The following is a 57,671-nucleotide window of genomic DNA, read 5'->3' as shown; positions in this document are numbered from 1 at the left end:
AGAATGTCGCCATATCAGGTGTCGCGATCACTTCACCATAGCCTGTCGTTGAAATATGAGGAAAGGATGGAGAGTCTGCCAATGATGGAAAACTCACAGCACTCAACGCCGCAGTAAGAGTAAGAGACGTTGCTAACATCTTTGGTACAAGCTTCATTAGGTATGACCTATGCTAAACAAATGTACTTTCATCATAGAGCAATTTATCGTGTAGCCAATCCAGAGCACGCACTTCTAACAGAACTTTGACGCTGAAAAAATCAACAGCTTACTGAGGCAAGTGATTGTGAGCAAAACTTAATATCGCTTGGGATACCTCTTTTAACACCCCACTCTCGAGCTGCCAATGGTGCCAATAAATGCGATAAGACAGCAGAAAGCCAGGGGTAATGTCAATAAGATCACCAGACTCTAGCTCATCGATAATCTGCAATCGAGGAATCAAGCAATAGGCAACACCCGACAACGCTAAACGTACAAATGCTTCCGAGCTGCCGACTGTATGATTGATCACACTGTCTCTCGGGACGTTAAAATGATCATGCAAAAACTTCTTATGCAGATCATCGTATTGATCATAGGAAACCGCAGGTGCCTTGCTTAACGTGGCGTAGTTGACGCCATCAGAAAAGTAACGCTGATGAAAATCAGGGCTAGCCACGCAAACATAATCCATCCTACCGAGATAATCGGCACTGCAGCCTGGAATCGCTTGAGACTCCAAACTGATTGCACCGGCTACCTCGCCACTTTTTATCTTTTCAATGGTTCTCGACTCACCATGAATCGCGAGGTTCAACTCGACTTGGCGAGATTTCATCACATCCGACAAAGCCGGTAGCAGCCATGTCGCCAAACTATCAGCGTTGGTGGCTATGGATATCGATAGTGGCTGAGAGCCCTCTTCATTCATCAACTCAGGCACAAGCTCGTGCTCTAACAAACGAACACGGCGATATAAGCCCAGTAATTTTTTACCCGCAGGCGTTGGCCTAGGCGGGCTTTCTCTCACTAAGGCAGGCTGAGCCAACCACTTTTCCAACTGTTTGATGCGCTGAGATACCGCCGACTGGGAGATATATAACTGCTCAGCAGCCCTTTCAAAGCTACGTTGTTTCACCACAGCGTCCAGCGCTTCTATCCATTTATAATCCAATCCGCGCATCAATTTGCTTCCTTTTTAAGCTAACCCACCACTACATTAGCAACTCTAATAATGTATTAAAATCATTAATTATACTTATTTAAAGGGTCAGAGTATCTTCGCCATATAGCTCGTAAATATCGTTAAATAAGTGGAGGTTAAAATGAGTTTTTGGGTTTTATTACAAGGTTTTGGTCTAGGGGCAAGTATGATTATCCCTATTGGCGCTCAGAATGCGTACGTCCTAAATCAAGGGATAAAACGCAATCATCATTTAACGACAGCAACGATTTGTAGCCTGCTCGATACTCTGTTTATCTCATTAGGTATTTTTGGCGGCGGAGCGATCTTGTCGCAAAATGAGTTACTACTTACCTCCGTAACACTCGGTGGTATCGCTTTTCTGACTGTGTATGGTTTGCTCTCACTACGCAGTGCATTCAAAGTGCGCACCAGTGACGAATCGAAAGGTGAGATATTGGCGCGTGGCAAGCGCACCGTTATTTTGGGGGCATTGGCAGTAACAGTATTAAACCCACACCTCTATTTGGATACCGTGGTGATCCTTGGATCCATTGGTGGGCAATTTGAAGGCAACGACAGAATTGCGTTTGCTATGGGGACTATATTGGCTTCGTTCGTCTGGTTTTATTCTTTGTCATTAGGCGCTGCAAAACTAGGCCCGACGCTATCTAAACCTAAGGTTAAGAAAGGCATCGATATCGTGGTAGCAACCATGATGTTCGCCATAGCAGCTGTGCTTACCAATGGACTTATTGAACAATACTGGTAAATCTGTTTTTCTTAGAAAACCAACAAAAAAGGCGGATAACCTAAGTTATCCGCCTTTCCTTATAAAAGCTTATAGTTATAAAAACTAACTAGAAATTAAGCTTCTACTTTATTCATGTGTACATCCATTTGCGGGAATGGGATTTCGATACCTTCATTATCCAAGCCTTCTTTGATTGCTTGCATCAGGTCGAAGTAAACATTCCAGTACTCTGCAGTGCTAACCCATGGGCGAACAACAAAGTTTACTGAAGAGTCTGCTAGTGTGTGAACACCAACTTGAACACCTGGCTCTTTCAGTACACGCTCATCAGATTCACAAATCTTAGTCAGTAGCGCTTTTGTCTTTTGAAGATCAGCGTTGTAAGAAACCCCAATCATTAGATCAATACGACGCGTATCATGACGAGAGTAGTTAGTAATTGGGCTGCCAATAACGCTACCGTTAGGTACTACAACCATCTTGTTGTCTGGCGTTGTTAGAACTGTTTGGAAGATTTGAATTGAATCAACCGAACCTGCTACACCACCAATTTCCACGTAGTCACCAGACTTGAATGGACGGAATGCAACGATAAGTACACCAGCTGCAAAGTTAGATAGTGAGCCTTGTAACGCTAAGCCTACCGCTAAACCAGCCGCACCAATAACAGCAACCACAGATGCAGTTTGAACGCCTAGACGACCAAGTGCAGCAATTAAAACAATCACAAACAACAAGTAACGAACTAAACCATGGACGAACTCCACAACGGCTCGGTCCATTTTCTTCTTCTGAAGAACCTTAGACACGCTATTCGCTACTGCTTTAACAATAAGGTTACCAATAAATAGAATTATCAGTGCTGAAATGATATTTACGCCATATTGGATAAATAAATCTGAATTATTTGTTAACCACTGCTCTGCTTGAGACAAACCATCCACAAGTGGAGTCTCAATCGCTGTCGAACTATCAGCCATAATGTGCATCCTCTATATAATATGCTATGGGCTAAACTGCCTTAAGCCTCATTTACTCTGCAATATAATAAACAGTGTAATTACCGTTAAGTCATTGTGTTAAAAGTAAATTAAAGCCAAGTCCTTTTTATAAACTGAACCAAGTTCAGTTTTTCGGCACGATATCCTATCTTTGACAGATTGCAAAGTCATATTTATGTAAGCTTTTGAATTATTAAAACTTACCGATAAACACAAATACCGATAACTAAAAGACTACGAAATTTATTCACCGCACGCTAGGTTTTTCACATATTTAGTACAAGTTTTTATCAGATATAAAAAAACCCGCTCAATGAGCGGGTTTTTAAAACTTAAAGAGTACTTAATTCAAAGAATTATAGTACGTCTACAGCGTTAAGGTCAGCAAATGCTTTCTCTAGACGAGCAACCATTGAAGCTTGACCAGCACGTAGCCATACGCGTGGATCGTAGTACTTCTTGTTTGGAGCAGCTTCGCCAGTTGGGTTGCCGATTTGACCTTGTAGGAAATCGAAGTTGTCAGCAGAGTACTGACGGATACCGTCCCAAGTTGCCCACTGTGTATCAGTATCGATGTTCATTTTGATAACACCGTAGCCGATAGACTCTTGGATTTCTGCTTCAGAAGAACCAGAACCACCGTGGAATACGAAGTTTAGAGCGTTAGGTGCGATACCGAACTTCTCTGCACAGTATGCTTGAGAATCACGTAGGATAGTTGGAGTAAGTACAACGTTACCAGCTTGGTAAACACCGTGTACGTTACCGAAAGATGCAGCGATAGTGAAACGTGGGCTAACAGCCATTAGTTTCTCGTAAGCGTATGCTACGTCTTCTGGAGAAGTGTAAAGCTCAGATGCGTCCATATCAGAGTTATCAACGCCGTCTTCTTCACCACCAGTACAACCAAGTTCGATCTCGATTGTCATGTTCATTTTAGCCATGCGCTCTAGGTACTTAGCACATGTTTCGATGTTCTCTTCTAGAGACTCTTCAGAAAGGTCTAGCATGTGAGAAGAGAATAGAGGCTTACCAGTTTGTGCGAAGAACTCTTCACCAGCGTCTAGTAGACCGTCGATCCATGGAAGAAGTTTCTTAGCAGCGTGGTCAGTGTGCAGGATAACTGGAACACCGTAAGCTTCAGCTACAGCGTGTACGTATTTTGCACCAGCTACAGCGCCAAGAACTTGTGCGCCTTGACCTTCAAGTTTAACGCCTTTACCTGCGAAGAATGCAGCGCCGCCGTTAGAGAACTGAACAACTACTGGAGCTTTAACTTTAGCAGCTGCTTCTAGTACTGCGTTTACAGAGTCAGTACCAACAACGTTTACAGCAGGAAGAGCAAATTTGTTTTCTTTTGCTACTTCAAATACTTTCTGTACGTCATCGCCAGAAATCACACCAGGTTTTACAAAGTCGAAGATCTTAGACATGGAAATAGTCCTATTTATTCTATCGTTTTAAGATTAAAAAACTTAAGTTTAAAAACTTGCAATCATTTGCTCACAACTTATGCCATTCTAGCAAAAAAGTGTGATATGCAGCAAACGTTAAAAGGCGAGATTCACATCTCGCCTTTCTAAATCAATTATGCTTTAGCACGCTCTTCAAGCATTGCTACTGCAGGAAGTACTTTACCTTCAACGAATTCAAGGAAAGCGCCACCGCCAGTAGAGATGTAAGAAACGTCAGCTTTGATACCGAACTTGTCGATAGCTGCTAGCGTGTCACCACCACCTGCTACAGAGAAACCTGCAGACTCAGCGATTGCTTTAGAGATACCAGCTGTACCCGCTTCGAAGTTCTTGAATTCGAATACGCCTACAGGGCCGTTCCAAAGGATAGTTTTCGCGTTGCCGATGATTTCAGCTAGTGCCGCAGTTGAATCTGGACCAAGGTCGAAGATCATGTCGTCGTCTTGAACTTCAGAAACGTGCTTGATTTCAGCTTCTGCGTTTTCGTCGAATGCTTTAGCACACGCAACGTCAGTTGCTACTGGGATAGCACACTCTTTCATTAGCTTCTGAGCAGTTTCAACTAGGTCAGCTTCGTATAGAGACTTACCTACGTTGTGGCCTTCAGCAGCGATGAATGTGTTCGCGATACCACCACCAACAACAAGCTGGTCAGCAATTTTAGAAAGAGATTCTAGAACGGTTAGTTTAGTAGAAACTTTAGAACCACCAACGATAGCCACTAGTGGGCGAGCTGGGTTGTCCATTGCTTTACCAAGCGCTTCAAGCTCAGCAGCTAGAAGAGGGCCAGCACATGCTACAGGAGCGTAAGTACCAACACCGTGTGTAGAAGCTTGAGCACGGTGAGCTGTACCGAATGCATCCATTACGAAGATGTCACATAGTGCAGCATATTGCTTAGAAAGTGCTTCTTCGTTTTTCTTCTCGCCTTTGTTAAAGCGAACGTTTTCAAGAACAACAAGTTCACCAGCATTTAGCTCTAGGCCGTTTACGTAATCTTTAGCTAGTTTAACTTCGCAGTCTAGTGCGTCGTTTAGGTAGTTAACTACAGGAGCTAGAGAGAACTCTTCGTTGTATTCGCCTTCAGTAGGACGACCAAGGTGAGAAGTAACCATTACCTTTGCGCCAGCTTCTAGGCAAAGTTTGATAGTTGGTAGAGATGCAAGGATACGTGCATCTGAAGTTACTTTACCGTCTTTTACTGGTACGTTTAGGTCAGCACGGATAAATACGCGTTTACCTGCAAGTTCCAGGTCAGTCATCTTGATCACAGACATGATTTGTCCTCTCAAATTTAAATAAATATAAAGTTTTGGAAACTCAGCAACCCTGCTAAGCCTATAAATTATTCAACTGGTAATTCTTTCACTACCAATAATATGTGGACTCTTAGTATTTATTTCAAGCTAAAAAATAAATAATCCGCACATTTGCTTCTAGGTCTTACTTCTTGCCTTCAGAAGCTTGCATTGCAAGAACCGTATCTAGCATTCGGTTCGCAAAGCCCCATTCATTGTCACACCACACTAGCATTTTAACTAAGTGGCCGTTGCTCACTCGAGTTTGTGAACCATCAACGATTGCGCTATGGGGATCGTGATTAAAGTCGATGGAAACGAGCGGCGCTTCAGTATAGTCAACTATATTGTGTAATGTACACTGGGATGCATTAACAATGGTTTGATTTACGTCATTAACTTTCACATTTGCATTAATTGTGACACTTAAATCCATCGCTGTTACGTTTACCGTCGGCACACGCACAGATATAGCTTCAAATTTGTTGGAAAATTTCGGGAAGATTCTTTCAATACCTTTATGCAACTTGGTATCGACAGGAATGATCGATTGGCTTGCTGCTCGAGTACGACGCAAATCGCTGTGGTACGCGTCGATAACTTGTTGATCATTCATTGAAGAGTGAATAGTCGTAATCGTACCGGACTCAATGCCAAAGGCGTCATCAAGAACCTTAATGATAGGGACAATACAGTTGGTGGTGCACGAACCATTGGAAACGATTCGGTGGTCCGCTTCGATGGTATCGTGGTTCACACCATAGATAATGGTGTTGTCGAGGTCATTGGCTCCGGGGTGAGAAAACAGTACCTTTTTCGCCCCTGCAGCAATGTGCGCGAGGCCGTCATCTCGGCAACCATAAACACCGGTACAATCGAGAACGATATCCACCTCAAGGTCACGCCAAGGCAGCAGCTCAATATCAGCAAGATGTAAGATACGAATGGTATCAAACTCACCCTTGTCTTCAGCACCAATGCCATGATGGACATAAATGTGCTCTTGATCGTTAGAGATTTTCTTACCGAAGCGGCCGTGACTGGTGTCGTACTGCAATAGGTGAGCCATAGCGTCAGGCTGAGCAAGCTCATTGACAGCTACTACTTTGATTTGTTGGCTTTTGCCACTTTCATAGACAGCGCGTAATACATTACGCCCTATTCGTCCAAATCCATTTATCGCGACTTTTAGCATAGTTCCGTACATCTAACCAAAATTTCGTGCAACAGATGATAACTGAATCCTACCCAAAAGGCATTACTTGAATAACTCAGCTTGTTCATGACAGATTGATCTGTTGCTTATAGAGATGAGTCTAGGAGAAACAAATCCCAGAGACAAAAAACCGAGCTCGGCGCTCGGTTTTTTTATTCATTTCATTGTTAGCACTAAGCTAGCAATCAATGATTAAGCAAGAAGCTCTTTCGCGGTGTTTACTACGTTTTCAGTCGTAAAGCCGAACATCTTGAATAGTTCGCCTGCTGGTGCAGATTCGCCGAACGTTGTCATACCGATGATCTTGCCACCAAAACCAACGTACTTGTACCAGAAGTCAGCAATGCCAGCTTCTACTGCGATACGTGCAGTTACGTCAGATGGAAGTACAGACTCACGGTATTCAGCATCTTGCTTGTCGAACGCGTCAGTTGCAGGCATAGATACTACGCGTACTGCTTTACCTTCAGCGGTTAGTTGTGCAGCAGCTTCAACTGCAAGCTCAACTTCAGAACCAGTTGCAATGATGATTAGCTCTGGCTTACCAGCACAATCTTTCAGGATGTAACCACCCTTAGCGATGTTAGCTACTTGCTCAGCGTTACGATCTTGTTGTGCAAGGTTTTGACGAGAGAAAATTAAAGATGAAGGACCATCTTTACGCTCAATAGCCAGTTTCCAAGCAACTGCTGATTCAACTTGGTCACATGGGCGCCATGTGCTCATGTTTGGAGTTAAACGTAGAGAAGCGATCTGCTCAACCGGTTGGTGAGTAGGACCATCTTCGCCTAGGCCGATAGAGTCGTGCGTGTAAACTTGGATGTTCTGAACTTTCATTAGAGCAGCCATACGCATTGCGTTACGCGCGTATTCCATGAACATTAGGAACGTTGCGCCGTATGGTACGAAACCACCGTGCAGAGCGATACCGTTCATGATAGCCGTCATACCGAATTCACGTACACCGTAGTGGATGTAGTTACCAGTGAAGTCAGTTGCTTCAAGAGACTTAGAACCAGACCACATAGTTAGGTTAGAAGGCGCAAGGTCAGCAGAGCCGCCCATGAATTCTGGAAGCATTTGACCAAACGCTTCTAGTGCGTTTTGAGATGCTTTACGTGAAGCGATGTTTGCTGGGTTAGCTTGAAGATCAGCAATGATTGCGTTTGCTTTCTCTTCCCACTCAGCAGGAAGCTCGCCGTTAGTACGACGTTTGAATTCTGCTGCTAGCTCAGGGTAAGCCGCTGCGTATGCGTCAAATTTAGCATTCCACGCTGCTTCTTTCGCTGCGCCTGCTTCTTTTGCATTCCACTCAGCTGCGATATCCGCTGGGATTTCGAAAGGACCGTGTTCCCAACCCAGTGCAGCTTTAGTTGCTGTGATTTCATCAGCGCCTAGTGGAGCACCGTGACAGTCGTGCGTACCTGCTTTGTTTGGAGAACCAAAACCGATGATAGTTTTAGTACAGATAAGAGTTGGACGAGGGTCTGCTTTAGCCGCTTCAATCGCTGCATTGATAGCGTCAGAGTCGTGACCATCTACCGCTGGGATTACATGCCAGCCGTAAGCTTCAAAACGCTTAGGTGTATCGTCAGAGAACCAACCTTCCACTTCACCATCGATAGAGATACCGTTGTCATCCCAGAAAGCAACCAGCTTACCAAGACCAAGCGTACCTGCTAGAGAACATGCTTCGTGTGAGATACCTTCCATCAGACAGCCATCACCCATGAATGCATAAGTGTAGTGGTCTACGATGTCGTGGCCTTCTTTGTTGAATTGAGCAGCAAGCGCTTTCTCAGCCATTGCCATACCAACAGCGTTAGTGATGCCTTGACCTAGAGGACCAGTCGTTGTCTCGATACCAGGAGCGTAACCGTACTCTGGGTGACCTGGAGTCTTAGAGTGCAGTTGACGGAAGTTTTTCAGGTCTTCAATTGAAAGCTCGTAACCTGCAAGGTGAAGCAGAGAGTAAATCAACATTGAACCATGGCCGTTAGACAAGATAAAACGGTCACGGTCAGCCCACTCTGGGTTTGCAGGGTTGTGGTTCAAGTGGCCACGCCAAAGAACTTCAGCGATGTCAGCCATACCCATAGGTGCGCCTGGGTGGCCTGAATTTGCTTGTTGAACACCGTCCATGCTAAGTGCGCGGATTGCATTGGCTAGATCTTTACGAGAAGGCATGTCTGCTCCTGAGTACATAAGCGATTTAAAAAAGAGATAATTGCTAAAGTTTTCATTTTTATTAGCGCGGGTATTCTCTCAAACGACTATTGCGACTGCAAACGTTTTACTGGCATTTTAACGGTCATTTTTCGCAATTTTCGAACATTTACATCACTTGGCAGTGGCTTATCTCAATCCATACGCAAACGATTAGTTATGACATATCATAAAAAAGAGCTTGTAATTCGACCGCTGGAATTTAGAATAGCCGTCTAGATGTAGAAACACCTACAAAATATACTGTATTTAATGGCGGCGCTTCCTAGCTTGCGACGCCATAAACTATTTATACCAAAAACTAAAAGTGGAGCTCTCATGGCTAAGCACCTATTCACTTCTGAATCTGTTTCAGAAGGCCATCCAGATAAAATTGCAGACCAAATCTCTGATGCTGTTCTTGATGCCATCTTGGAACAAGATCCAAAAGCACGTGTTGCTTGTGAGACTTACGTTAAAACCGGCATGGTTATGGTTGGCGGTGAAGTAACAACGTCTGCATGGGTTGATATCGAAGAAATCACTCGTGAAACAGTACGTGAAATTGGTTACGTTCATTCTGATATGGGCTTTGACGCTGACTCTTGTGCTGTTCTAAACACAATTGGTAAGCAATCTCCAGACATCAACCAAGGTGTTGATAAAGAAGATCCTAAAGAGCAAGGCGCAGGCGACCAAGGTATCATGTTTGGTTACGCGACTAACGAAACACCAATCCTAATGCCGGCTCCAATTACTTACTCTCACCTTCTTGTTAAAAAGCAAGCTGAAGTACGTAAGAGCGGTAAACTTGACTTCCTTCGCCCAGATGCGAAATCTCAAGTTACGTTCCAATACGACCAAGGTAAGATCGTTGGTATCGACGCTGTTGTTCTTTCGACTCAACACTGCGACTCAGTAACAACACCTGACCTACGTGAAGCAGTAATGGAAGAGATCATCAAGCCAGTACTTCCTGCTGAGTGGATCAACAAAGACACTAACTTCTTCATCAACCCAACAGGCCGTTTCGTAATCGGCGGCCCAATGGGTGACTGTGGTCTAACAGGTCGTAAGATCATCGTTGATACCTACGGCGGCGCAGCTCGTCACGGCGGCGGTGCATTCTCTGGTAAAGATCCATCAAAAGTAGACCGTTCTGCAGCTTATGCGGCTCGTTACGTTGCGAAAAACATCGTTGCTGCTGGCATGGCTGACCGCTGTGAGATTCAACTGTCTTACGCTATCGGTGTTGCTGATCCAACATCTATCATGGTTGAAACGTTTGGTACTGAAAAAGTAGCTCACGAAATTATCATTGAAGCAGTTCGTCAAAACTTCGACCTACGTCCATACGGTCTTCAAGAGATGTTGAACCTTCTTCAGCCTATCTACAAGCAGACTGCTGCATACGGCCACTTCGGTCGTGAAGAGTTCCCTTGGGAAGCGACTGACAAAGCAGCAATCCTTGCGGACTTCGCTGGCCTAAAATAATTTAGCCACTGCGATTTGTTTCTTTAAAGCCCTTACTTCTTAGTAAGGGCTTTATTTTTATGTACTTACCTTACTTTCACTCGCCATTCTCTTATATAACGCCCTTCTTTACCGTTAACCACTTAGTATAAAAAGCCGCTGATAATTTGTGTTTTCTAACACTACTGACAATAGTTAAGGTAACTCCTAAGCGATCAAGCTCACATTTAACTTAAATTAATTCAGTCTGATAACGTTCGTTAAATGCACGCTAGAACAAAAACTGGGATGACAAAGAGCAATTTAGCTCAACCCCATAACTCTCACACAAGCCACATCGATGAGCCTTATGGAATTATAACTAGGACGTTATTTAACTAGGGGGATCTATGCCTCGTACCGCGCACCCATCCGAACTGAACGATAAAAAACACAAGGTCAGCGATAAGGATTACGCTCGCACCATTCCTTGTAACCAAATCAGTATTTCCGCACCCTTTCATTGGTTGTCGCTTGCTCTGCATGACTTGGTAAGAATGCCATTAATCAGCGCATTCTACGGTTTGTGCTTCATGGGAGCGGCAATTGCCATTGTTCAGCTTGTCCAATGGCAAGGAACACACTTGGTCGTGATGCCAAGCCTGATCGTGTACATGCTAATAGGGCCGTTTCTTGCCTTAGGCTTATATGACGCAGCTTGGGAAAGAGAAAAAGGCCACAACGCCAGTCTGCTGCATTCGATGAAAGCCATCACTCGTAACTCAACCCACCAATGGGCTTTTGCGATCGTATTGATGGTTGTGATGATATTCTGGATGCGTATCGCTGCGTTATTGCACGCGCTCTACCCTTCAGTGCAAGGCGCACCACTGGCTGAGTTCGCTCCCTTCTTAATTACGGGTTCTGTGATTGGTTTTGTTATCGCAAGCCTCATATTTAGCATCTCAGCATTTTCAATTCCGTTAATGATGGAGAGACGCGTCGATGTGATGAGTGCGATTTTCACTAGCTTTAATGCCGTGAAATCGAACATCCCTGCGATGGTGGTATGGGCGAGTATTATTTGTGCCGGTATTCTGGTGGGGTTTGCTACCTACGGCATAGGAATGATCGTCACCATGCCACTACTTGGCTATGGTACATGGCATGCTTATCACGAGATCATCAAGAAGAATCACCATCTATAAATAATCGCCATATTAACGAGCAATGTTATGATGAGGCCTTAGCTTAAACGCTGAGGCCTTTTATTTGGAGTTAACAACGTTTGTCTTACACCCCGCAACAACATCGAGCAAATAAGAAATTGGCCGAGTGCCTAGCTATCGCAAATCAACATTTCTCTCGTGAATTCCCTCACCCAATTATCACCTTCAAGTTAAGAGGCAAAGCGGCGGGAAAGGCCTACCTTCAGCTCAACGAAATTAAGCTCAATCACGTACTATTCGCTGAGAATGAAGACGCCTTCATCAACGAAGTTGTGCCGCATGAACTCGCACACCTGATCACGCATCAGGTTTTCGGACGTGTTAGACCTCACGGAAACGAGTGGAAATACGTGATGGAAAAAGTATTCAACGTGCCAGCCAGAACAACTCACAGCTTTGAAATCGCGTCAGTTCAAGGGAAAACCTTTGAATATCGATGTGAGTGCACCACTTACCCATTATCAATCAGACGACACAACAAAGTACTTCGGAATCAATCGACCTACCGCTGCCAATTGTGCCAGCAAACCTTAGCTTTCACGGGAATTCAACTAAGCTAGTGACAGGTTGATTTACTCGGTAGAACAAATCTAATAGAGAGATCTAACATTTGAGTGCTAGACTGATGTTTATCATACTTTTATCAGTCTTTTTCTATGCAAAAACTCACCTTCAAAGCATTTGGCCTACCTGTATTTTTTTACTTAACAATAGTATTTGGCCTACTGGTAACCCAAAGCGTTCTCGCCGCACCACCGAGCTCATTTTCCAAAGCAAAAAGAGAAGCGGTGAAGATTTACCTCGACCATCCGACTTCATTTTATTGCGGCTGTGACATTACATGGAAGGACAAAAAGAAAGGCATTCCCGACCTTGATGGCTGTGGCTATCAAGTCCGAAAACAACAAAAGCGGGCGAGTCGAATTGAGTGGGAACACGTGGTTCCAGCTTGGCAATTTGGCCACCAGCGTCAGTGTTGGCAAGATGGTGGGCGCAAGAACTGCACTCGCAATGACAAAATATTCAAATCCATGGAAGCCGACCTTCACAACCTAACTCCGGCCATTGGCGAGGTTAACGGTGATCGCTCCAACTACAACTTTAGTCAGTGGAATGGCATGGATGGTGTGAGCTATGGTCAGTGTGAAATGCAGGTCAACTTCAAGCAGCGTAAAGTTATGCCGCCAGACAGAGCAAAAGGCTCTATCGCACGTACTTACCTTTACATGAGCCAAGAGTATGGTTTCAAACTATCTAAGCAACAAACCAACCTAATGATGGCGTGGAACAAGCAATTTCCTGTCGACAAGTGGGAATGTACTCGTGATGAGCGAATCTATGCCATCCAAGGCAATCACAACCCATTTGTTTACCCTGCTTGTCAATAACGTCGCTCGTACAATCAACATTCCTAACTATCTCAAACAAGAGTTTCAGAATTGCCCCTGAAACTCTTGCTCTACCCTTGTTTTTTCAACTAAAAGCATCCATGTTAGGCAGAGACAAAATACCCAAATGAACATATTTATAGGTTTACCAGCATGAGAATCCCTCGTATCCATCACCCAGAACGCATTCATCAGTTAGGTTCACTCGCTTTAGGCGAAGATGCCGCGGGTCATGTTGGTCGTGTCCTTCGCATGAAAGAAGGCCAAGATGTTCTTCTATTTGATGGCAGTGGCGCTGAATTCCCTGCGACGATAGCTGAAGTATCAAAGAAAAATGTCACCGTTAATGTTTCTGAACGCATCGAACGCAGCAGCGAATCTCCGTTAGACTTACATTTAGGCCAAGTGATTTCACGTGGTGACAAAATGGAGTTCACGATTCAGAAATCGGTTGAGCTTGGTGTGAACACCATTACCCCTCTAATTTCAGAGCGCTGTGGCGTTAAGCTTGATACAAAACGCTTCGAGAAAAAACTCGCACAGTGGCAAAAGATTGCTATCGCGGCGTGTGAACAGTGTGGCCGCAATACGGTTCCAGTCATTCGTCCAATTATGCAGCTTGAAGAGTGGTGTAGCGAACCAAGCGAAGCACTAAAGCTAAACCTACACCCTCGCGCAAAGTACTCAATTAACACCCTTCCAGAACCTATCAGCAAGGTGCGCCTATTGATTGGTCCTGAAGGTGGCTTGTCAGCTGAAGAAATCGGCATGACTGAACAATACAAATTTGAAGAGACGCTACTCGGCCCACGTGTACTTCGTACTGAGACAGCAGCTCTAACCGCAATTACTGCCTTACAAGTTCGTTTTGGCGATCTAGGCTAGGAGAGAAAAATGATCAAACTTGGCATCGTAATGGATCCAATTTCATCCATTAACATCAAAAAAGACTCTAGCTTTGCCATGATGCTTGAAGCTCAGCGTCGTGGTTACGAAATCCATTACATGGAAATGGATGATCTACACTTAGATCAAGGCGCAGCCATTGCTGACACTAAGGTTGTAGAACTAAAAGAAGATCCAAACGGTTGGTACGAATTCAAGTCAGAACAGACAATCGCGCTATCTGATTTAGATGCTGTACTGATGCGTAAAGATCCTCCGTTTGATACAGAATACATCTACGCAACTTACATTCTTGAGCGTGCTGAAGAGAACGGCGCACTGATCGTAAACAAACCGCAAAGCCTTCGCGACTGTAACGAGAAGTTGTTCACGGCTTGGTTCCCAGAACTGACACCGACCACCATCGTGACTCGTAAAGCTGAAAAAATTAAAGCGTTCCGAGAAGAACACGGTGACGTGATTCTAAAACCACTTGATGGTATGGGCGGCGCGTCTATCTTCCGAGTGAAAGAAGGCGATCCAAACGTATCAGTGATCATTGAGACTTTAACTAACCACGGTCAAAACTACGCAATGGCACAGACTTTTGTTCCTGACATCAGCAATGGTGACAAGCGTATTCTTGTGGTTGACGGTGAGCCAATGCCTTACTGCCTAGCTCGTATTCCTGCTAAAGGGGAAACACGCGGTAACCTAGCAGCCGGCGGTACGGGTGAAGCTCGTCCGTTAAGTGAAACAGATTGGGCTATCGCACGAGCAGTGGCTCCTTCACTAAAAGAAAAAGGCTTAATCTTTGTAGGACTTGACGTTATCGGTGACAAGCTGACAGAAATTAACGTAACTAGCCCTACTTGTATCCGTGAAATTGAAGCTGCTTTTGATATTTCGGTAACAGGTAAATTAATGGACGCAGTCGAGCGTCGCGTTAAGGCTAAATAGCCTAAACTAAAGAAAGCCTTAGCTATTCGCAAACGGCACAGAATCAATGAGCGGCTTCACGCCGCTCTTTTTCCTTTACTGGGAACACACTGGCAGGAGGCTCTATGAATTTAACGAACCACTTTCTGGTTGCTATGCCCGGAATGAAAGACCCTTACTTTCAAAATTCGGTAATTTACCTTTGTGAGCACAACGACGAAGGAGCGATGGGCTTAATGATCAACGCCCCTATCGATGTCACTGTCGGCAGCATGCTTAAACAAGTTGAGGTTGATTCTGAGCAGCCGAAATCCAACCAAGCAAGTCTTGATAAGCCAGTATTGAACGGTGGACCGGTCGCAGAAGATCGTGGGTTTATTTTGCACAAACCTAAAGGCAGCTATCAATCCAGCATCAACATGACAGATCAAATCTCGGTGACAACCTCAAAAGATATCTTGATGGTGTTGGGCACAGAAGATGAGCCGATGAATTATTTAGTCGCACTTGGGTATGCAGGATGGGAACCGGGACAACTGGAAACCGAACTGACCGAGAACTCGTGGTTAACCGTTGAAGCCGACCCGAAGGTCATCTTCGATACACCGATTTCTGACCGCTGGAAAGTCGCCGTGCAGATGTTAGGCATTAATGCCGCTCAGCTTTCAGCAGACGCTGGTCACGCCTAGCTCAAATCAGCTAAATAAAATAAACAGACACTCTCAAACACAGATAAATTTGGAAACCCCATGTCACGAACAATTATGGCATTTGACTACGGTACAAAAAGTATCGGCAGTGCGATAGGACAAGAAATCACGGGCACCGCAAGTCCTCTAAAAGCTTTTAAAGCTAAAGATGGTATCCCAAATTGGGACGATATCGAAAAGCAAATAAAGGAGTGGCAACCGAACTTGATTGTAGTCGGCCTTCCTACCGACCTTCACGGTAAAGATCTAGCAAGCATTACACCCAGAGCGAAGAAGTTCGCTAACCGTCTTAAAGGACGTTTTGGTGTCGATGTTGAACTACATGATGAAAGACTATCGACCACAGAAGCAAGGGCCGACCTTTTTGAAATGGGCGGCTATAAGGCATTAAGCAAGGGCAATGTGGATAATCAGTCCGCAGTTGTTATTCTAGAAAGTTGGTTTGAGGCGCAATATTTTTAATAAAAAATTAAGCGCCAAATGCTGAAAGTATTTTTGATCCTACACTAATAATTCGACGTATTGTCTCTCACATTCATTATTAGGTAAGTGAGAATTCTTATGAAAATATTTCTAGTAATCTTCGCAGCTCTAGCAATCTCAGCATGTAGCTCAACAAGCTCCAATAATGCAGGTTATATGAATCATACTTCGACTGCCGCAGGCGTAATCAGTGAGCCTAAGAACAAGAAGCGTTGATATTACAGACGCAGTCGAACGATGAATATGATGAACGCCTGATTTTAACCTAGAATGTAATCAGGCGTCTTTTATCACCTCATATCTATCTTCACATCAGCCAAAGCCCCAGTTCCATAGTCATCATCACCACGTCTAGTCTTTAACATTAAGCGCAAGTCATTAGCAGAATCGGCACTGTGGAACGCGTCCTCTTCACCGATCTTGCCTGCTATCACTAAATCATACAAAGCTTGGTCAAAAGTCTGCATACCAATTTCTTTCGATTTAGCCATGGTTGCTTTCAGTTCGTGCAGTTCACCACGACGAATCAAGTCAGACACACGAGGGCTATTCAGCAGAATCTCGAATACACCATGACGCCCGCAACCATTCTTGTCGCGAATAAGTTGCTGAGCGACGACACCACGTAGGTTCATCGACAAATCAAACAAAAACTGTTCTTTCTGTTCTTTCGGCACCAAGTGAAGAATACGCTCTAACGCTTGGTTAGCATTATTCGCGTGCAAGGTTGCCATACACAAATGCCCCGTCTCAGCAAAAGTCATCGCGTACTCCATGGTTTCACGGCTACGAATTTCACCAATCAAAATCATATCTGGTGCTTGGCGTAGCGAGTTCTTAAGTGCGACTTCATAGCTCTCGGTATCCAGCCCTACTTCACGCTGAGTCACGATACACTTTTTGTGCTCATGTACGAATTCAATCGGGTCTTCAACCGTCAAAATATGCCCCGAGCGATTGGTGTTACGATAGCCTGTCATTGCAGCCATTGAGGTCGATTTACCAGAGCCAGTCGCCCCAACCACCAGCACAAGTCCGCGCTTAGCAATTGACAGGTCTTGCAGTACATCAGGAAGCTTTAGTTGCTCAAAGGTTGGGATGTTAGTCTCGATACGTCGAATGACCGCTCCAGGCAGCTCTCGCTGAAAGAATGCACTGACACGAAAACGACCAAAGTCACGCACAATCGCAAAATTAGCCTCACGCGTTTGCTGATATTCATCACGTCGGTCTTGTTCCATCATCGCATCAAGTAATTGAGCAACCTGAGCCGCATTCAACTTCTCTCCTTGGGGGCGTAATTCACCATCCACACGAAACAGGATTGGTGCATCGACAGTGATATAAAGATCCGATGCCTTTTGAGAAAGCATTCCCTCAAGGATTTGATTCAATTCCATTGTGTCCACCTTGATTAAAACATTGAGGTTTCAATTTCGATCTTTTTCTCGACCTCTTCCGAATCAACCAAGCCCTGCGCCATCAGCTGCTTCGCATTTTGTTCCATGGTCTGCATGCCGTGCGCTGCGCCCGTTTGAATGATCGAATACATCTGCGCAACCTTGTCTTCACGAATCAAGTTTCTGATCGCAGGTGTCGCCATCATGATTTCATGACACGCCACACGACCACCACCAACACGCTTTAGCAGCTTCTGGGCTATCACCGAGCGCAGTGATTCAGACAACATCGAACGAACCATATCTTTATCGCTACCTGGGAACACATCGATAATACGGTCGATCGTTTTAGCCGCAGAACTAGTATGCAGAGTACCAAACACTAAATGACCCGTTTCTGCTGCGGTTAACGCTAAGCTAATCGTCTCTTGGTCACGAAGCTCACCAACAAGAATCACGTCCGGGTCTTCACGTAACGCACTGCGCAGTGCCGCTTTAAAACTGTGAGTATCACGGTGAACTTCACGCTGGTTGACTAAGCATTTATTATTGGTGTGAACGAATTCAATCGGGTCTTCAATCGTCAGGATATGCTTATTGTGGTTGCGATTTACGTAATCAACCATCGCTGCAAGAGTCGTTGATTTACCAGAGCCAGTTGGACCAGTAACGAGCACTAAGCCTTTTTCGTAGTTAGCAATCCTTTCGAAGATCTCAGGTGCACCTAACTGATCTAAAGTCGGGATTTCGACAGGAATAGTTCGAAAGACAGCAGAGCAGCCACGAGCTTGGTTAAACGCATTAACACGGAAGCGACCAACATTGGGTAATTCAAAAGAGAAGTCGACTTCCAATTTTTCTTCAAACTCGCCGCGCTGTGAATCGCTCATGATCTCAAAAACCAAACGATGCACATCAGCATGACTCAAAGCTGGGATTCCAAGCTTCCTTACTTCACCATCTATACGTACCATTGGAGATACACCCGCAGAAAGATGTAGATCTGACGCGTTATGCTTTACACTAAAATCTAGTAACTCAGTGATATCCATTTATTTTCCCTTAAGTAAAGTCAGCTATGAGTAGTATTCAACAAAATATCGAACAAATCACCTCACAGATTCGTAGTGCTGAGCAAAAGTGCGGACGAGCTCCAGAGTCCGTGCAACTTTTAGCCGTCAGCAAAACTAAACCTATTGATGCGATTCTAGAAGCCGCACTCGGAGGCCAAGTTGCCTTTGGTGAAAACTATGTTCAAGAAGGTGTAGATAAAGTAAAACACTTTTCAGAACAACATTCTAACCTAAATTTAGAGTGGCATTTTATTGGTCCAATTCAATCCAATAAAACCCGCCCAATCGCGGAAAGCTTTCAATGGGTGCATTCCGTCGATCGCGATAAGATCGCACAAAGGCTTAATGATCAACGACCAAGCGAACTTCCACCTTTGCAAGTGTTGATTCAGGTAAACACCAGTGGTGAAGAGTCCAAATCTGGAACCTCAGAAGAGACAGTTTTTGCACTCGCGGAGTTGATTTCATCGCTCCCCAACCTCACCTTAAGAGGATTGATGTCGATTCCTGCAAACGTATCTGACTATCAATCTCAGCTTAATGCATTTTCTCAACTGGCAGAGCTTAAAAACAAGCTAGCCGCGAAGTATTCAGACGTTGATACCCTTTCGATGGGGATGAGTGGTGATATGGATGCAGCAGTTGAGGCTGGTAGCACAATGGTTCGTATTGGAACAGCTATTTTCGGCGCTCGTGATTACGCGAAATAGCCGTAGTAAGTAACCAACAAGTATTGATACCGCTTCGCCTTATCCGCGCAGCGACACGCTCAGGATTTTATATATGGAACATAAGAACATCGCCTTTATTGGGGCGGGAAACATGGTTCGCTCAATTGTAGCGGGCTTAGTCGCGAGTGGTTACTCAGCGCAAAAGATTACTGCAACAGCACCTTCAGAAACCAGAAGGCTGCCGTTAGAACGAGAATACTGCATCAATACCACCAGCGATAATATTGCAGCAGCAGAGCAAGCAGACGTTGTTGTGTTATCCGTGAAGCCACAAATGATGGCTGATGTATGTAAACCCTTACAAGATATCGACTTCAGCAACAAACTGGTAATCTCAATTGCCGCGGGTATTAATGCGAATCGACTCAATGAGATGTTAAACTGCCAGCTGAACCTTGTTCGTGTGATGCCAAACACGCCATCACTGCTTGGTAAAGGGATGAGTGGTCTTTATGCCGATTCAACGGTCAGCCAAAATGATAAAGACTTTGCTTCTCAGCTGATGCAAGCTGTAGGTGAAGTTAGCTGGGTTGAGCAAGAGTCTGGGATTAATAACATCATTGCGGCGGCGGGCAGTGCTCCGGCTTACTTCTTCCTATTTATGGAAGCGATGCAAGCCGAAGCAATCAACCAAGGCTTCGACCAGGAAACCGCTCGTAAATTAGTGCAGCAGTCGGCATTAGGTGCGGCAGAGATGGTGGTTGCAAATCCAGACACAGAATTATCTACACTGCGTGAACAAGTGACTTCAAAAGGCGGCACGACCGCAGAAGCACTACGCACGTTTAACGAACATCAACTATCAGACATCGTAGCAAAAGCCATGCAAGCGGCGGTTGCTCGAGCTGAAGAGATGGAAAAACTGTTTTAGTACCAATCAAGGTAAACAAGCATTTTGCCGCTCGGGTTATATCTAAGCGGCAAGTAAATCCGAAAAAGGAAACAATATGAACTCGATGAGCTTTTTGATCTCGACCGTTTTTGATCTTTACATCATGGTTGTGATCTTGCGTATCTGGCTACAAGCATCACGTGCAGATTTCTACAACCCATTCTCACAATTCATCGTAAAAGCGACACAACCGGTTGTTGCCCCACTACGCCGAGTTATTCCATCAATCGGCAGCCTTGATCTGGCGACCGTTGTTTTCGCTTATGTGCTGTGTGTACTTAAGTTCGTTGCTCTAAACCTGATTATTTCTGGCGGCGCTGCCGTTTTCGATATTAGCTTCCTAATCTTTGGTGCACTGTCTCTGCTCAAAGCGGCTGGTGGCTTGATCTTCTGGGTTCTACTTATCCGTGCAATCCTAAGCTGGGTAAGCCAAGGTCGTAGCCCAATCGAGTACGTATTCCATCAACTGACTGAACCAATGCTAGTGCCTATCCGCCGTATCCTTCCGGACATGGGTGGTTTCGATCTAAGCGTACTGGTTCTGTTCATTGTTCTGCAATTTGCGAACTTCCTAATGGGCGACATGATTGGTCCTATTTGGTATCAGCTATAATTCAAGTACAAACATCAGGTACTTTGACGATGCCAAAAGCGGTTTGGGCCGAGGAAGACGATATTCTTCTCAGGCTCTATATCCAACCAAAAGCAAGCCGAGACAAAATTGTCGGCTTGCACGGTGAGGAACTGAAAATTGCCATTACTGCACCACCGGTTGATGGCAAAGCCAATGCCCATTTAGCGAAATACCTTGCGAAACAGTTTAAGGTCGCAAAAGGGCAAATTAAGATAGAAAAGGGAGAACTCGGTAGGCACAAGCAAGTTCGAATATGCTCGCCAAGCCAAATCCCAACTGAAGTCAAAGCCATCCTATGATGGCTTTTTGCTATTTATTGGAGTCATTATGCATTTATGGATAACAGCACTACTAACCGCTCTTGTTGCCTTACCGAGCTCTGCAGGGCAATTTAAGAACATTAAGGATGTCGAGGTTCATTACTCGGCTTTTAATTCCACGTTCTTAACTGCGCAAGTCGCTAAACAATACAAACTTAAGCGAAATGGATACTCAGCAATCCTCAACATCAGCGTGTTAGACAAGGCTTCTCTAGGCAAGCCTGCGACAACGGCTAAAATTACGGGAACAGCGAAGAACCTCGTTGGAAACACCCGAACTTTGAAGTTTCGAGAAATCAAAGAAGGCGATGCGATTTATTACCTTGCTGAGTTCCCCGTAACTCACGAAGAAAACATCACCTTCGACATCGATGTTAACGCAGGCCTAAAAGGCACTGGTCCACTGCGTTTCACACAGAAATTTTATATAGAAGAGTAAGCTCAAACCTTACTTTTCATTTATTAACTTATTTAGAGCTACATTCCCATGAGTAAGATTGTTTTAGCAACAGGCAACCAAGGTAAAGTTCGCGAGATGGCAGATATTCTGTCTGAGTTTGGTTTTGACGTTGTCGCACAAAGTGAATTTAACGTTTCAGAAGTCGCTGAAACAGGAACGACTTTCATTGAAAATGCCATCATCAAAGCTCGCCACGCAGCGAAAGAAACAGGGCTGCCAGCCATTGCTGACGACTCAGGTTTAGAGGTTGATTACTTAAATGGAGCTCCGGGCATCTACTCAGCGCGTTACTCAGGTGAAGGGGCAACCGATAAGCAGAACATCGAAAAATTGCTAGACGCGATGCAAGGTGTCGAAACTGAAAAGCGTACTGCGCGTTTCCACTGTGTGTTGGTGCTAATGCGTCACGAAAACGATCCAACACCATTGGTGTGTCACGGAAAATGGGAAGGTCGCATCCTTACCGAAGAACATGGTGAGAATGGCTTTGGCTACGATCCCGTATTCTTTGTTCCAGAAGATAACTGCGCATCAGCAGAGCTTGAATCTTCACGTAAGAAGCAACTATCACACCGTGGCAAAGCACTTGCGTCACTATTTAAAGCCCTTAAGGAGCAAGCTCTGTAATGCACGACGCAGCGCTAATACCACCCGCACTTAGCCTCTATGTACACATCCCATGGTGTGTACAAAAGTGTCCGTATTGTGATTTTAACTCTCACGCTCTGAAAGCAGAGATCCCTGAAAAAGAGTACATCGATGCACTGCTTGAGGATCTCGATACAGACATTGAGAAATATCATCTCAATGGCGCACCTCGCCCACTGCATTCGATCTTTATTGGTGGCGGTACTCCAAGCCTGTTTTCTCCTGAAGGAATTGGCCGATTGTTACAAGGCATTGAACAGCGCATCCCGTTCAAACTTGAAATAGAAATCACCATGGAAGCCAACCCGGGAACTATCGAAGCTGAGCGTTTTGCAGGTTACCAAAAGGCGGGGGTGAGTCGAATCTCGGTGGGTGTGCAAAGTTTTGAGCAAGAGAAACTAGAAAGACTTGGACGCATTCATGGTCAAGATGAAGCGGTCAACGCAGCTCATCTAGCACATAAGATCGGATTAAACAGCTTCAATCTAGACTTAATGCACGGCTTACCCGATCAGAGTATTGCACAAGCGTTGGCTGATTTAGACAAAGCGATCGAACTCGATCCTCCGCACTTATCTTGGTATCAGCTAACAATAGAACCTAACACCATGTTCTATTACAAAACACCAAAGCTGCCTGATGATGATGACCTTTGGGATATCTTCGACCTAGGCCATAAGAAGCTCGCTGACGCAGGTTATGTACAGTACGAAATCTCAGGCTACAGCAAGCCGGGATATCAGTGCCAACATAACCTCAACTACTGGCGCTTTGGTGATTACCTAGGTATTGGCTGTGGCTCTCATGGCAAGCTGAGCTTTGCAGATGGACGCATTGTTCGCACCACTAAGGTTAAGCATCCTAGAGGCTACCTAGCTGCGTACCAAAACATGGTAAAGCCTTATCTATCCGATGAATTTGAAGTGCCGAATGAAGACCGCCCTTTTGAGTTCTTCATGAACCGCTTTAGGTTAATGGAAGCATGTCCAAAGCAAGATTTCATTGATACGACAGGGCTTGGTTTTGATGCTGTTCAGTCAACGATTGAATGGGCAAAAGAGCTAGGCTACTTGAATGAAACCCACACTCACTGGCAGATCACTGAAAAAGGGAAGCTATTCCTCAACGATTTGCTGGAAGCCTTTATGGCAGAAGAAGACGAATAGTTAGAGATTCGAGAAGCATTGCGTAAGGGTTGGCTTTAGGGTCAACCCTTTTTGTTTTATAGCCCTCTCTCGGAGCGAAGCGTTCTATAGGACAACGTCCGTGCTCGCACCTTTCTCTAGAAAATAGAACGACCGATACGCTCTGAAAGCAACTCTAGAGCCTTAGTACCTGCGAGCGAGTTGCCAGAAGGATCAAGCTCTGGGGACCACACGGCGATTGTCATCTCACCCGGAACGATGGCAATAATACCGCCACCGACGCCCGATTTTCCTGGCATACCAACACGGTAGGCAAACTCGCCCGCACCATCGTACAAACCGCACGTCGCAAGCAAAGCATTCAACTGCTTGGTTTGGACTGGCGTGATGATCTCTTTCTTGGTTTGAACCGACACGCCTTTGTTTGCCAAGTAACTGAAGGTTTTTGCCAAATCTACACACGTCATTTTAAGCGCACAGGCATGAAAGTAGTTATTCAGAACAGGGATAACATCATTTTCAAAGTTACCAAATGAACGCATCAAGTAAGCGATAGCCGCATTACGATCGCTGTGCATCATTTCTGAAGCCGCTACTATCTTGTCATACACAATATGAGTATCACCCGACAACTGGCGCACAAACTCCAACAAGCGATGTCTCGGTGCTGACAGGCGGCTTTGTAATAGATCCGCTACGACAATAGCACCCGCATTGATAAACGGGTTACGGGGAATCCCCTGCTCCATCTCAAGCTGAATCATCGAATTAAAGGCTTGACCTGAAGGCTCTTTGCCTACTCTTTGCCAAATCTCTTCAGGCTTGTATAGCACCATAGCTAACGTAAGGCTCAAGGCTTTGGAGATAGATTGCACAGAAAATGCTTCTTCAGCGTCGCCTGCTTTAATCACCTCACCTTCATTGGTGTATACCGCGATCGCCAGTTTCTGGTTCGATACGCGAGCCAGTGCAGGGATATAATCAGCGACCTTTCCCTGTCCAATTAAAGGACGAACTTCGTCTAAGATCTCGGCTAAAATAGCTTGAGTTGGTTTCATGTGCGCTTACTTCTATATTGTTATTTTTGTAGGGGTGTTACGTTACTTTCTGTCCTTAAGCCTTTATAGCAATAAAAGCCTAAGGACAAAAAAGCCAACATTACAATAATGTTGGCTTTAATCAATCCCATAAAGTGTAGGGGTTAAATCCTAAGTCGGATTGCCCTTCACTTAATTTGATTCAGAATTACTTAGTACGCTTGAACTTAATGTCCCAAACACCATGACCTAAACGGTGGCCACGAGCTTCAAACTTAGTTAGCGGGCGCTCATCAGGACGAGGGATGTAATCACCATCTTCAGCGATGTTTTCGAAGCCTGGAGCTACGTTCATCACTTCAATCATATGTTCTGCGTAGTTTTCCCAGTCTGTTGCCATGTGGAAAATACCAGTATCAAGTTGAAGCTTGCCGCGAACCATCTCTGCAAACTCAGCCTTAACGATACGACGTTTATGGTGGCGAGCTTTGTGCCATGGGTCAGGGAAAAACAGTTGCAGTGTATGCAGGCTGCTATCTGGAATCATGTGTTCAAATACTTCTACCGCATCGTGACACATTACACGCAGGTTAGTTACGCCAGCATCGCGAGCTGTACCTAAACACGCACCAACACCCGGGCTATGAACTTCAATACCTAAGAAGTTTTTCTCAGGTGCGTTCTTTGCCATTTCAACCAGTGATGCACCCATACCGAAGCCAATCTCTAGTACAACCGGGTTATCGTTGCCAAATACTTCTTTCCAGTTAAGAAGCTCTGGGTTGTAGTCGATACCCATTGTTGGCCAACATTCATTCATCGCGTTCTCTTGGCCTTTTGTTAAGCGGCCTTCGCGGCGAACAAAACTACGGATCTTACGAACCAGTTTGCCGTCTTCAGTATATTCGTTAGTGGTCACTTCACTCATTGATTTTTGCCTGCACATTGATTAATCAAAGCGGGGATTATCCAAAGAATTGCCTCCGGTGCAAGTCTTTCCGTGGATAAATTCCCACACAATTTGTCTGTTTTACATCCAACGTTAAGTGTGGTGCAATTTCACTTCTAATAATAGCAAAGCATAGAGCATGTCGTGACTCCTTTCGCAACCGCCATATTAAAGTGGTATGACGCCTACGGGCGTAAAGAATTGCCTTGGCAACAAAACAAAACCGCCTACACCGTTTGGCTATCTGAAATCATGCTTCAGCAGACTCAGGTTGCTACGGTGATTCCATACTACCAGCGCTTCTTGGAACGCTTTCCAACGGTTATCGACCTAGCGAACGCCGAACAAGATGAGGTACTCCACTTATGGACAGGGCTTGGTTATTACGCACGAGCTCGCAATCTACATAAAGCAGCTAAGATCGTTGCTGAGCAATATGATGGTGAATTTCCGCTTTCTATCGAAGAGATGAACGCGCTACCGGGCATCGGTCGCTCGACTGCAGCTGCAGTGCTGTCTTCGGTTCATAAGCTTCCTCATGCGATTCTTGATGGCAATGTAAAACGAACGCTTGCGAGAAGCTTTGCCGTTGAAGGGTGGCCGGGGCAAAAGAAAGTCGAGAACCAGCTTTGGGAACACGCCGAAGCACATACACCGAAGAAAGATGTCGATAAGTACAACCAAGCAATGATGGACATGGGAGCGATGGTTTGTACCCGTAGCAAACCTAAATGTACCCTTTGCCCAATTGAAAGCATGTGTGAGGCCAAGAAGCTCGATAGACAGCTCGACTTCCCAGGCAAAAAGCCTAAGAAAGAAAAGCCAGTAAAAGAAACATGGTTTGTGATTCTGTATCACGATAACCAAGTGTGGCTCGAACAGCGCCCTCAATCTGGTATCTGGGGCGGATTGTTTTGTTTCCCTCAAAATGAAAACGCAGAGATCGAACATCAACTAGATCTTCGCTCGATCAAAGACACTCAAACCAATTCGATCAAGACCATGATTGCGTTTAGACACACTTTCAGCCACTACCACTTAGATATCACGCCAGTATTAGTGAAATTAGATAAACAACCAGATTTGATAATGGAAGGGACTAAAGGTCTCTGGTATAACTTATCAAAACCGGAAGAAATTGGCCTAGCCGCTCCTGTAAAGCAGCTTATTGAGAGCCTACCCTTTGAACTGAACGACGACGTTTGAATCAACGAACGCGATAAGAGGAACCACTATGAGCCGCACTGTATTTTGTGCTCGCCTTCAAAAAGATGCTGAAGGCCTAGATTTTCAACTTTACCCAGGTGACTTAGGTAAGCGTATCTTTGACAACGTGTCTAAAGAAGCTTGGGGACAATGGCAAAGCAAGCAAACTATGCTTATCAATGAAAAGAAGCTAAACATGATGGATCCTGAGCATCGTAAACTTCTTGAAACTGAGATGGTTAACTTCCTTTTCGAAGGTAAAGATGTCGTAATTGATGGCTATACTCCACCAAGCGAATAAGACATTTATTTAAGCAATTTTTAATGACATCATGGTTAACGCTGCGATGTCATTTTTGTATGAGGAACTATGAAAAAGCTAAGTTACTTCCTAACAGCCATGTTATTAACTGGCTGCAGCCGTGAATTTGTCGAAAGCATTTATGATGTTAATTACGAACCGACCAACCGATTTGTAAGCAACTTAGCGGAGCTACCTGGTCAGTTTGAAAAAGACACCGGAGCACTAGATGCTTTGATTAATAGCTTTTCTGGCAATATCCAAAAACGCTGGGGCAGTAGTGAAGTAAAAATGGCAGGTAAGAGTAACTATGTGAAATACATAGATAATTACCTGAGCCGTTCAGAAGTAAACTTTAGCGAAGGCCTCATAACGGTAGAAACGGTCTCCTCGACTGAACCTAAAAAACACCTCAAAAACGCAATCATGACAACGCTTTTGACGCCAGATGATCCAGCGCATGTCGACCTATTCTCTTCCAAAAGCATCAAATTAGAAGGCAGGCCTTTCCTCTACAACCAAGTTGTAGACCAAGAAAAAAAGCCTATCCAATGGTCTTGGCGCGCTAACCAGTTCGCTGATTACCTGATCGCTAATAACCTAAAAACCAAAGAAGTCGACTTTAAAAAAGCCTATTACGTTGAGATCCCAATGGTAGCCGATCACGCCAGTCAGCGTAGTTATCAATACGCCGATATCGTTCGACGAGCATCGCAACGTTATGACATTCCTGAAGACTTGATCTACGCGATTATCAAAACAGAGAGTAGTTTCAACCCCTACGCGGTGAGTTGGGCGAATGCATACGGTCTTATGCAGGTGGTGCCTAAAACCGCTGGTCGAGATGTGTTTAAGCTAGTAAAGAACAAGCCTGGAGAGCCAAGTCCTGAGTATTTATTCAATCCAGAAAACAACATTGATGCTGGCACCGCATACTTTTACATACTCAAAAATCGTTATTTGAAAGATGTAAAACACCCGACAACGCTCGAGTACAGCATGATTTCAGCATACAACGGCGGCACGGGTGGCGTACTCAATACCTTCAGTAAGGACAGAAAGCGAGCAATGCGAGACCTAAACTCGCTGCAACCTAGCCAAGCGTACTGGGCACTTACTAAAAAGCACCCAAACAAAGAGTCGCGTCGTTACTTAGAAAAAGTAACAAAATTCAAGAAAGATTTTAACCAAGGTAAAACGTAAGCCTCACTTTTGAATAAAAAAACAACTAACGAACGTTTTTTTTAATTATTTTCAAAAAAGGTGTTGACGGTTATGAAGAAAATCCGTTTAATAGCGCTCCGTTGCCCGGATAGCTCAGTCGGTAGAGCAGAGGATTGAAAATCCTCGTGTCGGTGGTTCGATTCCGCCTCCGGGCACCACAATTTGATTTGTTGGTGTCAACACTCTTTAACAGGGAGTAGCAACACGGACAAAAGCATAAAGAATTTAGTGTGCCGACTTAGCTCAGTAGGTAGAGCAACTGACTTGTAATCAGTAGGTCACCAGTTCGACTCCGGTAGTCGGCACCATTCTTTTGCCTCGATAGCTCAGTCGGTAGAGCAGCGGATTGAAAATCCGCGTGTCGGTGGTTCGATTCCGCCTCGAGGCACCATTATTTGGTACTTAACAAATAATGGTCTTTATAGACCTGATGTTGAGACAAGTAATTCCCCTTTAGTTCAGTTGGTAGAACGGCGGACTGTTAATCCGTATGTCGCAAGTTCAAGTCTTGCAAGGGGAGCCATTTTTAAAGGACTTCATTTTATATGAGGTTTTAATTGAAGAGTTTAACTCTTTAAGCAAAGAATTTAGTGTGCCGACTTAGCTCAGTAGGTAGAGCAACTGACTTGTAATCAGTAGGTCACCAGTTCGACTCCGGTAGTCGGCACCATTCTTTTGCCTCGATAGCTCAGTCGGTAGAGCAGCGGATTGAAAATCCGCGTGTCGGTGGTTCGATTCCGCCTCGAGGCACCATTATTTGGTGCTTAACAAATAATGGTCTTTATAGACCTGATGTTGACACAAATAATTCCCCTTTAGTTCAGTTGGTAGAACGGCGGACTGTTAATCCGTATGTCGCAAGTTCAAGTCTTGCAAGGGGAGCCACATTCAAAAAAGCCAAGTCGAAAGACTTGGCTTTTTTCGTTTGAACAAAAGCAAACTCTATTCAATATACTCATCAGCTCTACTCTTAATCAGTCTCGATAAATTGAGTTATCTCCTTCTAGTACTCTTACTACAGCAGCAGATTCTAAGATCTATAAAGAGTCCCCCACTCCAACAGAACCACTCATCCCAAAGTTCATGACACGCTAATCTTCACATCAAAAAAACAGAACCGAGTTCTGTTACTTTTTTTTCTTCGAAAATTTAATCTCTATCATGTTTTGATGTCTTTCTAATATCAGCCCTACACCACTTAGATTAAGATTCGATGAATTATACCTAATACTAATTATTGAATCGCTGCGCGGGGAAATATGAAACTAAAAACGCAAGCTTACTTATTATCGGGCATCATATTGATCGCCCTGCTAGCACTGACGGCTACTGGTTTATGGACATTGAGAGTCGCTAGCAACATGGACAACAAGGCTCGTGTGACAGAGCTATTTAAGAGTGCATACAGCATCCTTACTGAAGTCGAGAAGATGGCGATTGATGGCACTCTAGAAGAAGAGCAAGCTAAGAAACTGGCTACTCGCCTTCTTCGTAACAACATCTATAAAGACAATGAATATGTTTACGTAGCCGATGAGCACATGACGTTTATCGCTACACCATTAGATCCTCAACTACACGGAACCAGCTTTAACGACTTTAAAGATGGCGACGGCAATAGTGTTGGTCAGCTAATCCAAAGAGTACTTGGTAATCGTACTGGCCAGATCATTGAGTACACCTGGACACAAAAACTGCCAGATGGAACGATTGAAGAAAAACTGTCTATTGCAGAGAAAACGCCACATTGGGGCTGGGTTGTCGGCACCGGTATCGGATTCAATGAAGTTAACGCTCGTTTTTGGTCTACTGCTCAATGGCAGCTATTCCTTTGTGTGGTGATTGCTGGTCTTATTCTAGCGAGCCTAATTGTATCCATTAAACGCATGCTAGCGCTTCTTGGCGGCGAACCTAAAGACGTACGAGAAGCAGTACAAGCCGTAGCACAAGGTCGAATTCAAACCTCTTTCGAAACTCAGGCAACAGCCGGCAGTATTTACCAGGCAGTACAACAAATGAGTAAATCACTGGCTGAACTAGTATCAAACCTTGATGCTTCAATGCTGGCATTAAGGGGCGAACTGCAGCGCGTAGAAGATCGCGCTGGGTCAATTGCTCAACTGACAGAGACCCAACAGCAATCAACAGAAATGATAGCGACAGCAATGACCGAGATGGCCTCTTCAGCCAATAACGTTGCTGATTCCGCTAGCGATACCGCGCGCAACACAGATGAGGCCGACAAACAGAGCCAACATACCCAACAACTCATTCACAACACAGTAGATAACATTCAAGGCCTAGCAGGCCAACTAGGCACAGCAAGCGAAGCTGTCGCTAACCTAGATAACGATGTAAACAACATTGCAAAAGTATTGGATGTGATTGGTGATATAGCGGAGCAAACTAACCTGTTGGCACTTAACGCAGCCACTGAAGCAGCTCGAGCTGGCGAACAAGGTCGTGGATTTGCTGTTGTAGCAGATGAGGTTCGTAACCTTGCAGGCCGAACACAATCGAGCACCAAAGAAATCCAATTAATGATTAATAACCTTCAAGAAGGATCTCGCAACGCAATTCAAACCATGGAAGTTTGTGCCGCGACCAGTGAAAGCACCGTAACAGAGTCTCAAAACGCCTCTGAAGCACTACAACAGATTGTTGTCGCATTAGAGTCCATTTCATCAATGAGTCATCAAATCGCAACAGCGGCCGCTGAGCAGACTCAGGTGAGCGATGATATATCGAAGCGTATCAATATGATCGAAGAGAGCGGTAACCAACTGAGTAATGTCGTAACAGAAAGTCATAACAGCACCCAAAGTCTTGCCTCTCTTTCCAACGAATTAGAAGCTTGGGTTAATAGGTTTGAAGTAAAACACTAAACTCCCTAGAAATTTTTTAAATAAAAAAGCACGTTTTCATACGTGCTTTTTTTATTTCGGCGCCCATTCAGTGTAGTTAACCGTAGTTTTACTATCTTTTAGGGCATGCTAGACCTAGGTTTTTCACCCCAAACGAGCAAAAACAACCCACTAAGTATAGAAAAACATCAAACGATACTTTTTTTGCAATTTAATGTTGACCCAGAACGCGAAAACACGTTTAATACACCTCGTCGCCCGGATAGCTCAGTCGGTAGAGCAGAGGATTGAAAATCCTCGTGTCGGTGGTTCGATTCCGCCTCCGGGCACCACAATTTATTTGTTGGTGTCTTAGACAACAACAGTAAAGCACAAAGAAATATTATGTGCCGACTTAGCTCAGTAGGTAGAGCAACTGACTTGTAATCAGTAGGTCACCAGTTCGACTCCGGTAGTCGGCACCATTTCTTTAAAGCTTTAAGAATAATTCCCCTTTAGTTCAGTTGGTAGAACGGCGGACTGTTAATCCGTATGTCGCAAGTTCAAGTCTTGCAAGGGGAGCCAAGTTAATCATCAAGCATAAGCTTTTTGATTCATGATGCCGACTTAGCTCAGTAGGTAGAGCAACTGACTTGTAATCAGTAGGTCACCAGTTCGATTCCGGTAGTCGGCACCATTCTCTTGATTAGAGACTAAACAATCAATTCCCCTTTAGTTCAGTTGGTAGAACGGCGGACTGTTAATCCGTATGTCGCAAGTTCAAGTCTTGCAAGGGGAGCCAATTAAAAGAAGCCGCATCATTGATGCGGCTTTTTTGCATTTAAAGATCCTAACTTATTAATACAACTACCCTCACCTTTCAAATACCATATTCAATTCAGAAACCAACCGTTTTTATATCCTTCCAAAGCTACAAATCTTCGCTACTTAATGCAATTCAAAATCTCCCAACAACAAACGACACATTCACGTAAGAGCTAGTCACAGTACGTTGCTACTCATTTTATTGATGAGGAGATCGGTTGAAAAAATCAATGCTAAATTTGGATATGAGAAAGCTTAATGACGAATCAAATAAGCGCTAGAAAAGCTCTGTAAGACACTTCAATCCAAATTGACACACAGGTCACTCTTTATCAAAACTATCCACAACAATAGCGCCCATAGAGGCTGGCATTGAAATAACAATCACTCTTTTGATCGATACGATGGGATCACTTAATAGAGGTAATTTGTCTAGGCAAGTCAGTACCAAAGCAACGACCAATGCCGTCATAACATAAGCAATAACTATTCTGAAAATAAACACCGGCAACCGAGCAACAACATCTTTTTGAAAGACACTCTCATACGTATAGAAGCCTAAGAACACCGCAGACAGTAAAAATAGCAGCAATAGATTAGCGGTAGGTAAAGTCTCCCCTAACTTCCAAGCCTCTTCAGAAAAAGAAATCGGCACGGCCAAAGCGAAAGATCCCACAAAGATCTGGCTCGCATCTTCAAAGTTAAAACTCAATTTCATAGTTAGATCCATTAGGTTTTAAGGCTTTATCTATTTCTTAAAAAATCACAAAACTATCCACCGATGACTTGGGGATTTTCTATTCTTACCAAGCAAACAGTAGTCACCTTCTATCTTTATCTTAGTCGCAATAGCCAAAACATAGCTTGAACTAACCAGCAAGAAATCAATATGCTCAGAGCAAAACGGTCAAACAACCAATTCATATCTAGTCAACAAGCAAATCAGAATCGAAGAGAGACCGGTAAATATCCTAAAATACCATCCCCTAGAACCAGAGAACATCGCAATCAGTTGGGGATGAACATCAATGCACGTGTAGATACGGATACGAGGGATGCTCTATTTCTTAGATTAAATATCCCTCCAACACCACTTTGGAACGCAACCTATCAACTCTCACCTTTCAAAGCTGAATTTACTCCACTTTCACCCTTTAAAGTGGTTCTAACAAGGCTCTCAATACCATCGAGAGTAGTTTTAAGCTCAATGCATAACAAGAGACATTAAGTCGACTCATTATGAGCTCTAGCGTTCTTAAGAGAAGCCTCCATGATAGAGCCCTAATTACACATCAGAACTATCCTCTAGATTCACAGACAGGACAGAAGTCAGGTTTCATGGAGGAAGGGCTGTAATCTAGTACCTGACGGACACTCGCTAAATCGAGAAACAGCCTACAAGTGCAGAGCAAAAAGATGGGCTGTAGGGCCTGTATAGTTTCAGGTGCGAGAAGGGGATACGTTGAGTCAGTTCTGTCTCATAAAGCTAACTTACACATCGTATGGCTCGAGTTTTTGAGCACTAAGCTTAAAGCAGTGTGCATTTGAAGTGATGCTCGTGCCAAATCATATCAAGAGTCAGAAATGATGTACTCCATAGTCATAGGGTTGGTTTTGGAGAACACCGATGCTGTAGGCTAAGGGGAGTCTTTTGTGTAAATTATTCGACTGACGTGCGAAGCACTGTAATTTAGATGCAAAAAAGCACCGCGATTTCTAGCGAGGCTTCTTATAATACCAATTTCATTAAATTCATGATCTAATATATACTCTGAAAGGAGCCTATATGAACTCAGATTTATCAAAGCTTATCGGCACAACCTCCAACGTGAGGTTGAGGCTAAGATTACTCGCGGTCTCTCACTTTATCGATGGTAAAAATCGAACTGAAATCGCGTCATTTCTTAAAGTCAGTCGTCTCAGTGTGAATAAATGGATCAAGGCCTATCTTGATTTTGGTGTTGAAGGGTTAGTAGAAAAACCTCATACAGGAAGACCTTCCAGACTCACTATTGAGCAAAAAAACATCTTAAAGAATACGTCACTTCAAATGCAATAAAACCTGAAGGTGGGCGCTTACAAGGGAGTGACATCACACAATTCATCCTTGATGAATTTGATATATCTTACCAGCCATCCGGTGTATACCGCTTACTGCATGAACTTAATTTGAGTTGGATAACGACACGTTCAAAGCACCCAAAACAATCAGAAGAAGCTCAAGAATCTTTTAAAAAAATTCCCAATAGAAACGATCCTTAAGATCCCTGGGCATATCCACTTAAAAGAAGTGCTTGTTTGGTTTCAAGATGAAGCTAGATTTGGTCAACGCAATACCACAACCAAGATTTGGGCAGAAAAAGGAACTCGACCTAGAGCCGTTCAACAGCAACAATTTGAGTACGCTTATTTGTTTGGAGCCGTTTGTATCAATACAGGCGAAGCTGAAGCTATTGTTTCACCGTTAAGCAACATGGAAGCAATGACGAAGCATCTTGAATTAATCTCAACGGCGACCCCTAGAGGTAAACATTCCGTGGTTATTATGGATCAAGCGAGCTGGTATCAAACACATTTAGCCAATCATTTTAAGAACATCACGATAATCCATATCCCGCCATATTCACCAGAATTAAACCCGATAGAACAAGTTTGGCAATGGCTTCGACAATACAAGTTAGCGAATAGGTGTTTTGAAAACTATAACGATATAGTGAACTCAGTATGCAATGCTTGGAACAGTTTTTGTGAAGATAAACGCAGAGTCCAATCCCTCTGCTTTAGAGATTGGACTCGATTGGTAAGTTATACCAATTCCATTAAATTTGTGATCTAATATGGACTCTGAAAGGAGTCTATATGAACTCAGATTTATCAAAACTTATCAGCACAACCTCCAACGCTAGGTTAAGACTAAGATTACTCGCCGCATCTCACTTTATTGATGGTAAAAATCGAACTGAAATCGCTTCATTTCTTAAAGTCAGTCGTCTTAGTGTGAACAAATGGATAAAAGCCTATCTCGATTATGGCGTTGAGGGACTAACAGAAAAACCTCATACGGGAAGGCCTTCCAGACTGACTACTGAGCAAAAAGCACACCTTAAAGAATACGTCACTTCAAATGCGATAAAACCTGAAGGTGGGCGTTTACAAGGGAGTGATATCGCACAATTCATCTTTGATGAATTTGACGTTTCTTACCAACCATCCGGTATATACCGCTTGTTGCATGAACTTAACTTGAGCTGGATAACAACGCGTTCAAAGCACCCAAAACAATCAGAAGAAACCCAAGAGTCTTTTAAAAAAATTCCAAATAGAAACGATCCTTAAGATCCCTGGCCATATCCACTTACAAGAAGTACTTGTTTGGTTTCAAGACGAAGCTAGATTTGGTCAGCGCAATACCACAACCAAGATTTGGGCTGAAAAAGGAACTCGACCTAGAGCCGTTCAACAGCAGCAATTTGAGTACGCTTATTTGTTTGGAGCTATTTGTGTCAATACGGGCGAAGCTGAAGCGATTGTTTCACCGCTAAGCAACATGGAAGCCATGACGAAGCACCTTGAATTGATCTCAACGGCGACACCTATTGGTAAACACTCAGTGATTATTATGGATCAAGCAAGCTGGCATCAAACACACTTAGCCAATCACTTTAAGAACATCACGATAATCCATATCCCGCCCTATTCACCAGAATTAAACCCAATAGAGCAAGTTTGGCAATGGCTTCGTCAGTACAGGTTAGCGAATCGGTGTTTTGAGAACTATAACGATATAGTGAACTCGGTGTGCGAAGCTTGGAACAGTTTTTGTGAAGATAAACGCAGAGTCCAATCTCTCTGCTTTAGAGACTGGACTAGATTGATAAGTTAATTAATGGAATTGGTATTAATTAATGGAATTGGTATAAGTAGCGGAGTAGCTGGGATCTCAGGCGACCGGAATTCGTGGTTGGAGACCAAATTATCGATACCCAGAAACGACGAAAGCCTAGTCATAAGACTAGGCTTTCTAATAAGTGGCGGAGTGGACGGGACTCGAACCCGCGACCCCCGGCGTGACAGGCCGGTATTCTAACCAACTGAACTACCACTCCGCAGTGTCTATTCAGCATAAAGCAATTTGAGCCTGACGATGTCCTACTCTCACATGGGGAAGCCCCACACTACCATCGGCGCTATTGTGTTTCACTTCTGAGTTCGGCATGGAATCAGGTGGGTCCACAATGCTATGGTCGTCAAACAAATTCTGTTGTTAATTTGGTGAATCAAATCAACTAAATAGTGGTGCTGATACCCAGACTCGAACTGGGGACCTCACCCTTACCAAGGGTGCGCTCTACCGGGCTGAGCTATATCAGCAATTCAAGAACCGTTTAAAAACGACTCTAAAATTTTAAAGCCTGGCGATGTCCTACTCTCACATGGGGAAGCCCCACACTACCATCGGCGCTATTGTGTTTCACTTCTGAGTTCGGCATGGAATCAGGTGGGTCCACAATGCTATGGTCGCCAAGCAAATTTTGCTTTTACTTTCAGTTTTTTAAAACTGAAGGCAAAATAATCTGGAAAACTGTATTTAAAAGTTATTTCTCTTCAAACTCATTCAAGGTCTGTCTTTGAGTCCACAAAACCCCTTGGGTGTTGTATGGTTAAGCCTCACGGGCAATTAGTACAGGTTAGCTCAATGCCTCGCAGCACTTACACACCCTGCCTATCAACGTCGTAGTCTACGACAACCCTTTAGGACACTTATAGTGCCAGGGAAAACTCATCTCAAGGCTCGCTTCCCGCTTAGATGCTTTCAGCGGTTATCGATTCCGAACTTAGCTACCGGGCAATGCCATTGGCATGACAACCCGAACACCAGAGGTTCGTCCACTCCGGTCCTCTCGTACTAGGAGCAGCCCCTTTCAATTTTCCAACGCCCACGGCAGATAGGGACCGAACTGTCTCACGACGTTCTAAACCCAGCTCGCGTACCACTTTAAATGGCGAACAGCCATACCCTTGGGACCGACTTCAGCCCCAGGATGTGATGAGCCGACATCGAGGTGCCAAACACCGCCGTCGATATGAACTCTTGGGCGGTATCAGCCTGTTATCCCCGAGTACCTTTTATCCGTTGAGCGATGGCCCTTCCATTCAGAACCACCGGATCACTATGACCTGCTTTCGCACCTGCTCGAATTGTCATTCTCGCAGTCAAGCGGGCTTATGCCATTGCACTAACCACACGATGTCCAACCGTGTTTAGCCCACCTTCGTGCTCCTCCGTTACTCTTTGGGAGGAGACCGCCCCAGTCAAACTACCCACCAGGCACTGTCCGTAATCCCGATTCAGGGACCAACGTTAGAACATCAAAACTACAAGGGTGGTATTTCAAGGACGACTCCACCACATCTAGCGACGCGGTTTCAAAGTCTCCCACCTATCCTACACATGTAGGTTCAATGTTCAGTGCCAAGCTGTAGTAAAGGTTCACGGGGTCTTTCCGTCTAGCCGCGGGTACACTGCATCTTCACAGCGATTTCAATTTCACTGAGTCTCGGGTGGAGACAGCGTGGCCATCATTACGCCATTCGTGCAGGTCGGAACTTACCCGACAAGGAATTTCGCTACCTTAGGACCGTTATAGTTACGGCCGCCGTTTACCGGGGCTTCGATCAAGAGCTTCGACCGAAGTCTAACCCCATCAATTAACCTTCCGGCACCGGGCAGGCGTCACACCGTATACGTCATCTTACGATTTTGCACAGTGCTGTGTTTTTAATAAACAGTTGCAGCCACCTGGTATCTGCGACTCTCGTCTGCTCCATCCGCAAGGGACTTCACTGATAAGAGCGTACCTTCTCCCGAAGTTACGGTACCATTTTGCCTAGTTCCTTCACCCGAGTTCTCTCAAGCGCCTTGGTATTCTCTACCCGACCACCTGTGTCGGTTTGGGGTACGATTCCTTACAATCTGAAGCTTAGAGGCTTTTCCTGGAAGCATGGCATCAATGACTTCACTACCGTAGTAGCTCGACATCGTATCTCAGCGTTAGTAGCGGTCCGGATTTACCTAAACCACCCGCCTACATACTTGAACCTGGACAACCGTCGCCAGGCCCACCTAGCCTTCTCCGTCCCCCCATCGCAATTGTAAGAAGTACGGGAATATTAACCCGTTTCCCATCGACTACGCCTTTCGGCCTCGCCTTAGGAGTCGACTTACCCTGCCCCGATTAACGTTGGACAGGAACCCTTGGTCTTCCGGCGAGGGAGTTTTCACTCCCTTTATCGTTACTCATGTCAGCATTCGCACTTCTGATACCTCCAGCAGCCCTTACAGACCACCTTCAACGGCTTACAGAACGCTCCCTACCCCACATACCCTAAGGTACGTAGCCGCAGCTTCGGTGTATAGCTTAGCCCCGTTACATCTTCCGCGCAGGCCGACTCGACCAGTGAGCTATTACGCTTTCTTTAAATGATGGCTGCTTCTAAGCCAACATCCTGGCTGTCTGAGCCTTCCCACATCGTTTCCCACTTAGCTATACTTTGGGACCTTAGCTGGCGGTCTGGGTTGTTTCCCTCTCCACGACGGACGTTAGCACCCGCCGTGTGTCTCCCGGATAGTACTTACTGGTATTCGGAGTTTGCAAAGGGTTGGTAAGTCGGGATGACCCCCTAGCCTTAACAGTGCTCTACCCCCAGTAGTATTCGTCCGAGGCGCTACCTAAATAGCTTTCGGGGAGAACCAGCTATCTCCAGGTTTGATTGGCCTTTCACCTAGCCACAAGTCATCCGCTAATTTTTCAACATTAGTCGGTTCGGTCCTCCAGTTGATGTTACTCAACCTTCAACCTGCCCATGGCTAGATCACCTGGTTTCGGGTCTAATCCTAGCAACTGTACGCCCAGTTAAGACTCGGTTTCCCTACGGCTCCCCTAAACGGTTAACCTTGCTACTAAAATTAAGTCGCTGACCCATTATACAAAAGGTACGCAGTCACACCACGAAGGTGCTCCTACTGCTTGTACGTACACGGTTTCAGGTTCTATTTCACTCCCTCACAGGGTTCTTTTCGCCTTTCCCTCACGGTACTGGTTCACTATCGGTCAGTCAGTAGTATTTAGCCTTGGAGGATGGTCCCCATATTCAGACAGGATATCACGTGTCCCGCCCTACTCGTTTTCACTGATGATGAGATGTCGATTACGGGCTATCACCCTTTATTGCGGCACTTTCCAGAGCCTTCATCTGTCTCATTAAAAGCTTAAGGGCTAATCCAATTTCGCTCGCCGCTACTTTCGGAATCTCGGTTGATTTCTCTTCCTCGGGGTACTTAGATGTTTCAGTTCCCCCGGTTTGCCTCCTGCTGCTATGTATTCACAACAGGATACTTACTTATGTAAGTGGGTTTCCCCATTCAGGAATCCCAGACTCAAAGGTTATTACTACCTAATCTGGGCTTATCGCAAGTTATTACGCCTTTCATCGCCTCTGACTGCCAAGGCATCCACCGTGTACGCTTAGTCACTTAACCATACAACCCGAAAGGGTCTTAGCGTATGGCAACTAACCAAGGTTTTTGTTTGTCATCAAGAAGGGTTAATTCCTGATAACTGTTTGCCGGACTCAATTGTGATTCAAACAAGTTTGAATCGAATACAAGACACTTGAATGTGTTTGTTGTGTTTATCTAATGAAAGATAAACATTGAGAACTTTTAAATTTGATTGAATTACTCGTGAGTAATCAATCAGTCAGCTTTCCAAATTGTTAAAGAGCTTGATTCAATAAAATGAACCATTTTTAAAGACTCTCTTAAGAGAATACTTAAAGATGGTGGAGCTATGCGGGATCGAACCGCAGACCTCCTGCGTGCAAGGCAGGCGCTCTCCCAGCTGAGCTATAGCCCCATCTAGGTCGATATTGGTGGGTCTGAGTGGACTTGAACCACCGACCTCCCGCTTATCAGGCGAGCGCTCTAACCAGCTGAGCTACAGACCCAATATCGTCTCTTAACTTTTCTAAACCTAATCAATCTGTGTGGGTACTCATCGTGCATATCTTCGTATAAGGAGGTGATCCAGCCCCAGGTTCCCCTAGGGCTACCTTGTTACGACTTCACCCCAGTCATGAACCACAAAGTGGTGAGCGTCCTCCCCGAAAGGTTAAACTACCCACTTCTTTTGCAGCCCACTCCCATGGTGTGACGGGCGGTGTGTACAAGGCCCGGGAACGTATTCACCGTGACATTCTGATTCACGATTACTAGCGATTCCGACTTCATGGAGTCGAGTTGCAGACTCCAATCCGGACTACGACGCACTTTTTGGGATTCGCTCACTATCGCTAGCTTGCTGCCCTCTGTATGCGCCATTGTAGCACGTGTGTAGCCCTACTCGTAAGGGCCATGATGACTTGACGTCGTCCCCACCTTCCTCCGGTTTATCACCGGCAGTCTCCCTGGAGTTCCCGACATTACTCGCTGGCAAACAAGGATAAGGGTTGCGCTCGTTGCGGGACTTAACCCAACATTTCACAACACGAGCTGACGACAGCCATGCAGCACCTGTCTCAGAGTTCCCGAAGGCACACCTGCGTCTCCGCTGGCTTCTCTGGATGTCAAGAGTAGGTAAGGTTCTTCGCGTTGCATCGAATTAAACCACATGCTCCACCGCTTGTGCGGGCCCCCGTCAATTCATTTGAGTTTTAATCTTGCGACCGTACTCCCCAGGCGGTCTACTTAACGCGTTAGCTCCGAAAGCCACGGCTCAAGGCCACAACCTCCAAGTAGACATCGTTTACGGCGTGGACTACCAGGGTATCTAATCCTGTTTGCTCCCCACGCTTTCGCATCTGAGTGTCAGTATCTGTCCAGGGGGCCGCCTTCGCCACTGGTATTCCTTCAGATCTCTACGCATTTCACCGCTACACCTGAAATTCTACCCCCCTCTACAGTACTCTAGTTCACCAGTTTCAAATGCAGTTCCGAGGTTGAGCCCCGGGCTTTCACATCTGACTTAATGAACCACCTGCATGCGCTTTACGCCCAGTAATTCCGATTAACGCTCGCACCCTCCGTATTACCGCGGCTGCTGGCACGGAGTTAGCCGGTGCTTCTTCTGTTGCTAACGTCAAGAGATAACGCTATTAACGTTACCCCCTTCCTCACAACTGAAAGTACTTTACAACCCGAAGGCCTTCTTCATACACGCGGCATGGCTGCATCAGGCTTTCGCCCATTGTGCAATATTCCCCACTGCTGCCTCCCGTAGGAGTCTGGACCGTGTCTCAGTTCCAGTGTGGCTGATCATCCTCTCAGACCAGCTAGGGATCGTCGCCTTGGTGAGCCATTACCTCACCAACTAGCTAATCCCACCTAGGCATATCTTGACGCGAGAGGTCCGAAGATCCCCCTCTTTGGCCCGTAGGCATTATGCGGTATTAGCCATCGTTTCCAATGGTTATCCCCCACATCAAGGCAATTTCCTAGGCATTACTCACCCGTCCGCCGCTCGACGCCCATTAACGCACCCGAAGGATTGTTAGTGTCGTTTCCGCTCGACTTGCATGTGTTAGGCCTGCCGCCAGCGTTCAATCTGAGCCATGATCAAACTCTTCAATTTAAGATTTTGTGACTCAACGAATACTGACTTCAAAACTAATATTCATGTAAACATGAACATGTAATTCTAAAGCTATTACCATTCCAACAGAATGGTAATGAATTGACTGTGCCGAATAACTACAAGTAGTTAAACGTATTGGTCACTCAGTTCATTGAAATCAAGTTGTTACCGAAGTAACGGTTACTACCTAAGTAATAACGTTTTGATATTCATCAACGAGTGCCCACACAGATTGATAGGTTTAAATTGTTAAAGAGCGTGTTCTCTAAAAAGAGAACGCTTTCAGTGCCTTAGCACTTAAGCAGGACGCGTATAATACGCTTTCCACTTTGAAAGTCAACATAAAACTCTAAGAAACTTAGAACTCTATGGTGACTTGTCTATTAAATAGACAAAGTCGAAATTAAAGCCTGGCGATGTCCTACTCTCACATGGGGAAACCCCACACTACCATCGGCGCTATTGTGTTTCACTTCTGAGTTCGGCATGGAATCAGGTGGGTCCACAATGCTATGGTCGCCAAGCAAATTTTGCTTTTACTTTCAGTTTTTTAAAACTGAAGGCAAAATAATCTGGAAAACTGTATTTAAAAGTTATTTCTCTTCAAACTCATTCAAGGTCTGTCTTTGAGTCCACAAAACCCCTTGGGTGTTGTATGGTTAAGCCTCACGGGCAATTAGTACAGGTTAGCTCAATGCCTCGCAGCACTTACACACCCTGCCTATCAACGTCGTAGTCTACGACAACCCTTTAGGACACTTATAGTGCCAGGGAAAACTCATCTCAAGGCTCGCTTCCCGCTTAGATGCTTTCAGCGGTTATCGATTCCGAACTTAGCTACCGGGCAATGCCATTGGCATGACAACCCGAACACCAGAGGTTCGTCCACTCCGGTCCTCTCGTACTAGGAGCAGCCCCTTTCAATTTTCCAACGCCCACGGCAGATAGGGACCGAACTGTCTCACGACGTTCTAAACCCAGCTCGCGTACCACTTTAAATGGCGAACAGCCATACCCTTGGGACCGACTTCAGCCCCAGGATGTGATGAGCCGACATCGAGGTGCCAAACACCGCCGTCGATATGAACTCTTGGGCGGTATCAGCCTGTTATCCCCGGAGTACCTTTTATCCGTTGAGCGATGGCCCTTCCATTCAGAACCACCGGATCACTATGACCTGCTTTCGCACCTGCTCGAATTGTCATTCTCGCAGTCAAGCGGGCTTATGCCATTGCACTAACCACACGATGTCCAACCGTGTTTAGCCCACCTTCGTGCTCCTCCGTTACTCTTTGGGAGGAGACCGCCCCAGTCAAACTACCCACCAGGCACTGTCCGTAATCCCGATTCAGGGACCAACGTTAGAACATCAAAACTACAAGGGTGGTATTTCAAGGACGACTCCACCACATCTAGCGACGCGGTTTCAAAGTCTCCCACCTATCCTACACATGTAGGTTCAATGTTCAGTGCCAAGCTGTAGTAAAGGTTCACGGGGTCTTTCCGTCTAGCCGCGGGTACACTGCATCTTCACAGCGATTTCAATTTCACTGAGTCTCGGGTGGAGACAGCGTGGCCATCATTACGCCATTCGTGCAGGTCGGAACTTACCCGACAAGGAATTTCGCTACCTTAGGACCGTTATAGTTACGGCCGCCGTTTACCGGGGCTTCGATCAAGAGCTTCGACCGAAGTCTAACCCCATCAATTAACCTTCCGGCACCGGGCAGGCGTCACACCGTATACGTCATCTTACGATTTTGCACAGTGCTGTGTTTTTAATAAACAGTTGCAGCCACCTGGTATCTGCGACTCTCGTCTGCTCCATCCGCAAGGGACTTCACTGATAAGAGCGTACCTTCTCCCGAAGTTACGGTACCATTTTGCCTAGTTCCTTCACCCGAGTTCTCTCAAGCGCCTTGGTATTCTCTACCCGACCACCTGTGTCGGTTTGGGGTACGATTCCTTACAATCTGAAGCTTAGAGGCTTTTCCTGGAAGCATGGCATCAATGACTTCACTACCGTAGTAGCTCGACATCGTATCTCAGCGTTAGTAGCGGTCCGGATTTACCTAAACCACCCGCCTACATACTTGAACCTGGACAACCGTCGCCAGGCCCACCTAGCCTTCTCCGTCCCCCCATCGCAATTGTAAGAAGTACGGGAATATTAACCCGTTTCCCATCGACTACGCCTTTCGGCCTCGCCTTAGGAGTCGACTTACCCTGCCCCGATTAACGTTGGACAGGAACCCTTGGTCTTCCGGCGAGGGAGTTTTTCACTCCCTTTATCGTTACTCATGTCAGCATTCGCACTTCTGATACCTCCAGCATGCCTTACAGCACACCTTCAACGGCTTACAGAACGCTCCCCTACCCCACATACCCTAAGGTACGTAGCCGCAGCTTCGGTGTATAGCTTAGCCCCGTTACATCTTCCGCGCAGGCCGACTCGACCAGTGAGCTATTACGCTTTCTTTAAATGATGGCTGCTTCTAAGCCAACATCCTGGCTGTCTGAGCCTTCCCACATCGTTTCCCACTTAGCTATACTTTGGGACCTTAGCTGGCGGTCTGGGTTGTTTCCTCTCCACGACGGACGTTAGCACCCGCCGTGTGTCTCCCGGATAGTACTTACTGGTATTCGGAGTTTGCAAGGGTTGGTAAGTCGGGATGACCCCTAGCCTTAACAGTGCTCTACCCCAGTAGTATTCGTCCGAGGCGCTACCTAAATAGCTTTCGGGAGAACCAGCTATCTCCAGGTTTGATTGGCCTTTCACCCTAGCCACAAGTCATCCGCTAATTTTTCAACATTAGTCGGTTCGGTCCTCCAGTTGATGTTACTCAACCTTCAACCTGCCCATGGCTAGATCACCTGGTTTCGGGTCTAATCCTAGCAACTGTACGCCCAGTTAAGACTCGGTTTCCCTACGGCTCCCCTAAACGGTTAACCTTGCTACTAAAATTAAGTCGCTGACCCATTATACAAAAGGTACGCAGTCACACCACGAAGGTGCTCCTACTGCTTGTACGTACACGGTTTCAGGTTCTATTTCACTCCCTCACAGGGTTCTTTTCGCCTTTCCCTCACGGTACTGGTTCACTATCGGTCAGTCAGTAGTATTTAGCCTTGGAGGATGGTCCCCATATTCAGACAGGATATCACGTGTCCCGCCCTACTCGATTTCACTGATTATGATGTGTCGGTTACGGGCTATCACCCTTTATTGCGAGACTTTCCAGACTCTTCACCTGCATCATTAAAAGCTTAGGGCTAATCCAATTTCGCTCGCCGCTACTTTCGGAATCTCGGTTGATTTCTCTTCCTCGGGTACTTAGATGTTTCAGTTCCCCCGGTTTGCCTCCTGTTGCTATGTATTCACAACAGGATACGTGCTTATGCACGTGGGTTTCCCCATTCAGGAATCCCAGACTCAAAAGGTTATTACTACCTAATCTGGGCTTATCGCAAGTTATTACGCCTTTCATCGCCTCTGACTGCCAAGGCATCCACCGTGTACGCTTAGTCACTTAACCATACAACCCGAAAGGGTTTCTATTTACTTTCACTTTAAAAAGTGAAGACAAATAAGCGTATGGCAACTAACCAAGGTTTTTGGTTGTCATCAAGAAGGGTTAATTCTTGATAACTGTTTGCCGGACTCAATTGTGATTCAAACTAGGTTTGAATCGAATACAAGACACTTGAATGTGTTTGTTGTGTTTATCTAATGAAAGATAAACATTGAGAACTTTTAAATTTGATTGAATTACTCGTAAGTAATCAATCAGTCAGCTTTCCAAATTGTTAAAGAGCTTGATTCAATAAAATGAACCATTTTTAAAAACACTTAAATAAGTGTGCTTAAAGATGGTATCCCGTAGGGGAGTCGAACCCCTGTTACCGCCGTGAAAGGGCGGTGTCCTAGGCCTCTAGACGAACGGGACATAGGTTACTCTTAACTGTTTAAACATATCAATCTGTGTGGGTACTCATCGTGCATATCTTCGTATAAGGAGGTGATCCAGCCCCAGGTTCCCCTAGGGCTACCTTGTTACGACTTCACCCCAGTCATGAACCACAAAGTGGTGAGCGTCCTCCCCGAAAGGTTAAACTACCCACTTCTTTTGCAGCCCACTCCCATGGTGTGACGGGCGGTGTGTACAAGGCCCGGGAACGTATTCACCGTGACATTCTGATTCACGATTACTAGCGATTCCGACTTCATGGAGTCGAGTTGCAGACTCCAATCCGGACTACGACGCACTTTTTGGGATTCGCTCACTATCGCTAGCTTGCTGCCCTCTGTATGCGCCATTGTAGCACGTGTGTAGCCCTACTCGTAAGGGCCATGATGACTTGACGTCGTCCCCACCTTCCTCCGGTTTATCACCGGCAGTCTCCCTGGAGTTCCCGACATTACTCGCTGGCAAACAAGGATAAGGGTTGCGCTCGTTGCGGGACTTAACCCAACATTTCACAACACGAGCTGACGACAGCCATGCAGCACCTGTCTCAGAGCTCCCGAAGGCACACCTGCGTCTCCGCTGGCTTCTCTGGATGTCAAGAGTAGGTAAGGTTCTTCGCGTTGCATCGAATTAAACCACATGCTCCACCGCTTGTGCGGGCCCCGTCAATTCATTTGAGTTTTAATCTTGCGACCGTACTCCCAGGCGGTCTACTTAACGCGTTAGCTCCGAAAGCCACGGCTCAAGGCCACAACCTCCAAGTAGACATCGTTTACGGCGTGGACTACCAGGGTATCTAATCCTGTTTGCTCCCCACGCTTTCGCATCTGAGTGTCAGTATCTGTCCAGGGGGCCGCCTTCGCCACTGGTATTCCTTCAGATCTCTACGCATTTCACCGCTACACCTGAAATTCTACCCCTCTACAGTACTCTAGTTCACCAGTTTCAAATGCAGTTCCGAGGTTGAGCCCCGGGCTTTCACATCTGACTTAATGAACCACCTGCATGCGCTTTACGCCCAGTAATTCCGATTAACGCTCGCACCCTCCGTATTACCGCGGCTGCTGGCACGGAGTTAGCCGGTGCTTCTTCTGTTGCTAACGTCAAGAGATAGCGCTATTAACACTACCCCCTTCCTCACAACTGAAAGTACTTTACAACCCGAAGGCCTTCTTCATACACGCGGCATGGCTGCATCAGGCTTGCGCCCATTGTGCAATATTCCCCACTGCTGCCTCCCGTAGGAGTCTGGACCGTGTCTCAGTTCCAGTGTGGCTGATCATCCTCTCAGACCAGCTAGGGATCGTCGCCTTGGTGAGCCATTACCTCACCAACTAGCTAATCCCACCTAGGCATATCTTGACGCGAGAGGCCCGAAGGTCCCCCTCTTTGGCCCGTAGGCATTATGCGGTATTAGCCATCGTTTCCAATGGTTATCCCCCACATCAAGGCAATTTCCTAGGCATTACTCACCCGTCCGCCGCTCGACGCCCATTAACGCACCCGAAGGATTGTTAGTGTCGTTTCCGCTCGACTTGCATGTGTTAGGCCTGCCGCCAGCGTTCAATCTGAGCCATGATCAAACTCTTCAATTTAAGATTTTGTGACTCAACGAATACTGACTTCAAAACTAATATTTACCGCTCTTTCGAAAAAGAACAGAAACATGTAATTCTAAAGCTATTACCCCTCTCTTCTTAAATTAATAGGAACAGAATGGTAATGAATTGACTGTGCCAAGTCCTAAGACTTGATTGGTCACTCAGTTCATTGAAATCAATTTTGTTACCGAAGTAACGGTTACTACCTAAGTAATAACGTTTTGATATTCATCAACGAGTGCCCACACAGATTGATAGGTTTAAATTGTTAAAGAGCTTCTCTTCGTTGTGACTTACATCACTTCGGAAGAGGCGGCCATTCTAGCGATTTAATTCTCAGTGTCAAACACTTATTTGGAATTAATTCCTACTTTCTAAAAGTAGAAGCGAATCATCGCTTAAAGCTAGTTGCCTTACTAACATTTCTCGCTGAAGCCTTGTGGCGTCTGCCGTGTCAGTGAGGCGGCATTATAGAGATGCCGCTCATATTGGCAAGCAATAAATGCGTTTTTTATTGAAAAAAGAGGTTAAGCGAAGACATTTCAATCAAGGGCTTATTTATACCACTTTCACCCCAAGTTTCGAACAAATTACCCACAACGACCTGTGGATAACTACTCTCCACTATCAAAAAAGTAAGATAAACGAGCCCTAGGGTTTAGATACTCTCGAACTTGTTCAGGTAATTTGCTTGGATGAACGGCATTAACGATTTTGATCTCTTTAATAAAGAGGTCAATGATCGGAGCTTGGGTTCTTGGCACGCTAGGATCATAGATAAGTACATTTGGATAAAGCATATGTTTAGCGTTAACGGATATCACAATCCCAATCGAATCATTTGAAAGCTGTACTACGGTTCCTGGGGGGTAGACTCCCATGAACTTAACCAACAGCCCCAAGTTACCTTGGCTATATAGATGCTTGCAGCTTTTATATAAGTGGGACAGTGCCAAATACGGGATCATTTGTTGAGATTGCGCTTTACCATGGCAAAGGTTATCAAATGCATTAGCCACAGAGACTATCTTGGCAAATTCATCAATCTCATGTTCTTTTAAGCCCTCGGGGTAACCAGAACCATCATTCATCTCATGATGCTGAGCGATTACCTTTTTAGCACTTTCAGGAAAGTCATCAATTGCCGATACAATATCTGCACCGTATTTAGTATGAAGCTTCAGGTAGTTCTCTTCGGGCACCGTGAGTGCACTCTGCTTTCTTAATATCGCAGCTGGTATTTTGATCTTGCCTATATCATGGAACATTGCCGCGAAAGAGAGAGCTTTCAATTGCTGCGTATCGTAGCCTTTAGCTTTACCTATCATCAGTGCAACAACCGAAACGTTCAGTGTATGAAAGTAGAGGTCTTCAAAATCCGCTTTAGCATTCATAAGATGCAAGGTGACGTTATCATCGCTCACTAGGGTCTCAACGATATCATCAACAAGAGCCTTAACCTCCCCCACCGCATCTAAAGGTCTGTTACGGATCTTGGTCATCACAGAGCGCATTCGAGCAAGCGAGCGTTCAAACTCTCTCTCACAATGACTCACCCTGCGGCGGTAAGAGCTAAGGGTTTCGATACGCTCATGCTTATCTTTCCACATTCTTTCCGTTTCAAGACTTACCTGTGAATCAATATCGACTTCTTGTTCACCTACGTGATTAGCAGGTAAAGGTGAGGTATCACTTTGACTCAGGTTTATATAGACGTGCTTAATCCCAAGATGTCGAATTACTTTTACTTGAGCGTCATCTTTGATTTTAAAGCTGTTGAATAAAAATGGGTGTTCATTCCATTTTACGGGGAGTCGTATATGCAGACCGGGCTGAATGCGATCTACGGTAATCTTTATGCTGCCCATTTTTATATATAATATTGATGATTAATCTCTATTTTTAATTCTAATAAAACCAAGCAGCAATTTCACTATCCAATTTCACAGGTTCAACTTAAAGAGTCGCAGTGCACCATCCAGCGTATACCGAATTTATCTTCTACCTTGCCAAATCGAGCCCCCCAAAACGTATCTGCGAGTGGAGTCATTATCCGCCCTCCCTTCTTAAGCTTTTCAAAGATTTGTTCTTGAGTCGCGGTATCTTCAGTTACAAGAGAGAGAGCGAGATTGTTACCTTCGAGTTCTTTTGCCTTAACACCATCAGACATCATCAGCTTCATACCAAACGCTTCAAACTCAGCATGCATAACCCAATCAGGTTGAGCTCCCTCTATTACCTGTGGTGCATCACTAAAAAGTTGCTTAGATAAAACCACACCACCAAAACACTTATGATAAAAATCCAGTGCTTCACTACAACGACCATCAAAAAATAAGTAAGGGGTTACTGTCAGCATATCTCTCTCCTCTGTTAGTCCTTTAAACATAGACAATAGAAGAGAGAATGACAGGTAACATCATGATTTAAGATAATTAATTCATATCAGATCGAATAGCGAAGGGAAATTATGGGATTTAGGAATGAAACATCAAGATCTGTCTGATTGGACAGGCATTCCTGCCGCCACCGCGAAGGCAAAGCTTCCTATATCCCAAATACAACAAAGCCCCGACCATTTCTGATCAGGGCTTTATCTAAATATGGTACCAGTAGGCGGACTGATTGGACAGGCACTCCTGCCGCCACCGCGAAGGCAATGTGGTGAGTAGACCGTGGGAGCTTCCCCCACAGCCTCTCGCAGAACGGTACGTGAACCTCTCAATTCATACCGCTCCCATCAAGCAAACGCACCTAACATTCCTTGCTTCCAATGGGCAAACAAGTGGGGGTTCTGCTCTGAAATCCTTTCCAAGAATCTCATTGCTTGTGTTTTGTGACGTCGTAATGGCTTAAACTTTCGTCTCGCCCAACGAACCAGAGCTTTATTTACGTGCCTGCACATGCCATACAGTGCCGAGCGATAGTAGCGACCATAGTAGTTGATCCACCCGTTTATCATTGGGTTTAACCACTTAGCCATTTGCGCTATGCTAAGTTCTGTTTTCATCCGCACTCGTAACTTTCTAATTTTCAATCTCATTGATTTTAATGCTGATTTGCTCACTGCCGGCGAGAAGCTTAAAAAATAAGCTATTGCGTTTCCAGTTTTTGCAAACCCTACGCATAAAGGTATAGCCAAGAAAGTCGAAACTGGTATGTTCCGAATCACCTTTTCTACTCCCATCTTTACAATATACTATTTTGGTTTTTGTGGGGTGGAGCTCAAGTCCACAATCCTCAAAACGAGCTTTCAGAGCCTCAAGCATCTGCTGAGCTTCGCTTTCAGTATTACAATGAACCAAACCATCATCAGCATAACGGCACCATAATGTTTTGGGGAAATGCTTTTGTAGCCATTTATCAAAAACATAATGTAGAAATAGGTTCGCTAATACAGGGCTAATAACGCCACCTTGCGGTGTCCCCATCTGCCTAGTTTTGAGGTCGCCATCTTCCATTTGCATCGGTGCTACTAGCCAGCGCTCTATATACAACCTTACCCAAGTGAGATTGGTGTGTTTATATACCGCTTTAAGTAACAGATCATGCCGAATGTTATCGAACAGCCCTTTAATATCAAACTCAAGTACCCAGTTATAGTTCCAACATCGCTTACGAGTGACACCTATAGCATCAAGCGCTGATTTATTAGGTCTATACCCATATGAGTCTGGCAAAAAGATCCGCTCAACCTTTGGCTCAAATTCAAGTTTTACGACCATTTGTGCGATCCGATCGCTTACCGTTGGTATACCTAAAATCCGTTCTCCTCCACTTTTCTTCGGTATACTTACCGCTTTAACTGGAGGTGGAAAATAGGTGCCAGAAGATAATCGATTCCAGATCTTATAAAGATTACCTTTTAGATTTCTTTCGAAACCTTCAATAGATTGATTATCAACTCCTGCACTTCCTTTATTAGCTTTAACTAATTCGTAGGCGTGCTTCACTGCCCACTTTGAAATGGTAAATGGTTTTGCTTCCATCTATAGCTTCCTCCTACCATTTGGTAGTTGAGCTAAACATGCAAGCAGCTTGACGCAACCCTTCGCTCCATGTTCATTACAAACACTTCAACACTACTACGAGTTGCTCCGTCCCAGTATCACACATCGGTACTCTCATACTCATAAATTCAGTTACTTGTACTTCTTCCTTAGCATTGTGATGACTGGTTCCCGCAGTTCCCACAAAGAGCCCGATACAAAGTCATGCCCACTATACGCCGGACACCGCTTACACAGCATTCGGAATTAACCTGCAAACTTATCTCGAGAGATAGAAACGCCCTCGATTTTGATGTCAGTCTCTGGATTACGACGCGTCAACATAGGTTCGCTATAACTCATCTCTTTGTACCCTACCTGCCGAACTTGAGTTCGTACTTTTACTTCAACGCTTATGACCATCACTCTTAATGACAGCCACTTGAAGTGGTTTGAAGCCAGCTTCCGACAGCAGACTTCGGTGGACCTACCACCATCTCTTCATGAGCTTATGCTCAAGACTAGAAACACATCCTTATGCTGCTAACCTATGTGCCTGCGGCACACTTCCTATATCCCAGATACAACAAAGCCCCGACCATTTCTGATCAGGGCTTTATCTAAATATGGTACCGGTAGGCGGACTTGAACCGCCACGCCCGAAGGCAACGGATTTTGAATCCGTCGTGTATACCAATTTCACCATACCGGCATTATCTTGGGGCATTGCCCTTTCGATGTTTGGCATTATACGTATGCGAACCGATGTGGCAAGTATAAAAACTTGAATTCATGTGTGTTTGCCGATAATTTCGCCACTAAGTCATAAGCTGTGCGTCATGTCTCTTTTCAGGCTAAGCCTTAAACTATATTCTGACGCCTCAATTTTTAAAGAAGTAATAACACATGACATCAACAAATACTCTGCCACCAGCAGGAGTCATGCGCCGATTTGGTGCCTTGTTCTACGACGCTCTGATCGTAATCGCTATTGAAATGTTGGCGGCTGGCGTCATTGTCGCTCTGCTGCATGCGCTCATGGCTCTCGGCATTTTTAACCACAGCGGATATGCCGATGTTAGTGACTTCTTAACCAACCATCCGATTTGGAGCCCTGCATACACCTTTTACTTAGTGGCCGTTTGGGTATATTTCTTCGTGTTCTTCTGGACTAGAGCTGGTCAGACTCTCGGCATGAGAGCTTGGAAGCTGCGCGTTCAAAACAAAGATGGCTCGGCTATCACAGTAACTCAGGCGTTGATTCGCTTAGGTACTTCAGGTTTTGGATTGGCAAACCTATGTGTTCCATTCGATCCTGAAAAGCGCGGCTTTCACGATATCTGGGCCAAGACTGAAGTCGTTGTGTTACCACAAGCACGTTAGCGTGATTTAAGTTAGCTCCAATCAAGATCAAAAAAGGAAGGCGTTATGCCTTCCTTTTTACTATTTACAGTTTCCGCCTCAAGAGCATGATGGCAATTCCAAGGAATACCACGCTCGGGGCTATTGCGCCAAAGGCAGGCGGTATTTGATAAACCAAACTCACCGGGCCAAAGAACTCACTGGATATATAGAAGGTAAAGCCAGCAATAACACCTGACAAAATCCTCGCCCCCATGGTCACGCTACGCAAAGGACCAAAGATAAACGACAGTGCCATCAACATCATAACCGCGATCGAAATTGGCTGAGTTATCTTTCGCCACAGCGCTAATTCATAGCGTGATGCGTCTTGCTCCGACGCCTTCAGATAAGAAACATAATCATACAACCCACTTAACGATAGCTCTTCTGGTTTAACCGTTACTATCGCCAACTTATCTGGAGCTAATGAGGTTTCCCAAGAGTAAGTCGGTAGGCTTTCTTTGGTAATTTGAAGCTCATTTTCAAAAGACGTGATCTCTACATCCTTCATCGTCCACACGTTGTCTCCAACGTAATCAACTTCGTCAGAATAAATAGCGGTCTTAAGTGCCTTGTTTTCATCAAAGCGCCACATGTTCATACCATATAGCTTCTGGTCATCGATTTTGACAATAAAGATGAAGTCATTGGCATCACGAGCCCAGACCCCACTTTGCGTCGAAATAATATTACCACCAGCAATCGAGATGGTTCTTAAATCACGAGCCATCTTCTGCGCTTGCGGTGCTCCCCATTGACCAAGCAATGTCACCACGATCATCAGTGGAATAGCCGTTTTAAGTACCGATAGGCCGATATCCAACTTAGAGAAACCAGCTGCCTGCATAACGACAAGCTCAGAACTTGCAGCAAGCATACCAAGTCCAATCAACGCGCCAAGCAATGCAGCCATTGGAAAGAACATTTCGATATCACGAGGGATACTCAGTAAAACAAAGTACAGCGCTTGTAATAGATCGTATGTACCACGGCCAACTTTTCTCAGCTGCTCTACATACTTGATGATCCCAGAGAGACCAACAAACGTCACCAATACCAGTGACGTCGTTGCGATGATGGTTCTGCCTATATATAAATCGAGAATCTTAAACACGGCTTAAGCCAACCTCTTATTCTTGAATTTTTCTTTCAAACGCCTTACTGGCACGCTATCCATAAAGTTTGCACCAATCGCGATAAATAACAATAACGCATTAATTGGCCACATGCCGATTACCGCAGGAATGCTCCCCTCTTCAATTGAAGATTTAGTTGCACTGATTGCTAAGAAATAGGTGAGATAAATCAGTATTGCTGGGCCGATTTTCGCAAAACGACCTTGTCGAGGGTTGACCGCAGACAGTGGCACGACAAGCATGGTCAACAATGGAATACAAAGTACCAAAGAAATACGCCATTGCAACTCTGCTTTCGCACTATTATTTGAGTTACCAATCAGTTCAAGCGTAGGGATGGCTTCCCAGTCTCGACCTTTCTTCTCAACTTCACGTTGACCGATCAGGCCTTCGTATTCTTCAAAGTGTGTCACCATATAATCAAGGCGTGTAGGCACACCTTCATGACGAGTGCCATCGTACATCACGATAACTTGGCGACCATCACTGAGCTCTTTTACATCTCCCGACTTCGAGAACATCACACTTGGCAGTACAGAATCACGCGGGCGCATTTGAGCAACGAACACATTTTCTAATTTATTACCGTCGATATCATCAATAAACACCACAGAAGAACCATCCGGTGTACCTTCGAATTTGCCTTTCGGTAATAAATCAACGCTGTTCTCTGCGGCTACTTCTTCATACATTTGTTCAACTTTGTCTTGTGACCAAGGAGATAACCAAAATGAGTTAAAGGCAGCAACTGTCGCCGTAATCAAAGCAAGGTAAAGTGCAGATTGGATCAGGAATTTATTACCAATACCGGTGGCGTTCATGACCACTATTTCACTTTCAGCGTAAAGGCGTCCAAAAGTGAGCAAAATACCAATATAGATACTGAGTGGAAGCATCAACAAGCCCATCGCTGGCATATTTAAGCCAACAATCGACAATATTAGACTTGCAGGGATATCACCATCAGAGGCGTCCGCTAAAACACTGATGAATTTTTGGCTGAGAAACACGAGAAAGAGAACAAAAAAGATCGCAAATTGGCTCTTGATTGTCTCGCGGATCAAATATCTAACAATAATCACGCTCAAATTACCTATACAAAACTTGTTTTTTTGATTGAATCACTATAATTTCCCGTTGAACCTTTTATTTTTTTAAATTTTTAGCTAAGTGTTAGCGTTCTTCTTTAAGGTTAGTTCCATTATAGGATCCAACAAGTAAGAACCCATTATCTAACATTTAGTTCGATTTGTCTTCAGGATGTAGGAGTACGCATGGAGTTCAGTGTAAAAAGTGGCAGCCCAGAGAAACAGCGCAGCGCATGTATCGTTGTCGGTGTATTCGAACCGCGCCGCCTTTCTCCAGTAGCCGAGCAATTAGATAAGATTAGCGATGGCTACATTAGTTCACTGCTTCGTCGCGGTGATCTAGAGGGTAAACCTGGCCAGATGCTACTACTGCATCAAGTACCTGGTGTACTTTCAGAACGTGTTCTACTAGTAGGCTGTGGTAAAGAACGTGAGCTAGGCGAGCGTCAATACAAAGAAATTATCCAAAAAACCATCAGCACACTAAACGAAACAGGTTCTATGGAAGCAGTATGTTTCCTTACAGAACTTCACGTTAAAGGTCGCGACACTTATTGGAAAGTTCGCCAAGCAGTAGAAGCGACTAAAGATGGTCTTTACACATTCGACCAATTCAAGAGCAACAAACCAGAGACTCGTCGCCCACTACGTAAATTGGTATTCAACGTACCAACACGCCGCGAATTGAGCCTGGGTGAGAAAGCTATTTCTCACGGCCTTGCTATTGCTTCAGGTGTAAAAGCGTCTAAAGATTTAGGCAACATGCCACCAAACATCGCAAACCCTGCTTATCTTGCTTCTCAAGCTCGCCGTTTAGCTGACGATTACGAGACAGTGAAGACTAAGATCATTGGCGAAGAAGAGATGGAAAAACTGGGTATGACATCATACCTAGCTGTAGGCCGTGGCTCTAAAAATGAATCTATGATGTCTATCATGGAATACAAAGGCGCTCCGGATCCAGATGCGAAGCCGATTGTATTAGTCGGTAAAGGTCTGACTTTCGATTCAGGCGGCATCTCGCTTAAGCCTGGTGAAGGCATGGATGAGATGAAGTACGACATGTGTGGTGCGGCGTCTGTATTCGGTACAATGAAAGCACTGGCTAAGCTTAACCTGCCGATTAACGTGGTTGGTATCCTAGCAGGTTGTGAAAACATGCCAGGCAGCAATGCTTACCGTCCAGGTGATATCCTAACGACAATGTCAGGCCAAACGGTTGAAGTACTCAACACTGATGCTGAAGGTCGCTTGGTTCTATGTGATGCTCTAACTTACGTTGAGCGTTTTGAACCTGACTGTGTTGTCGATGTTGCTACGCTAACTGGCGCATGTGTTATCGCTCTGGGTCACCACATCAGTGGCGTTCTATCGAACCACAACCCACTTTCTCACGAACTTGTTAATGCTTCTGAGCAAGCAAGTGACCGTGCATGGCGTCTACCAATGGCAGACGAGTACCATGAGCAGCTAAACAGCCCATTCGCTGATATGGCGAACATCGGTGGCCGTCCTGGCGGCACAATTACTGCTGGTTGCTTCCTGTCTAAATTCACTAAGAAGTACCACTGGGCACACATCGACAGTGCTGGTACAGCTTGGAAGTCAGGCGCAGCGAAAGGCTCGACAGGTCGTCCTGTCTCAATGCTAGTCCAATTCTTATTGAACCGCAGCGGCCAAGAGACTGAAGAGCAATCTTCAAAATAATAAGAAGGGCCTACGGGCCCTTTTTTAATAAGCGCTATTTGTTAGACCCTGTTAACCAAGTAACATTGATATCCACGATTTTAAGTTCGAGTATTAAGTATGCAGACTGCTACATTTTACATTGTGCCTTCAGACAGCCCGCAAGCCAGCGAAGATGGTTTTGCTCACTATGTGCTGTTTCTTGCTCAGCACTTTGCAAAACAAGGCGCTAAACTTTATCTCAACGGTAATGATAAAGAGCATGCCGAGCGTATTGCTGAAGTTTTTTGGCAAGTCGAACCCAGTGAGTTTATTGCGCACAACTTGGTTGGCGAAGGCCCGAAGTATTCAACCAATATCGAAATTGGCTATCAAGGCGTAAAACATAATTGGAATCGTCAGCTCGTAATTAATCTGGCCGATAATCATACAACCTTTGCGAACGCCTTTGCTCAGGTGATAGACTTCGTCCCTTGCGAAGAAAAAGCTAAGCAACTCGCTCGAGAAAGGTATAAAATTTACCGTCAGGCTGGATATCAGCTACAAACTATCGAGATTCAACATCCATAGTCAAACCTCATAGTTAAAGCTATCTTTGGATTTAGATTCAAGAAGCTTCACTTATGAAGTTTGACCACGATTAACCATTCACAGTATCCGTTTAAGAGCACTATGGAAAAGACATACAACCCAACATCAATCGAACAAGCTCTGTATAAGACTTGGGAAGAGAAAGGCTACTTTAAGCCACACGGTGACACATCAAAAGAAGCTTACAGCATCATGATCCCGCCACCGAACGTCACTGGCAGCCTACACATGGGTCACGCGTTCCAAGATACGATCATGGATACGCTTATCCGTGCTCAACGTATGAAAGGCAAAAACACGCTTTGGCAAGTGGGTACTGACCACGCTGGTATCGCAACTCAAATGGTTGTTGAGCGTAAGATTGCTGCTGAAGAAGGCAAAACAAAACACGACTACGGCCGTGAAGCTTTCATCGACAAGATCTGGGAATGGAAAGGCGAATCAGGTGGCACGATCACTCAACAACTTCGTCGTCTTGGTGCATCTGTAGATTGGGATCGTGAGCGATTCACTATGGATGACGGCCTATCAGCTGCGACCCAAGAAGTGTTTGTTCGTCTTTACGAAGAAGACCTAATCTACCGTGGTAAACGTCTAGTAAACTGGGATCCTAAACTGCACACTGCAATCTCGGATCTTGAAGTTGAAAACAAAGACAAAAAAGGTTTCATGTGGCACTTCCGCTACC

The 57,671-nt window shown here is 45.1% G+C and carries 44 protein-coding genes, 18 tRNA genes, 7 rRNA genes and 1 pseudogene (2 of these 70 running past the window's edge); 39 read left to right on the top strand and 31 right to left on the bottom strand.

Annotated elements, in window-relative coordinates:
* Together OCV19_RS02285 and OCV19_RS02280 are read right to left on the bottom strand one after the other, a co-directional pair.
* Positions 1-157, bottom strand: the beginning of a protein-coding gene (locus tag OCV19_RS02285; protein WP_065675466.1) for an oxidative stress defense protein. It extends 557 nt beyond the left edge of the window; 157 of the gene's 714 nt are visible here — the first part of the coding sequence; its start codon is at positions 155-157; its stop codon lies off the left edge, out of view.
* A 111-nt stretch (positions 158-268) separates the two neighbouring features.
* Positions 269-1,165: a LysR family transcriptional regulator ArgP gene (locus OCV19_RS02280; RefSeq protein ID WP_065675465.1), complete on the bottom strand. Its 897-nt coding sequence runs from the start codon at positions 1,163-1,165 to the stop codon at positions 269-271.
* Positions 1,166-1,307: 142 nt separating this feature from the next.
* Here OCV19_RS02280 and OCV19_RS02275 point away from each other — a divergent pair, with 142 nt between their 5' ends.
* Positions 1,308-1,937 (top strand): LysE/ArgO family amino acid transporter, encoded by a 630-nt coding sequence (locus tag OCV19_RS02275; RefSeq protein WP_065675464.1) that lies wholly within the window; start codon positions 1,308-1,310, stop codon positions 1,935-1,937.
* Between the two features lie 95 nt (positions 1,938-2,032).
* Here the strand turns inward: OCV19_RS02275 and mscS are convergent, their stop codons facing one another.
* From mscS to tkt, 5 genes are all read right to left on the bottom strand, one after another.
* The gene (gene mscS, locus OCV19_RS02270; protein WP_065675463.1) at positions 2,033-2,899 is read right to left on the bottom strand and encodes a small-conductance mechanosensitive channel MscS; all 867 of its coding nucleotides are present in this window, start codon (positions 2,897-2,899) and stop codon (positions 2,033-2,035) included.
* Between the two features lie 377 nt (positions 2,900-3,276).
* Complete coding sequence (gene fbaA, locus OCV19_RS02265) at positions 3,277-4,353, bottom strand: class II fructose-bisphosphate aldolase (protein WP_010435694.1); 1,077 nt, start codon at positions 4,351-4,353, stop codon at positions 3,277-3,279.
* 155 nt (positions 4,354-4,508) lie between these two features.
* The gene (locus tag OCV19_RS02260; RefSeq protein ID WP_017059064.1) at positions 4,509-5,672 is read right to left on the bottom strand and encodes a phosphoglycerate kinase; all 1,164 of its coding nucleotides are present in this window, start codon (positions 5,670-5,672) and stop codon (positions 4,509-4,511) included.
* A 166-nt stretch (positions 5,673-5,838) separates the two neighbouring features.
* The gene (gene epd, locus OCV19_RS02255) at positions 5,839-6,888 is read right to left on the bottom strand and encodes an erythrose-4-phosphate dehydrogenase (protein WP_065675480.1); all 1,050 of its coding nucleotides are present in this window, start codon (positions 6,886-6,888) and stop codon (positions 5,839-5,841) included.
* Positions 6,889-7,101: 213 nt separating this feature from the next.
* The gene (gene tkt / locus OCV19_RS02250) at positions 7,102-9,096 is read right to left on the bottom strand and encodes a transketolase (protein WP_050644133.1); all 1,995 of its coding nucleotides are present in this window, start codon (positions 9,094-9,096) and stop codon (positions 7,102-7,104) included.
* Between the two features lie 357 nt (positions 9,097-9,453).
* Here tkt and metK point away from each other — a divergent pair, with 357 nt between their 5' ends.
* The 9 genes from metK (at position 9,454) to OCV19_RS02205 (ending at position 16,416) form a co-directional block, all read left to right on the top strand.
* The gene (gene metK / locus OCV19_RS02245; protein ID WP_017062234.1) at positions 9,454-10,608 is read left to right on the top strand and encodes a methionine adenosyltransferase; all 1,155 of its coding nucleotides are present in this window, start codon (positions 9,454-9,456) and stop codon (positions 10,606-10,608) included.
* Positions 10,609-10,976: 368 nt separating this feature from the next.
* A complete protein-coding gene (locus tag OCV19_RS02240; RefSeq protein ID WP_065675462.1) occupies positions 10,977-11,774 on the top strand; it encodes a DUF2189 domain-containing protein in 798 nt (265 codons plus the stop codon).
* A gap of 80 nt (positions 11,775-11,854) precedes the next feature.
* Positions 11,855-12,355 (top strand): SprT family zinc-dependent metalloprotease, encoded by a 501-nt coding sequence (locus OCV19_RS02235; RefSeq protein ID WP_048605835.1) that lies wholly within the window; start codon positions 11,855-11,857, stop codon positions 12,353-12,355.
* 96 nt (positions 12,356-12,451) lie between these two features.
* The gene (locus OCV19_RS02230; RefSeq protein ID WP_065675461.1) at positions 12,452-13,183 is read left to right on the top strand and encodes an endonuclease; all 732 of its coding nucleotides are present in this window, start codon (positions 12,452-12,454) and stop codon (positions 13,181-13,183) included.
* Positions 13,184-13,336: 153 nt separating this feature from the next.
* Positions 13,337-14,068 carry a 16S rRNA (uracil(1498)-N(3))-methyltransferase gene (rsmE, locus tag OCV19_RS02225; RefSeq protein WP_048615674.1) on the top strand — a complete coding sequence of 244 codons (732 nt, stop codon included), beginning with the start codon at positions 13,337-13,339 and terminating at the stop codon, positions 14,066-14,068.
* 9 nt (positions 14,069-14,077) lie between these two features.
* Positions 14,078-15,028 (top strand): glutathione synthase, encoded by a 951-nt coding sequence (gene gshB, locus OCV19_RS02220; protein WP_065675460.1) that lies wholly within the window; start codon positions 14,078-14,080, stop codon positions 15,026-15,028.
* Positions 15,029-15,132: 104 nt separating this feature from the next.
* Entirely contained in the window at positions 15,133-15,696 is a 564-nt protein-coding gene (locus OCV19_RS02215; protein ID WP_048611435.1) for a YqgE/AlgH family protein, read from the top strand.
* A 60-nt stretch (positions 15,697-15,756) separates the two neighbouring features.
* Entirely contained in the window at positions 15,757-16,179 is a 423-nt protein-coding gene (ruvX, locus tag OCV19_RS02210; RefSeq protein WP_065675459.1) for a Holliday junction resolvase RuvX, read from the top strand.
* 99 nt (positions 16,180-16,278) lie between these two features.
* Positions 16,279-16,416 (top strand): hypothetical protein, encoded by a 138-nt coding sequence (locus OCV19_RS02205; RefSeq protein WP_167352278.1) that lies wholly within the window; start codon positions 16,279-16,281, stop codon positions 16,414-16,416.
* A 74-nt stretch (positions 16,417-16,490) separates the two neighbouring features.
* Here OCV19_RS02205 and OCV19_RS02200 read toward each other — a convergent pair whose 3' ends face one another.
* Entirely contained in the window at positions 16,491-17,600 is a 1,110-nt protein-coding gene (locus OCV19_RS02200) for a PilT/PilU family type 4a pilus ATPase (RefSeq protein ID WP_065675458.1), read from the bottom strand.
* Between the two features lie 14 nt (positions 17,601-17,614).
* Entirely contained in the window at positions 17,615-18,652 is a 1,038-nt protein-coding gene (locus OCV19_RS02195) for a type IV pilus twitching motility protein PilT (protein WP_017062242.1), read from the bottom strand.
* A 26-nt stretch (positions 18,653-18,678) separates the two neighbouring features.
* Between OCV19_RS02195 and OCV19_RS02190 the strand changes: the two genes are divergently transcribed.
* From OCV19_RS02190 to hemW, 7 genes are all read left to right on the top strand, one after another.
* Positions 18,679-19,383: a YggS family pyridoxal phosphate-dependent enzyme gene (locus tag OCV19_RS02190; RefSeq protein ID WP_065675457.1), complete on the top strand. Its 705-nt coding sequence runs from the start codon at positions 18,679-18,681 to the stop codon at positions 19,381-19,383.
* Between the two features lie 73 nt (positions 19,384-19,456).
* Positions 19,457-20,275 (top strand): pyrroline-5-carboxylate reductase, encoded by an 819-nt coding sequence (gene proC / locus OCV19_RS02185; RefSeq protein ID WP_065675456.1) that lies wholly within the window; start codon positions 19,457-19,459, stop codon positions 20,273-20,275.
* A 76-nt stretch (positions 20,276-20,351) separates the two neighbouring features.
* Positions 20,352-20,909, top strand: coding sequence for a YggT family protein (locus tag OCV19_RS02180; RefSeq protein ID WP_017067798.1), 558 nt, complete (start codon positions 20,352-20,354; stop codon positions 20,907-20,909).
* Positions 20,910-20,938: 29 nt separating this feature from the next.
* Positions 20,939-21,229: a DUF167 family protein YggU gene (gene yggU / locus OCV19_RS02175; RefSeq protein ID WP_009847703.1), complete on the top strand. Its 291-nt coding sequence runs from the start codon at positions 20,939-20,941 to the stop codon at positions 21,227-21,229.
* 28 nt (positions 21,230-21,257) lie between these two features.
* Positions 21,258-21,689, top strand: coding sequence for a DUF4426 domain-containing protein (locus tag OCV19_RS02170; RefSeq protein WP_065675455.1), 432 nt, complete (start codon positions 21,258-21,260; stop codon positions 21,687-21,689).
* A 48-nt stretch (positions 21,690-21,737) separates the two neighbouring features.
* A complete protein-coding gene (locus OCV19_RS02165; protein WP_065675454.1) occupies positions 21,738-22,337 on the top strand; it encodes an XTP/dITP diphosphatase in 600 nt (199 codons plus the stop codon).
* Complete coding sequence (gene hemW / locus OCV19_RS02160) at positions 22,337-23,524, top strand: radical SAM family heme chaperone HemW (protein ID WP_065675453.1); 1,188 nt, start codon at positions 22,337-22,339, stop codon at positions 23,522-23,524. The genes OCV19_RS02165 and hemW overlap by 1 nt, the downstream gene beginning before the upstream one ends.
* Positions 23,525-23,640: 116 nt before the next feature.
* Here the strand turns inward: hemW and glsB are convergent, their stop codons facing one another.
* Entirely contained in the window at positions 23,641-24,561 is a 921-nt protein-coding gene (gene glsB, locus OCV19_RS02155; protein ID WP_048611451.1) for a glutaminase B, read from the bottom strand.
* Positions 24,562-24,748: 187 nt separating this feature from the next.
* Positions 24,749-25,468, bottom strand: a complete 720-nt coding sequence (gene trmB, locus OCV19_RS02150; protein WP_004735468.1) for a tRNA (guanosine(46)-N7)-methyltransferase TrmB — start codon at positions 25,466-25,468, stop codon at positions 24,749-24,751.
* A gap of 165 nt (positions 25,469-25,633) precedes the next feature.
* Between trmB and mutY the strand changes: the two genes are divergently transcribed.
* The 16 genes from mutY to OCV19_RS02070 all read left to right on the top strand — a co-directional run bounded on the left by mutY (position 25,634) and on the right by OCV19_RS02070 (position 31,865).
* A complete protein-coding gene (gene mutY, locus OCV19_RS02145) occupies positions 25,634-26,695 on the top strand; it encodes an A/G-specific adenine glycosylase (protein WP_065675452.1) in 1,062 nt (353 codons plus the stop codon).
* Positions 26,696-26,723: 28 nt separating this feature from the next.
* Positions 26,724-26,996: an oxidative damage protection protein gene (locus tag OCV19_RS02140; RefSeq protein WP_010435637.1), complete on the top strand. Its 273-nt coding sequence runs from the start codon at positions 26,724-26,726 to the stop codon at positions 26,994-26,996.
* A gap of 69 nt (positions 26,997-27,065) precedes the next feature.
* Positions 27,066-28,199 carry a membrane-bound lytic murein transglycosylase MltC gene (gene mltC, locus OCV19_RS02135; RefSeq protein WP_048615689.1) on the top strand — a complete coding sequence of 378 codons (1,134 nt, stop codon included), beginning with the start codon at positions 27,066-27,068 and terminating at the stop codon, positions 28,197-28,199.
* 103 nt (positions 28,200-28,302) lie between these two features.
* Positions 28,303-28,378, top strand: a tRNA-Phe gene (locus OCV19_RS02130).
* A gap of 74 nt (positions 28,379-28,452) precedes the next feature.
* Positions 28,453-28,528 (top strand) — tRNA-Thr (locus tag OCV19_RS02125).
* A gap of 7 nt (positions 28,529-28,535) precedes the next feature.
* A tRNA-Phe gene (locus OCV19_RS02120) sits at positions 28,536-28,611 on the top strand.
* A 56-nt stretch (positions 28,612-28,667) separates the two neighbouring features.
* A tRNA-Asn gene (locus tag OCV19_RS02115) sits at positions 28,668-28,743 on the top strand.
* Between the two features lie 71 nt (positions 28,744-28,814).
* Positions 28,815-28,890: transfer RNA gene (locus tag OCV19_RS02110), tRNA-Thr, on the top strand.
* 7 nt (positions 28,891-28,897) lie between these two features.
* A tRNA-Phe gene (locus tag OCV19_RS02105) sits at positions 28,898-28,973 on the top strand.
* 56 nt (positions 28,974-29,029) lie between these two features.
* Positions 29,030-29,105: transfer RNA gene (locus tag OCV19_RS02100), tRNA-Asn, on the top strand.
* 374 nt (positions 29,106-29,479) lie between these two features.
* A complete protein-coding gene (locus OCV19_RS02095) occupies positions 29,480-31,105 on the top strand; it encodes a methyl-accepting chemotaxis protein (RefSeq protein ID WP_065675451.1) in 1,626 nt (541 codons plus the stop codon).
* 235 nt (positions 31,106-31,340) lie between these two features.
* Positions 31,341-31,416 (top strand) — tRNA-Phe (locus tag OCV19_RS02090).
* A gap of 56 nt (positions 31,417-31,472) precedes the next feature.
* Positions 31,473-31,548 (top strand) — tRNA-Thr (locus OCV19_RS02085).
* A gap of 24 nt (positions 31,549-31,572) precedes the next feature.
* Positions 31,573-31,648: transfer RNA gene (locus OCV19_RS02080), tRNA-Asn, on the top strand.
* Positions 31,649-31,684: 36 nt separating this feature from the next.
* A tRNA-Thr gene (locus tag OCV19_RS02075) sits at positions 31,685-31,760 on the top strand.
* Between the two features lie 29 nt (positions 31,761-31,789).
* Positions 31,790-31,865, top strand: a tRNA-Asn gene (locus tag OCV19_RS02070).
* A gap of 345 nt (positions 31,866-32,210) precedes the next feature.
* Here OCV19_RS02070 and OCV19_RS02065 read toward each other — a convergent pair.
* Positions 32,211-32,606, bottom strand: a complete 396-nt coding sequence (locus OCV19_RS02065) for a DUF2391 family protein (RefSeq protein ID WP_065675450.1) — start codon at positions 32,604-32,606, stop codon at positions 32,211-32,213.
* 1,068 nt (positions 32,607-33,674) lie between these two features.
* Between OCV19_RS02065 and OCV19_RS02060 the strand changes: the two are divergent.
* Positions 33,675-34,724 (top strand): annotated as a pseudogene (locus tag OCV19_RS02060) (IS630 family transposase).
* A gap of 23 nt (positions 34,725-34,747) precedes the next feature.
* A protein-coding gene (locus OCV19_RS02055) for an IS630 family transposase (RefSeq protein ID WP_139093586.1) occupies positions 34,748-35,771 on the top strand; the annotation gives its coding sequence in 2 pieces (ribosomal slippage) (positions 34,748-35,194 and positions 35,196-35,771; 1,023 coding nt in all).
* A 146-nt stretch (positions 35,772-35,917) separates the two neighbouring features.
* On the opposite strand, the gene OCV19_RS02050 is transcribed toward OCV19_RS02055, so the two are convergent.
* From OCV19_RS02050 to OCV19_RS01970, 17 genes are all read right to left on the bottom strand, one after another.
* Positions 35,918-35,994, bottom strand: a tRNA-Asp gene (locus OCV19_RS02050).
* 30 nt (positions 35,995-36,024) lie between these two features.
* Positions 36,025-36,140, bottom strand: a 5S ribosomal RNA gene (gene rrf / locus OCV19_RS02045).
* A gap of 42 nt (positions 36,141-36,182) precedes the next feature.
* A tRNA-Thr gene (locus OCV19_RS02040) sits at positions 36,183-36,259 on the bottom strand.
* 39 nt (positions 36,260-36,298) lie between these two features.
* A 5S ribosomal RNA gene (gene rrf / locus OCV19_RS02035) occupies positions 36,299-36,414 on the bottom strand.
* A gap of 131 nt (positions 36,415-36,545) precedes the next feature.
* Positions 36,546-39,428, bottom strand: a 23S ribosomal RNA gene (locus tag OCV19_RS02030).
* A gap of 300 nt (positions 39,429-39,728) precedes the next feature.
* A tRNA-Ala gene (locus tag OCV19_RS02025) sits at positions 39,729-39,804 on the bottom strand.
* Positions 39,805-39,818: 14 nt separating this feature from the next.
* Positions 39,819-39,895, bottom strand: a tRNA-Ile gene (locus OCV19_RS02020).
* A gap of 67 nt (positions 39,896-39,962) precedes the next feature.
* Positions 39,963-41,517: ribosomal RNA gene (locus OCV19_RS02015) — 16S ribosomal RNA — on the bottom strand.
* Positions 41,518-41,928: 411 nt separating this feature from the next.
* Positions 41,929-42,044, bottom strand: a 5S ribosomal RNA gene (rrf, locus tag OCV19_RS02010).
* 131 nt (positions 42,045-42,175) lie between these two features.
* Positions 42,176-45,056 (bottom strand): 23S ribosomal RNA (locus tag OCV19_RS02005).
* 335 nt (positions 45,057-45,391) lie between these two features.
* Positions 45,392-45,467 (bottom strand) — tRNA-Glu (locus tag OCV19_RS02000).
* A gap of 65 nt (positions 45,468-45,532) precedes the next feature.
* Positions 45,533-47,083 (bottom strand): 16S ribosomal RNA (locus OCV19_RS01995).
* The 16S, 23S and 5S rRNA genes sit together here with 5 tRNA genes alongside, the layout of an rRNA operon.
* A 620-nt stretch (positions 47,084-47,703) precedes the next feature.
* A complete protein-coding gene (locus OCV19_RS01990; protein WP_065677726.1) occupies positions 47,704-48,957 on the bottom strand; it encodes an HD-GYP domain-containing protein in 1,254 nt (417 codons plus the stop codon).
* 83 nt (positions 48,958-49,040) lie between these two features.
* Positions 49,041-49,448: a VOC family protein gene (locus OCV19_RS01985; protein ID WP_048605864.1), complete on the bottom strand. Its 408-nt coding sequence runs from the start codon at positions 49,446-49,448 to the stop codon at positions 49,041-49,043.
* A gap of 381 nt (positions 49,449-49,829) precedes the next feature.
* On the bottom strand, positions 49,830-50,099 hold the full coding sequence (locus tag OCV19_RS01980; protein ID WP_261875685.1) for a group II intron maturase-specific domain-containing protein: 270 nt from the start codon (positions 50,097-50,099) through the stop codon (positions 49,830-49,832).
* Positions 50,100-50,115: 16 nt separating this feature from the next.
* The gene (ltrA, locus tag OCV19_RS01975) at positions 50,116-51,078 is read right to left on the bottom strand and encodes a group II intron reverse transcriptase/maturase (protein WP_261875684.1); all 963 of its coding nucleotides are present in this window, start codon (positions 51,076-51,078) and stop codon (positions 50,116-50,118) included.
* 627 nt (positions 51,079-51,705) lie between these two features.
* Positions 51,706-51,790 (bottom strand) — tRNA-Leu (locus OCV19_RS01970).
* Between the two features lie 194 nt (positions 51,791-51,984).
* Between OCV19_RS01970 and OCV19_RS01965 the strand changes: the two genes are divergently transcribed.
* Positions 51,985-52,461 (top strand): RDD family protein, encoded by a 477-nt coding sequence (locus OCV19_RS01965; RefSeq protein ID WP_017058939.1) that lies wholly within the window; start codon positions 51,985-51,987, stop codon positions 52,459-52,461.
* A gap of 64 nt (positions 52,462-52,525) precedes the next feature.
* Here the strand turns inward: OCV19_RS01965 and lptG are convergent, their stop codons facing one another.
* Both lptG and lptF read right to left on the bottom strand, forming a co-directional pair.
* Positions 52,526-53,596: an LPS export ABC transporter permease LptG gene (gene lptG, locus OCV19_RS01960; RefSeq protein WP_017058938.1), complete on the bottom strand. Its 1,071-nt coding sequence runs from the start codon at positions 53,594-53,596 to the stop codon at positions 52,526-52,528.
* Between the two features lie 3 nt (positions 53,597-53,599).
* On the bottom strand, positions 53,600-54,700 hold the full coding sequence (gene lptF, locus OCV19_RS01955) for an LPS export ABC transporter permease LptF (protein ID WP_065676340.1): 1,101 nt from the start codon (positions 54,698-54,700) through the stop codon (positions 53,600-53,602).
* A 192-nt stretch (positions 54,701-54,892) separates the two neighbouring features.
* On the opposite strand from lptF, the gene pepA reads away from it, so the two are divergent.
* From pepA to OCV19_RS01940, 3 genes are all read left to right on the top strand, one after another.
* Positions 54,893-56,413 (top strand): leucyl aminopeptidase, encoded by a 1,521-nt coding sequence (gene pepA, locus OCV19_RS01950; protein ID WP_017058936.1) that lies wholly within the window; start codon positions 54,893-54,895, stop codon positions 56,411-56,413.
* A 99-nt stretch (positions 56,414-56,512) separates the two neighbouring features.
* Positions 56,513-56,962, top strand: coding sequence for a DNA polymerase III subunit chi (locus OCV19_RS01945; RefSeq protein ID WP_065676341.1), 450 nt, complete (start codon positions 56,513-56,515; stop codon positions 56,960-56,962).
* A 102-nt stretch (positions 56,963-57,064) separates the two neighbouring features.
* Positions 57,065-57,671: the beginning of a valine--tRNA ligase gene (locus OCV19_RS01940; protein ID WP_048618666.1), read on the top strand. It continues 2,267 nt past the right edge of the window; 607 of the gene's 2,874 nt are visible here — the first part of the coding sequence; its start codon is at positions 57,065-57,067; the stop codon falls past the right edge of the window.

It is taken from the genome of Vibrio celticus (assembly GCF_024347335.1).
GTDB lineage: Bacteria > Pseudomonadota > Gammaproteobacteria > Enterobacterales > Vibrionaceae > Vibrio > Vibrio celticus.
This window is presented reverse-complemented; position numbering and strand designations above follow the sequence as displayed.

Excerpts from the sequence above, each read along its gene's own strand:
- OCV19_RS02280 (WP_065675465.1), bottom strand. The coding sequence starts at position 1,165 with ATGCGCGGATTGGATTATAAATGGATAGAAGCGCTGGACGCTGTGGTG.
- OCV19_RS02275 (WP_065675464.1), top strand. The coding sequence starts at position 1,308 with ATGAGTTTTTGGGTTTTATTACAAGGTTTTGGTCTAGGGGCAAGTATG.
- mscS (WP_065675463.1), bottom strand. The coding sequence starts at position 2,899 with ATGGCTGATAGTTCGACAGCGATTGAGACTCCACTTGTGGATGGTTTG.
- fbaA (WP_010435694.1), bottom strand. The coding sequence starts at position 4,353 with ATGTCTAAGATCTTCGACTTTGTAAAACCTGGTGTGATTTCTGGCGAT.
- OCV19_RS02260 (WP_017059064.1), bottom strand. The coding sequence starts at position 5,672 with ATGTCTGTGATCAAGATGACTGACCTGGAACTTGCAGGTAAACGCGTA.
- epd (WP_065675480.1), bottom strand. The coding sequence starts at position 6,888 with ATGCTAAAAGTCGCGATAAATGGATTTGGACGAATAGGGCGTAATGTA.
- tkt (WP_050644133.1), bottom strand. The coding sequence starts at position 9,096 with ATGCCTTCTCGTAAAGATCTAGCCAATGCAATCCGCGCACTTAGCATG.
- metK (WP_017062234.1), top strand. The coding sequence starts at position 9,454 with ATGGCTAAGCACCTATTCACTTCTGAATCTGTTTCAGAAGGCCATCCA.
- OCV19_RS02240 (WP_065675462.1), top strand. The coding sequence starts at position 10,977 with ATGCCTCGTACCGCGCACCCATCCGAACTGAACGATAAAAAACACAAG.
- OCV19_RS02230 (WP_065675461.1), top strand. The coding sequence starts at position 12,452 with ATGCAAAAACTCACCTTCAAAGCATTTGGCCTACCTGTATTTTTTTAC.
- rsmE (WP_048615674.1), top strand. The coding sequence starts at position 13,337 with ATGAGAATCCCTCGTATCCATCACCCAGAACGCATTCATCAGTTAGGT.
- gshB (WP_065675460.1), top strand. The coding sequence starts at position 14,078 with ATGATCAAACTTGGCATCGTAATGGATCCAATTTCATCCATTAACATC.
- OCV19_RS02215 (WP_048611435.1), top strand. The coding sequence starts at position 15,133 with ATGAATTTAACGAACCACTTTCTGGTTGCTATGCCCGGAATGAAAGAC.
- ruvX (WP_065675459.1), top strand. The coding sequence starts at position 15,757 with ATGTCACGAACAATTATGGCATTTGACTACGGTACAAAAAGTATCGGC.
- OCV19_RS02205 (WP_167352278.1), top strand. The coding sequence starts at position 16,279 with ATGAAAATATTTCTAGTAATCTTCGCAGCTCTAGCAATCTCAGCATGT.
- OCV19_RS02200 (WP_065675458.1), bottom strand. The coding sequence starts at position 17,600 with ATGGAATTGAATCAAATCCTTGAGGGAATGCTTTCTCAAAAGGCATCG.
- OCV19_RS02195 (WP_017062242.1), bottom strand. The coding sequence starts at position 18,652 with ATGGATATCACTGAGTTACTAGATTTTAGTGTAAAGCATAACGCGTCA.
- OCV19_RS02190 (WP_065675457.1), top strand. The coding sequence starts at position 18,679 with ATGAGTAGTATTCAACAAAATATCGAACAAATCACCTCACAGATTCGT.
- proC (WP_065675456.1), top strand. The coding sequence starts at position 19,457 with ATGGAACATAAGAACATCGCCTTTATTGGGGCGGGAAACATGGTTCGC.
- OCV19_RS02180 (WP_017067798.1), top strand. The coding sequence starts at position 20,352 with ATGAACTCGATGAGCTTTTTGATCTCGACCGTTTTTGATCTTTACATC.
- yggU (WP_009847703.1), top strand. The coding sequence starts at position 20,939 with ATGCCAAAAGCGGTTTGGGCCGAGGAAGACGATATTCTTCTCAGGCTC.
- OCV19_RS02170 (WP_065675455.1), top strand. The coding sequence starts at position 21,258 with ATGCATTTATGGATAACAGCACTACTAACCGCTCTTGTTGCCTTACCG.
- OCV19_RS02165 (WP_065675454.1), top strand. The coding sequence starts at position 21,738 with ATGAGTAAGATTGTTTTAGCAACAGGCAACCAAGGTAAAGTTCGCGAG.
- hemW (WP_065675453.1), top strand. The coding sequence starts at position 22,337 with ATGCACGACGCAGCGCTAATACCACCCGCACTTAGCCTCTATGTACAC.
- glsB (WP_048611451.1), bottom strand. The coding sequence starts at position 24,561 with ATGAAACCAACTCAAGCTATTTTAGCCGAGATCTTAGACGAAGTTCGT.
- trmB (WP_004735468.1), bottom strand. The coding sequence starts at position 25,468 with ATGAGTGAAGTGACCACTAACGAATATACTGAAGACGGCAAACTGGTT.
- OCV19_RS02140 (WP_010435637.1), top strand. The coding sequence starts at position 26,724 with ATGAGCCGCACTGTATTTTGTGCTCGCCTTCAAAAAGATGCTGAAGGC.
- mltC (WP_048615689.1), top strand. The coding sequence starts at position 27,066 with ATGAAAAAGCTAAGTTACTTCCTAACAGCCATGTTATTAACTGGCTGC.
- OCV19_RS02095 (WP_065675451.1), top strand. The coding sequence starts at position 29,480 with ATGAAACTAAAAACGCAAGCTTACTTATTATCGGGCATCATATTGATC.
- OCV19_RS02065 (WP_065675450.1), bottom strand. The coding sequence starts at position 32,606 with ATGAAATTGAGTTTTAACTTTGAAGATGCGAGCCAGATCTTTGTGGGA.
- OCV19_RS01990 (WP_065677726.1), bottom strand. The coding sequence starts at position 48,957 with ATGGGCAGCATAAAGATTACCGTAGATCGCATTCAGCCCGGTCTGCAT.
- OCV19_RS01985 (WP_048605864.1), bottom strand. The coding sequence starts at position 49,448 with ATGCTGACAGTAACCCCTTACTTATTTTTTGATGGTCGTTGTAGTGAA.
- OCV19_RS01980 (WP_261875685.1), bottom strand. The coding sequence starts at position 50,099 with ATGAAAACAGAACTTAGCATAGCGCAAATGGCTAAGTGGTTAAACCCA.
- ltrA (WP_261875684.1), bottom strand. The coding sequence starts at position 51,078 with ATGGAAGCAAAACCATTTACCATTTCAAAGTGGGCAGTGAAGCACGCC.
- OCV19_RS01965 (WP_017058939.1), top strand. The coding sequence starts at position 51,985 with ATGACATCAACAAATACTCTGCCACCAGCAGGAGTCATGCGCCGATTT.
- pepA (WP_017058936.1), top strand. The coding sequence starts at position 54,893 with ATGGAGTTCAGTGTAAAAAGTGGCAGCCCAGAGAAACAGCGCAGCGCA.
- OCV19_RS01945 (WP_065676341.1), top strand. The coding sequence starts at position 56,513 with ATGCAGACTGCTACATTTTACATTGTGCCTTCAGACAGCCCGCAAGCC.